General features: G+C 42.9%; 48 protein-coding genes and 1 tRNA gene (2 of these 49 running past the window's edge). 10 read left to right on the top strand and 39 right to left on the bottom strand.

Annotated elements, in window-relative coordinates:
- Positions 1-323: the final stretch of a glycosyltransferase family 39 protein gene (locus BUQ89_RS03290; protein WP_036572741.1), read on the top strand. It extends 2,275 nt beyond the left edge of the window; only the last 323 of its 2,598 coding nucleotides appear in the window; the start codon falls outside the window, past its left edge; its stop codon occupies positions 321-323.
- A gap of 58 nt (positions 324-381) precedes the next feature.
- Here BUQ89_RS03290 and BUQ89_RS03285 read toward each other — a convergent pair whose 3' ends face one another.
- Together BUQ89_RS03285 and pgeF are read right to left on the bottom strand one after the other, a co-directional pair.
- A complete protein-coding gene (locus BUQ89_RS03285; protein WP_028461035.1) occupies positions 382-1,182 on the bottom strand; it encodes a ZIP family metal transporter in 801 nt (266 codons plus the stop codon).
- Positions 1,183-1,252: 70 nt separating this feature from the next.
- Positions 1,253-2,017: a peptidoglycan editing factor PgeF gene (pgeF, locus tag BUQ89_RS03280; RefSeq protein ID WP_036572745.1), complete on the bottom strand. Its 765-nt coding sequence runs from the start codon at positions 2,015-2,017 to the stop codon at positions 1,253-1,255.
- 733 nt (positions 2,018-2,750) lie between these two features.
- Here pgeF and BUQ89_RS03275 point away from each other — a divergent pair.
- From BUQ89_RS03275 to BUQ89_RS03265, 3 genes are all read left to right on the top strand, one after another.
- Entirely contained in the window at positions 2,751-3,908 is a 1,158-nt protein-coding gene (locus BUQ89_RS03275; protein ID WP_028461037.1) for an ankyrin repeat domain-containing protein, read from the top strand.
- 239 nt (positions 3,909-4,147) lie between these two features.
- Positions 4,148-4,891 carry a glycerophosphodiester phosphodiesterase gene (locus BUQ89_RS03270; RefSeq protein WP_028461038.1) on the top strand — a complete coding sequence of 248 codons (744 nt, stop codon included), beginning with the start codon at positions 4,148-4,150 and terminating at the stop codon, positions 4,889-4,891.
- Positions 4,888-6,468, top strand: a complete 1,581-nt coding sequence (locus BUQ89_RS03265) for a glycerol-3-phosphate dehydrogenase/oxidase (RefSeq protein WP_028461039.1) — start codon at positions 4,888-4,890, stop codon at positions 6,466-6,468. Before BUQ89_RS03270 ends, BUQ89_RS03265 begins: the two co-directional genes overlap by 4 nt.
- A 10-nt stretch (positions 6,469-6,478) precedes the next feature.
- Here the strand turns inward: BUQ89_RS03265 and BUQ89_RS03260 are convergent, their stop codons facing one another.
- Genes BUQ89_RS03260 through BUQ89_RS03250 form a run of 3 tightly spaced genes read right to left on the bottom strand, consistent with a single transcriptional unit; the run spans position 6,479 to position 10,823 of the window.
- On the bottom strand, positions 6,479-7,612 hold the full coding sequence (locus BUQ89_RS03260) for a lipocalin-like domain-containing protein (protein ID WP_083399506.1): 1,134 nt from the start codon (positions 7,610-7,612) through the stop codon (positions 6,479-6,481).
- Complete coding sequence (locus BUQ89_RS03255) at positions 7,612-10,152, bottom strand: FtsX-like permease family protein (RefSeq protein ID WP_342742958.1); 2,541 nt, start codon at positions 10,150-10,152, stop codon at positions 7,612-7,614. Before BUQ89_RS03255 ends, BUQ89_RS03260 begins: the two co-directional genes overlap by 1 nt.
- Before the next feature lie 5 nt (positions 10,153-10,157).
- Positions 10,158-10,823 carry an ABC transporter ATP-binding protein gene (locus BUQ89_RS03250; protein ID WP_036572760.1) on the bottom strand — a complete coding sequence of 222 codons (666 nt, stop codon included), beginning with the start codon at positions 10,821-10,823 and terminating at the stop codon, positions 10,158-10,160.
- Positions 10,824-11,157: 334 nt separating this feature from the next.
- Between BUQ89_RS03250 and BUQ89_RS03245 the strand changes: the two genes are divergently transcribed.
- Together BUQ89_RS03245 and BUQ89_RS03240 are read left to right on the top strand one after the other, a co-directional pair.
- Positions 11,158-11,439 carry a peptidylprolyl isomerase gene (locus tag BUQ89_RS03245; protein WP_028461042.1) on the top strand — a complete coding sequence of 94 codons (282 nt, stop codon included), beginning with the start codon at positions 11,158-11,160 and terminating at the stop codon, positions 11,437-11,439.
- Positions 11,440-11,540: 101 nt separating this feature from the next.
- Positions 11,541-13,313 (top strand): ABC transporter transmembrane domain-containing protein, encoded by a 1,773-nt coding sequence (locus tag BUQ89_RS03240; RefSeq protein ID WP_028461043.1) that lies wholly within the window; start codon positions 11,541-11,543, stop codon positions 13,311-13,313.
- A gap of 69 nt (positions 13,314-13,382) precedes the next feature.
- Here BUQ89_RS03240 and BUQ89_RS03235 read toward each other — a convergent pair whose 3' ends face one another.
- The 5 genes from BUQ89_RS03235 to BUQ89_RS03215 all read right to left on the bottom strand — a co-directional run bounded on the left by BUQ89_RS03235 (position 13,383) and on the right by BUQ89_RS03215 (position 18,969).
- On the bottom strand, positions 13,383-14,090 hold the full coding sequence (locus tag BUQ89_RS03235) for a phosphorylase family protein (RefSeq protein ID WP_245812880.1): 708 nt from the start codon (positions 14,088-14,090) through the stop codon (positions 13,383-13,385).
- Positions 14,091-14,095: 5 nt separating this feature from the next.
- A complete protein-coding gene (gene shc / locus BUQ89_RS03230; protein ID WP_143071220.1) occupies positions 14,096-16,096 on the bottom strand; it encodes a squalene--hopene cyclase in 2,001 nt (666 codons plus the stop codon).
- 138 nt (positions 16,097-16,234) lie between these two features.
- Positions 16,235-17,065, bottom strand: coding sequence for an MlaA family lipoprotein (locus BUQ89_RS03225; RefSeq protein WP_028461046.1), 831 nt, complete (start codon positions 17,063-17,065; stop codon positions 16,235-16,237).
- A 55-nt stretch (positions 17,066-17,120) separates the two neighbouring features.
- Positions 17,121-18,152, bottom strand: a complete 1,032-nt coding sequence (locus tag BUQ89_RS03220) for an NAD-dependent epimerase/dehydratase family protein (RefSeq protein WP_051537536.1) — start codon at positions 18,150-18,152, stop codon at positions 17,121-17,123.
- A 208-nt stretch (positions 18,153-18,360) separates the two neighbouring features.
- Entirely contained in the window at positions 18,361-18,969 is a 609-nt protein-coding gene (locus BUQ89_RS03215) for a MotA/TolQ/ExbB proton channel family protein (protein WP_028461047.1), read from the bottom strand.
- Positions 18,970-19,287: 318 nt separating this feature from the next.
- Between BUQ89_RS03215 and xseA the strand changes: the two genes are divergently transcribed.
- The 3 genes from xseA to BUQ89_RS03200 all read left to right on the top strand — a co-directional run bounded on the left by xseA (position 19,288) and on the right by BUQ89_RS03200 (position 22,564).
- On the top strand, positions 19,288-20,628 hold the full coding sequence (gene xseA / locus BUQ89_RS03210) for an exodeoxyribonuclease VII large subunit (RefSeq protein ID WP_036572749.1): 1,341 nt from the start codon (positions 19,288-19,290) through the stop codon (positions 20,626-20,628).
- A 331-nt stretch (positions 20,629-20,959) separates the two neighbouring features.
- Positions 20,960-21,334, top strand: coding sequence for a DUF423 domain-containing protein (locus BUQ89_RS03205; protein WP_028461049.1), 375 nt, complete (start codon positions 20,960-20,962; stop codon positions 21,332-21,334).
- Positions 21,335-21,376: 42 nt separating this feature from the next.
- Complete coding sequence (locus BUQ89_RS03200; RefSeq protein ID WP_028461050.1) at positions 21,377-22,564, top strand: THUMP domain-containing class I SAM-dependent RNA methyltransferase; 1,188 nt, start codon at positions 21,377-21,379, stop codon at positions 22,562-22,564.
- 303 nt (positions 22,565-22,867) lie between these two features.
- Here the strand turns inward: BUQ89_RS03200 and xerD are convergent, their stop codons facing one another.
- The 3 genes from xerD to htpG all read right to left on the bottom strand — a co-directional run bounded on the left by xerD (position 22,868) and on the right by htpG (position 26,306).
- Positions 22,868-23,773 (bottom strand): site-specific tyrosine recombinase XerD, encoded by a 906-nt coding sequence (xerD, locus tag BUQ89_RS03195; RefSeq protein WP_036572752.1) that lies wholly within the window; start codon positions 23,771-23,773, stop codon positions 22,868-22,870.
- The gene (locus BUQ89_RS03190) at positions 23,760-24,263 is read right to left on the bottom strand and encodes a methylated-DNA--[protein]-cysteine S-methyltransferase (protein WP_051537537.1); all 504 of its coding nucleotides are present in this window, start codon (positions 24,261-24,263) and stop codon (positions 23,760-23,762) included. The genes xerD and BUQ89_RS03190 overlap by 14 nt, the downstream gene beginning before the upstream one ends.
- A gap of 144 nt (positions 24,264-24,407) precedes the next feature.
- The gene (htpG, locus tag BUQ89_RS03185; protein ID WP_036572766.1) at positions 24,408-26,306 is read right to left on the bottom strand and encodes a molecular chaperone HtpG; all 1,899 of its coding nucleotides are present in this window, start codon (positions 26,304-26,306) and stop codon (positions 24,408-24,410) included.
- 245 nt (positions 26,307-26,551) lie between these two features.
- Between htpG and BUQ89_RS03180 the strand changes: the two genes are divergently transcribed.
- Positions 26,552-27,604 (top strand): PQQ-dependent sugar dehydrogenase, encoded by a 1,053-nt coding sequence (locus tag BUQ89_RS03180; protein ID WP_245812879.1) that lies wholly within the window; start codon positions 26,552-26,554, stop codon positions 27,602-27,604.
- A 235-nt stretch (positions 27,605-27,839) separates the two neighbouring features.
- On the opposite strand, the gene nuoN is transcribed toward BUQ89_RS03180, so the two are convergent.
- The 26 genes from nuoN to rpoB all read right to left on the bottom strand — a co-directional run.
- Positions 27,840-29,285, bottom strand: coding sequence for an NADH-quinone oxidoreductase subunit NuoN (gene nuoN / locus BUQ89_RS03175; protein ID WP_028461055.1), 1,446 nt, complete (start codon positions 29,283-29,285; stop codon positions 27,840-27,842).
- A gap of 52 nt (positions 29,286-29,337) precedes the next feature.
- Entirely contained in the window at positions 29,338-30,822 is a 1,485-nt protein-coding gene (locus tag BUQ89_RS03170) for an NADH-quinone oxidoreductase subunit M (RefSeq protein ID WP_028461056.1), read from the bottom strand.
- 95 nt (positions 30,823-30,917) lie between these two features.
- A complete protein-coding gene (gene nuoL, locus BUQ89_RS03165) occupies positions 30,918-32,864 on the bottom strand; it encodes an NADH-quinone oxidoreductase subunit L (protein ID WP_028461057.1) in 1,947 nt (648 codons plus the stop codon).
- Between the two features lie 62 nt (positions 32,865-32,926).
- Positions 32,927-33,232, bottom strand: a complete 306-nt coding sequence (nuoK, locus tag BUQ89_RS03160; RefSeq protein ID WP_028461058.1) for an NADH-quinone oxidoreductase subunit NuoK — start codon at positions 33,230-33,232, stop codon at positions 32,927-32,929.
- 63 nt (positions 33,233-33,295) lie between these two features.
- Positions 33,296-33,901 (bottom strand): NADH-quinone oxidoreductase subunit J, encoded by a 606-nt coding sequence (locus tag BUQ89_RS03155; protein ID WP_028461059.1) that lies wholly within the window; start codon positions 33,899-33,901, stop codon positions 33,296-33,298.
- 19 nt (positions 33,902-33,920) lie between these two features.
- A complete protein-coding gene (gene nuoI / locus BUQ89_RS03150; RefSeq protein WP_028461060.1) occupies positions 33,921-34,409 on the bottom strand; it encodes an NADH-quinone oxidoreductase subunit NuoI in 489 nt (162 codons plus the stop codon).
- A 17-nt stretch (positions 34,410-34,426) separates the two neighbouring features.
- Positions 34,427-35,524: an NADH-quinone oxidoreductase subunit NuoH gene (nuoH, locus tag BUQ89_RS03145; RefSeq protein WP_028461061.1), complete on the bottom strand. Its 1,098-nt coding sequence runs from the start codon at positions 35,522-35,524 to the stop codon at positions 34,427-34,429.
- 21 nt (positions 35,525-35,545) lie between these two features.
- Entirely contained in the window at positions 35,546-37,948 is a 2,403-nt protein-coding gene (gene nuoG / locus BUQ89_RS03140; protein ID WP_028461062.1) for an NADH-quinone oxidoreductase subunit NuoG, read from the bottom strand.
- A gap of 63 nt (positions 37,949-38,011) precedes the next feature.
- A complete protein-coding gene (gene nuoF / locus BUQ89_RS03135) occupies positions 38,012-39,289 on the bottom strand; it encodes an NADH-quinone oxidoreductase subunit NuoF (RefSeq protein WP_028461063.1) in 1,278 nt (425 codons plus the stop codon).
- The gene (gene nuoE / locus BUQ89_RS03130) at positions 39,286-39,762 is read right to left on the bottom strand and encodes an NADH-quinone oxidoreductase subunit NuoE (RefSeq protein WP_028461064.1); all 477 of its coding nucleotides are present in this window, start codon (positions 39,760-39,762) and stop codon (positions 39,286-39,288) included. The genes nuoF and nuoE overlap by 4 nt, the downstream gene beginning before the upstream one ends.
- A 5-nt stretch (positions 39,763-39,767) precedes the next feature.
- Positions 39,768-41,021: an NADH-quinone oxidoreductase subunit D gene (locus BUQ89_RS03125; protein ID WP_028461065.1), complete on the bottom strand. Its 1,254-nt coding sequence runs from the start codon at positions 41,019-41,021 to the stop codon at positions 39,768-39,770.
- Positions 41,022-41,077: 56 nt separating this feature from the next.
- On the bottom strand, positions 41,078-41,692 hold the full coding sequence (locus BUQ89_RS03120; RefSeq protein WP_028461066.1) for an NADH-quinone oxidoreductase subunit C: 615 nt from the start codon (positions 41,690-41,692) through the stop codon (positions 41,078-41,080).
- Between the two features lie 5 nt (positions 41,693-41,697).
- Positions 41,698-42,174: a NuoB/complex I 20 kDa subunit family protein gene (locus BUQ89_RS03115; RefSeq protein ID WP_028461067.1), complete on the bottom strand. Its 477-nt coding sequence runs from the start codon at positions 42,172-42,174 to the stop codon at positions 41,698-41,700.
- Between the two features lie 4 nt (positions 42,175-42,178).
- On the bottom strand, positions 42,179-42,535 hold the full coding sequence (locus BUQ89_RS03110) for an NADH-quinone oxidoreductase subunit A (RefSeq protein ID WP_028461068.1): 357 nt from the start codon (positions 42,533-42,535) through the stop codon (positions 42,179-42,181).
- A 92-nt stretch (positions 42,536-42,627) separates the two neighbouring features.
- Positions 42,628-42,712: transfer RNA gene (locus tag BUQ89_RS03105), tRNA-Leu, on the bottom strand.
- A 40-nt stretch (positions 42,713-42,752) separates the two neighbouring features.
- Positions 42,753-43,142, bottom strand: a complete 390-nt coding sequence (gene secG, locus BUQ89_RS03100) for a preprotein translocase subunit SecG (RefSeq protein ID WP_028461069.1) — start codon at positions 43,140-43,142, stop codon at positions 42,753-42,755.
- 18 nt (positions 43,143-43,160) lie between these two features.
- On the bottom strand, positions 43,161-43,916 hold the full coding sequence (gene tpiA, locus BUQ89_RS03095) for a triose-phosphate isomerase (RefSeq protein ID WP_028461070.1): 756 nt from the start codon (positions 43,914-43,916) through the stop codon (positions 43,161-43,163).
- Between the two features lie 1,414 nt (positions 43,917-45,330).
- Positions 45,331-46,125, bottom strand: coding sequence for a phosphate ABC transporter ATP-binding protein PstB (gene pstB / locus BUQ89_RS03090; protein ID WP_028461071.1), 795 nt, complete (start codon positions 46,123-46,125; stop codon positions 45,331-45,333).
- 8 nt (positions 46,126-46,133) lie between these two features.
- Entirely contained in the window at positions 46,134-47,060 is a 927-nt protein-coding gene (pstA, locus tag BUQ89_RS03085) for a phosphate ABC transporter permease PstA (protein ID WP_028461072.1), read from the bottom strand.
- Between the two features lie 95 nt (positions 47,061-47,155).
- On the bottom strand, positions 47,156-48,088 hold the full coding sequence (gene pstC / locus BUQ89_RS03080) for a phosphate ABC transporter permease subunit PstC (protein ID WP_028461073.1): 933 nt from the start codon (positions 48,086-48,088) through the stop codon (positions 47,156-47,158).
- A 488-nt stretch (positions 48,089-48,576) separates the two neighbouring features.
- Positions 48,577-49,215: a NapC/NirT family cytochrome c gene (locus tag BUQ89_RS03075; protein ID WP_074202462.1), complete on the bottom strand. Its 639-nt coding sequence runs from the start codon at positions 49,213-49,215 to the stop codon at positions 48,577-48,579.
- Positions 49,215-49,928 (bottom strand): cytochrome c-550 CycA, encoded by a 714-nt coding sequence (gene cycA, locus BUQ89_RS03070; protein ID WP_074202488.1) that lies wholly within the window; start codon positions 49,926-49,928, stop codon positions 49,215-49,217. Before cycA ends, BUQ89_RS03075 begins: the two co-directional genes overlap by 1 nt.
- 145 nt (positions 49,929-50,073) lie before the next feature.
- The gene (haoB, locus tag BUQ89_RS03065; protein WP_074202487.1) at positions 50,074-51,120 is read right to left on the bottom strand and encodes a hydroxylamine oxidation protein HaoB; all 1,047 of its coding nucleotides are present in this window, start codon (positions 51,118-51,120) and stop codon (positions 50,074-50,076) included.
- Entirely contained in the window at positions 51,117-52,829 is a 1,713-nt protein-coding gene (locus BUQ89_RS03060; protein WP_074202459.1) for a multiheme c-type cytochrome, read from the bottom strand. Before BUQ89_RS03060 ends, haoB begins: the two co-directional genes overlap by 4 nt.
- A 208-nt stretch (positions 52,830-53,037) precedes the next feature.
- A complete protein-coding gene (rpoC, locus tag BUQ89_RS03055) occupies positions 53,038-57,267 on the bottom strand; it encodes a DNA-directed RNA polymerase subunit beta' (RefSeq protein ID WP_028461884.1) in 4,230 nt (1,409 codons plus the stop codon).
- 94 nt (positions 57,268-57,361) lie between these two features.
- Positions 57,362-57,671, bottom strand: the 3' portion of a protein-coding gene (gene rpoB / locus BUQ89_RS03050) for a DNA-directed RNA polymerase subunit beta (protein WP_028461885.1). It continues 3,764 nt past the right edge of the window; 310 of the gene's 4,074 nt are visible here — the last part of the coding sequence; its start codon lies off the right edge, out of view; its stop codon occupies positions 57,362-57,364.

Here is a 57,671-nt window from a genome sequence, read left to right as displayed (position 1 = left end):
CCGTTGCCAGCGCTTTATCTTTCTATAATCAAAATGGCAGTCATATGGATATTCGCTCACGTAATATGTTTGGCGATAGTGCTGCGATGTATGATTTCTGGTTTCCATCACAACAACCCACCAACCGGCCAATTATCCTCGTGGGAATGAAACGCCACCAGCTAGAACGCAATCAAGCAGGTGATGATCTGAGTCAAATGCTTGATCAACCGGATCTAATTCAGTATCGCATGATTGATAAGCATGGCATACCACTACGCCGTGTTTATTACCGAATGGCACAAGGATTCACAGGAAAAATAGAGGCCCATTCATTAAATTAATAAAACTCACTTCACGTGCTTCGAGCGCTACAATCAAGTCAAAGTCACGCTAATATTACTAATGCGCATGTGCAAAGAAATTATTAACCATCCAGATGGAGCTGATCCCCAAAAGAATAAGCGTAACCTGCTGAATAGTAGCACCAATTTCAGGTCGCTTATGTAAACCCGGGATCAGGTCTGACATCGCCACATAAATCATACTCGCAGTCGCTAGTCCTAATAAAGGCAGAATGAGATGATCCAGCTTGTGTAACATGAAATAAGCCAGTATTCCTCCTGCCAGGGTTGCGAAGCTAGACAGTATATTCAGTAGTAAAGCGCGTCGACGTGTATAACCGGAATTGAGGAGAATAATAAAATCACCGGCTTCTTGGGGTATTTCGTGCGCAATAATTGCAATAGAAGTAATAATTCCAAGTTGTATATCTGCCATAAACGCAGTCGCAATGAGAATACCATCAACAAAATTATGAAAGGTATCCCCCAAAATAATCATCGATCCGCTGCGTCCATAGTCATGTTCATTCGTCGCTGTAACAGCCGTATAACCATGCAACGGATCATGCGCTTCACATTGCTCCATATGGCAGTGACGCCATAAAACCAGTTTTTCCAGAATGAAAAACAGCAGAATCCCAGCAAGCACCATAGCGGTTACCTGTGTTGGATCTTCGGAGATCTCAAATGCCTCGGGTAGTGTATTCAGAAAAGCAGCACCCAGCAAGGCACCAATCGCGTAAGAAACCAGCATTGAAACCCATGCAGCGCTTGTGTTAAGTGTCAGCACAGCTGCAAACAATAGGCTCAATATACCCCCGAGCAAACTGGCTCCAATGATCCAGACAAGCGTAGACATAAGATTAATTTACATGGAAAGACGGGATTATACGCCTTCTATGCAAGTAACTTAATAAGTTATCGAGGGATTATTGTTTTTCCAGCCAAATAAGCGCAGCCATACGCCCGGTTTCACCATCACGGCGATAAGAAAAGAATCTCGTGGGATCACTAAAAGTACAAATGCCACCACCATAAACTTCAGTCACGTTTGCTTTCGCAAGCCTTTGACGTGCCAATAAAAAGATATTAGCCAACCATTTATTACCTGGCCTATTATGCTGCGCCGAAAAAGCAGGTTCAGATGCCTGATCGTGATCCAAAAAGATTGTACGTACTTCTTCACCCACTTCAAAATGCTCAGGACCAATTGCTGGGCCTAGCCAAGCCATGATTTCCCTATTACTATGGCCTGCTCTCATTTTTGAGACCGACTTCTCAATAATACCCGCAGCTAATCCACGCCAGCCAGCATGAATCACGCCCACGACTATTCCTGCGGTATCACACAGAAATATTGGCAGACAGTCAGCCACCTGTATGACACAAACTGTCTCCTGCTGATGGCTCAATGCCGCATCACCTTCAAGCAAACCATCACTGTTATCTATCCAAACAGGCAAGGCACCGTGTACTTGTTTTAACCACCTGGGTTCTCCCGGCAGATGTTTACACAGCAATGCCCGATTATATGCAACATCAGATGGACGATCATTCACGTGAGCACCCAAATTAAGGGAAGCATAAGTTCCATTGGGCCCATTACTTACACCGCCATAGCGGGTGGTAAAGATTGATTTAACATGACTGGGCGCCGGCCAATCGGGAATAATCCAATCATTCATATCGGGCATATATTAATTCTCACTATTTGTCCGATTCTAGTAATCGGCGGCGCGTAAAATACACTAGCAATATATGAATCAGTCTGCTTGTTAAGAGACACCGGTAATACACGACCACATAACAAATCGCCACATACAATCCATTGCTACTCACCTATCCTATCCAACAATTGTCAAACGGGCAGATTTTAACGTTTTACCCCAGATGTCCGTAGCATGAACACCTGTATGTAATGAGATCTTTGTAAAACCCCAATGATTTAAAAATTAATCCTTTATAATCAATAGTATAAAACTTATGCTGAGAGCTTTTGTAAAAATCTCGTAATGTCTATTTTAATATCCGATCTTATCTTTAAGCCTCAACCGTCATGCATCCAAAAATTCATCTGACATCAAATTATAGTGCAAGATTCGCGTCTTATAAAACCTCAAAAAAATCGGCGGCTGACTATCAGATCAAATGGCGATTACAGCAATCATATAAAAATCAATAAATTGCATGGAATCCGGATGATCTCACTGATTTTATTAGGACACAAAAGAGTATTGCAACATATCCCAAAAATACTCACGCACCCAACTTGCTCAGATTTCTGAGTTAAAATAGATCCCAGAGAAATGATTCCAGATTAAATCTTAACCGAATCCATTCCTTTTAAATATTATAAAACAGAATTGACACGCCCATGTCATACCGCGGTGAGTTGATTATTAAATGATGTTAGATATAGGTGTCATAATGAATCATATAAAGAATTTCATAAACTTCACACGTACATTTTTATTATTAGTTGGAATAACCATAGTCGTATCAGCACATGCTTCTGAAAGTAATGACGAGGTGGAGCTTTTCAAGTCAGCTTTCTCTGGAAAAACTGCAGCTGTCGAGGCATTATTAACAAAAGGGATCAATCCTGACATACAGGATGAAAATGGTTTCACCGCACTAATTGTGGCGGCACAAAATGGCCACACGGCTACTGTCAAAACATTATTGGAAAAAAAGGCCAAACCGGATCTGAAAAATAAGGGGGGAACGACTGCTTTAATTGTGGCTGCCAAAAATGGCCATGCGCCCGTTGTTAACCTATTGCTGGCACACGATGCTCAAATCGATCTACAGACCGAAGATGGCATTTCCGCACTCCTGATCGCCTCCAAGGAAGGCCATGAAGAAATTGTCGAAATACTGCTGAAAAAGGATGCTCAGGTTGATCTATACACCAAGGATAACCTTACCGCATTAATGGTCGCTGCATTAGAAGGTCATGCCGCTATCGTAGAACAGTTACTAGCGAAAAATGCTCAGATTGATTTACAAGCAAAAGATCAGACTACAGCTCTGTATATGGCTTCTCAGAATGGCCATACGGCTATTGTTGAGGCGTTATTGGCAAAGGGAGCACCACTCGACCTGAAAGCCATCAATGAGACCACCCCACTGTATATGGCGACTCAAGGGGGTTATACGGCCGTTGTACAGGCATTACTAGCAAAGGGGGCTAAAGTAGACCCGCGGGACAAGAATAATGCAACCCCGCTCACGATAGCTGCGCTGCATGGTCATACCGACATTGTAAAGGCCCTGTTAGAAAAGGGAGCCAACGTTGATTTAAAGGCCCAGAATGGTTTTACTCCTTTAATATTGGCTGCCCAAAGTGGACATACTGCGATTATTGAAGCGTTATTGGCTAAAGGCGCTGATATTGATCTACAAAATGAAGATGGTGTCACACCATTGATGTGGGCTGCCTTGCATGGCCATGCTGATGCTGTCAAAATATTGTTGACAAAAGGTGCTCGCCCAGGCTTGGAAAGCAAAAGTGGAAAAACTGCATTGGATATCGCAAAAGAACCGGCCATCATAGAACTACTCAAGGCCGCTATCACTGAGTAACTGATTATTTTTATGACCTATCCGGCGGAATATCATTACAGGGTGCTGTTACTATGACTGACTCAAAGAATGCAATGTGCTGATATTTTTATTTGCTCTATGCTGACAAGTATCCGTTATTATATAGCCAGACAGATTTAGAATAGCTCATGACATAAACAGATCAATACTCTCTATTCTTATGGGAAAGCCTCAGAACAAAAAGCGAACCATATAATCATTCCTGAATCTGGAGACACATGCCAAAACAAACTACAGATTGCCTGATATTTGCTCACCGCGGTGCCAGCCAGGATGCAATGGAAAATACGCGGCTTGCTTTTGACAAAGCACTGGAATATGCAGCGGACGGAATAGAAACAGACGTACAACTTACCCGCGATGAGATTACCGTACTCTGGCATGATCACTTTCTTGACAAGGTTGGACTTGCTGGGAAACGTATTGATGATTTTAATTATGACCAGCTAAAATCCCTGGGCCTAATGCAAGATTCGAGCCATGCAGGCATCATGAGTTTGCAGTCATTTCTCGACACTTATCGCAAACATTGTCGCCTGCTCATCGAAATTAAAAACAATCCATGGGAAGCCGTTTCCCGACATGAAATAAAAATCCGGCAAACAATGAATATGATTGGGTCGGTCAGTGATCAACCCATCATTATTTCTTCTTTTAATCTCACCAGCCTCATATATGCACAGCGCTACAGACCCGGATTTCCCTTAGTTTATAACCTTGAAGCTGAACAAACCGTTACTGAAGTACAGCAGGTACTGATCAATCAACCTTTTCTCTACGGATTCTGCTTGCCGATTGAAACTCTAGATAATGCCATGGTTGATTTATTGCGTAAACAGAGTAAATCTATCGCTGTTTATACCTGTAACAGCGATGAAGAAATAAACAAGGCACTTAAATTCGGCGTGGATATCCTGATCAGTGATTTACCGCATCATGCATTAAAGATACGTGATACATGAAAAGACACCTTCCATTACTGCAGAATCAACCATTTGATCTCTTAGTCTGCGGTGGGGGTATTTATGGCGCTTGGACAGCTTATGATGCTGCCTTACGTGGCTTGAAAGTGGCCATTGTTGAACAGGGTGACTGGGCCAGCACAACTTCTTCTGCTTCCAGCAAGTTAATTCATGGTGGCTTACGTTATCTGGAATCCTATGATTTTAAGCTAGTCAAAAAATCACTGGCTGAACGCCAGATGTTACTAAAAATGGCGCCTCACCGCGTATGGCCCTTACGCTTCGGGGTTCCCGTATACGCCGATAGTCGTGTTGGTATGCTGCGACTGAAACTGGGTTTGATGCTATATGATTTTTTTGCGGCAGAAAGTACCCCTGCGATGCGCCATCGTCACTTCGATTCCCCCCATTTTGCTACACATTTTCCGATACTGAATGAATCCATGCTGAAAGGTGGTTTTGTTTATACCGATGCACAAACTGATGATGCCCGCTTAGTGCTTGAATTGATTGCAGGCGCTATGGATGCCGGCGCGGTCTGTGTAAATTACTGTAAAGTAATTGAATTAATGGAAGCAGAAGGTCGTGCCTATGGCGCACAAATCCAGGACCAGATAAGCAATACTATACAGAAAATCCATGCCAAACAGATTGTCCAAACCATTGGTCAATGGATATCAACGGTCACAACAAGTCAGGACTGGTGTCGTCTGGCCAAGGGAATACACCTGGTCATGCCTGCTGTACTCAAGGATGAGGCATTGCTACTGACAGCAAAATCCGATGGCAGAGTGTTCTTTATGATGCCCTGGTATGGCTTCACCCTACTTGGTACCACGGATACAGACTATCGGGGTGATCCGGCACAAATCAATATTGAAGCAGAAGATGTTTCTTATCTACTTGCCGCAGCCAATAGCTACCTTAAAGCAGCCTGGACAGAAACAGATATCATTAGCAGCTTTGCCGGTGTGCGTGTGTTAAAACAAAGTTCACAATCCATGCCATCTGCTGTCAGTCGAGATTGGGAATTAAAAACCACGAACAATGGCGTACATTATTCCATTGGTGGGAAAATAACCTCAGCACGACAAGACGCAGCTCATATTGTCGACACAGTGTGTGCTCAATTGGGTATCAAAACGACATGTGCAACTCAGAATCGACCATTTCCCTGGGCACCCGCAGAAAATTACACTGAATGGCTATCTGCCATGCAGGCACAGGCAATTAAGTTAAATATTGACGCAGAAAGTACAAAATGGCTGATACGTCGTCATGGCAAGCGAGTAAAAGAAATCTATCTCAGCATTGAAAGCAAACCGGAGTTGGCTGCACGCATCATCCCATCGTTACCATTGATTTTAGCCGATCTTCAATATTGTGCCCGCCATGAAATGGTGGTACATCTGGATGATCTGCTGCGGCGCCGTTTACCTTTGATGATTCTAACGCAGCTGACTGAAGATCATTTACGTCAGATCACCGCCAAGCTTACCGATATCCTGGACTGGGACGAAACAGTCATCAGCCAGGAAATTGAAAATTGTCGTCAATATCCTCTTTACAACGAATAGACTCAGCATATTATCTATTTAAATTCAGTGAATCAGCATATCCTGTTAGCTCAAGATAGCCCTGCCCAGCGAATTGTCCATCTCGTGTCAGCGTCACCGCACCCTCCCAATAAGCTGCGCCGATAGACTGCCGCGAATCCAGTTCCTGATCATCCAATAGGGGTGTGAGTAACCATTCAGCTGTATCTGTATGAACCCGCATGACCACGGGATAGATAGCCTCTGTATACGGTGACCGCCAAGTACGTACGGGCACAAACTCTATTTGCTCCGGCTTAAATTGTGTGACATGACCCGATGCATCACGCAATATAGCCTGTGCCCATAATTGAGTCCCATTCTTGTGACGAATCTGAAATGCCATGAAGGCCGAACCATCAGCAAGATTAGCGCCTACCCAGTCCCACCCCACAGCTTCAGCATCCAGCAATTCGGAGGACCATTCGTGGTCAAGCCAGGCACGGCCACTGACAGTCACGGGTTGATTATGATGAAAAATTGTACCTGCCACATTTAAATGTGGCTCGCTATAGTAATAACTGGCCTGCGCCAGGGTCGGACCCTTGCGCGAAAAACCCTTATCTCCCTGCAGTATCATAGCTTGCGTCGGGGCCAATGATAAATCCAGGCTAAAATCAGCTGCCTGCATATTCACCTGATAACCGCCGTCGATTTCGCGTACAAAACGCCAGTCATCCAGCTTTATATCGGTATTGCCTAATCTGGCATAGCTCAGCTCGAAACCTTCCCGTGCACTTCTTTGCTCATACAGCACTTTTCCCTTATCCGGATCAGATAGTGCCATGTGTGCAATAATCAATTGCTTGGGCGCAAAACGACTTGGATTATCCGGATTATGACCGGTTGCAGAGCGAAAAAAAGTAATCTGAAAACCCAATGGTTCTTTATCCACAGTTTCCAGCCAGCCAGTTACATACCACCACTCGATACGGAAATCCGGATGAGCGCCATAATCATGTGGAAAAGTCAGGACATAATCAGGTGTTACAGGTGAAAACCGGGGCGAATCGGCAAGAACAACTGTAGCAAATAGAACCACTGAGCATGCAAATACTTGCATAAAACGGGTGGATCGATATTTTTGCTTGAACCACTCATATTGAATATATTTAAGAATCGGCATCACCAATCCTCCCGCACCGCACGCACTACATTCACAGACACTGCACGACGGCCTGCTATCAATGCGGTCAATGCGGCAGATAGCAGCATGACCCCGGCTACAATCGTTAGCCAGATCCATGGCAGATGCAACTGCATGGTCCAGTGGAATGATTGTGGATTCACAACAAAAACAAGAATCAGACTAATACCCCAGCCAATTACAAAGCCCAGCATAATTCCAAGTGCTGTCAGCAAGCCACCTTCCGTAATCAGCAAGGTAAATACCTGACGGCGCGTTACGCCAATATGACGCAACATACCGAACTCTTTGGTACGCGCCAATGCCTGCGCTGAGAAACTGGCGGCGACGCCAAGTAATCCAATAATCACAGCAACTATTTCCAGTAGATAAGTGACCGCAAAACTGCGATCAAAGATTTCCAGACTTAACGCGCGCATTTCGCTTGATGCCGATATCTCTAGCGTGTCGCCAAATGGCAAACGTTGTAACGCTGTACTGGCCTGCTCTGAACTTATTCCAGCTTGCAACCACAAGACAGCCGTATTAATACTATAATCTGCCGATAATGCCTGATAGTCTGCCAGCTGCATCTGTACAGCTCCAAATTGACGACCATAATCGCGCCATATCCCGGCAATAAGAAACTCAGACGCAGTCGTGCCTATCGGCAAGGTAATACGTTTACCCATGGTATAACCGTACAAATCAACCATTGCTTCCGATACCCAAATAGGCTTAACACCTTCCTGCAGCAAGGCAGACATCGGTATTTCATCGATTATTGGTAGTGTATTGCCGACATGGCTCAGATCTATAGGACGGGCAATCAGCGTAATAGCCGGCCTCTCAGGATCAATCACTAGTCGCAAGACACGTAAAAAATCAATACGCGTAATACCAGGTACTGTCGCTATTATCTTTTGCTCATCCAGCTGGAAACCACCCTGACCGCCACTTGAAGCAGCCTGTACATAAAGATCGGCAGGCAACACATCCAGTAGCCAGTCATCAACAGATATTCTAAAACTGGTTACCATAATCGCCATCGCCACCATCAGACTGAAACTTGCCAGTACCCCACCCAGCGCAATCGATGCCTGGTTAGGTGTGTTAGCTAATCGTGCGAGGGCTAATGTCAACACGGCATTAGTAATAGGCCATTTCATTCTTTTCAGCAGAAAGGAAAAGACAAAAGCTGAAAATACAGGCATCAATGCAATGCCACCAATCAAAACCAGTGCAATCGCAAGGTAACCAAAAACAGGCAACTCGAAGACCGGGGGAAGCTGCGCCAACAAGATTGCTGAACACAAACAGACAATGGCCGGCCAGGGAGTTGTCCACCTCAAAACCGCCATATCTTCACTGCCTGATTTGAGCGCCGTGGCTGGCTTAGCGTGTGCTGCCTCCCAGGCCGGCACAACACTGCCCAGCAAGGTAACGCTTAATCCGATAATAAAGAACAGGCTCGTAGCCAATGGACTAAAATGAACACTCGGTTTTATTCCTGGAAAAAATCCCCCTCCCAAATCACCGCCAAAGAAATGCAAGGCTATAATCGCAATCGCATATCCCAGCATTAAACCCAGCAATGATCCAATGACGCCCAAAGTAGCGCCTTCCAACAAAATCTGTCGCAATAATTGCGAACGTGTCAACCCCAGCACACGTAACAATGCAAACTGATGACGCCGCCGGGTTATTGATAATACCTGTGTTGAAAACACTAGAAATGCACCAGTAAACAGTGCAACCAGCGCCAGCATATTTAAATTGACGCGATAAGCGCGCGACATATTAGCGATACGCATCTCCTGATCAGCTACCTCGGTAACAAAATATCGCTCGCCAAGCTCTTCGGCTAAAGCTGCTTTGAATGCATCGCGATTAATACCCGGCCGTAATTTCAATTCAACACGCGATAATAATCCAACATGTCTAAAGTGCCACTGCGCCGCACCAATATCCATCACCGCAATACGTTGTCCCGCACGGGCACGCACCAAACCACCCGCAATTCGCAGAGTAACGATCTGTGTCCCTACACGTACTGCTAGCGTCTCTCCCTGCCTAACCTGTAGCCATTCCATTGCAGCAGGCGACAAAAAAATAGCATCATCGGCCAGCCCATCCAGTGGCCGATCTTCGGCGGGCATTCCAATTAGATCCGGTGAAATCCTGGCTGCACGCAGCATATCAATACCCAGTACTTTCAACCGATTATCTTTTTTGTCTTGTGATGCTGTTAACAGAAAAGCGTCCAATTCCAATACCGGGTTTACAAGCGCAACCTCCGTATAAGTAGCCAGCGTGGGGTAAAGTGACTCATCAAACATGGCTTGTTTACCCTGCACCTGTAGATCTGACTGGCCAGTCAGATTCCTGACGGCTGCTGAAAATTCGTTAAAAGCCGCTGTATTAATCAGATGAATTGAAAATCCGAGTGCGACACCCAGTGCGATAGCAATAATTGCAACCATCGCTTGTACGCGGTGAGTGCGCCATTCAGCAACAAACAGCCAGCAAGACAAGCGCACATTATTCACCCGACGTGATTGAAAACCATAGGATACAAGCCATCCTTTGTTAATGTCAGCACATGGTCTGCAGTCTCCGCAGCGGCACGCGAGTGAGTAACAATGATGCCCGCTGCCCCGTTTGCCTTAATTTCGGCGCGTATTAACATAAGAATATCATGAGCGGTATCCGGATCGAGATTACCGGTTGGTTCATCAGCTAAAATTAATTTTGGACGGTGCACGAGCGCGCGCGCAATGGCAACACGTTGTAATTCGCCTCCGGACAGCTCATGTGGAAAACTGTTTCCTCTGTCATCTAGACCAACAGCCGCCAGCATGGATGCCACACGTTCCATAGAATTTCCATTGAGTAACAGCGGTAAGGCAATATTTTGATTCAGCGTCAAATGTGGCAGCACATGAAAGGCCTGGAAGATAAAACCAAATTTTTCACGTCGTAACTGTGTTGCCGCATCATCATCCAGCAATGAAATGATCGTGCCGTCAATACCTATCTCTCCTGAATCAGGTGTATCTAATCCGGCAATCAGGTTTAATAATGTTGACTTCCCAACACCCGAATCGCCCATGATTGCCACATATTCACCCGCATTCAGGGCATAAGACAAATCAGAGAGTACTGGCCGTCCATCTATATAAGCCTTATTAATATGGCGCAACTCAAGCATCATTGGAAACCATGACACAATATGACGCGGAATCCGGTGACCGTATTGCTCGACACCACCCAGAATCACCCGGCCGTGATAATAACCACTTAGCATCTGCCAATACACCTTGTATCAAGTTATTCTCCCCCGGCCACGCCTTGAAACTCAATTTTTATATTAACAAAAATGACTATCTCTATAATAAAAAGCTTATCGAAGAATAGCATGCTATGGACCGTCTGGGTTACTATAGTACACAGAGTAGACCTCTTTAAGCCTCACGGACAATTTCTGTCTGCGCTTAAATGCAGTACTCAAGCGTTACACGTTTTAAAACAATCTGGAGAAAAACATGGCACGAGCAAATGCACGTCATATTTTGGTAAAAACTGAAGAACAATGCAACAACCTGAAAACTGAGATCGAAAACGGTGCCGAATTTGACGCAATAGCACAACAGCATTCTTTATGCCCATCAGGTAAACAGGGCGGCAACCTGGGAGAATTTGGCCCCGGGCAAATGGTCAAGGAATTCGATACCGTCGTTTTCAGCGCACCCATCGGGGAAGTACAAGGCCCCGTTAAAACCCAATTTGGTTACCACCTTCTTGAAGTGACTGAACGACAAGATTAAAAAAACGAATACTCCGCACAACCGTTTGTAACTGAGTGAGCGTTTAGGGGAGCTTATCAGCTCCCCTTTTTATTGCATGAATTCTCCATTGTTATCCCTTCATGACGAATAATCCACCTGATACGCGCGCCCGTTGGCAAGCAATTAAGATGACCGCAGCGTTTATACGCCCCTATAAACACCAAGTCATTTATAGTTTGCTCGCACTCTTGTTCACTGCAGCTGTCACCTTATCCATTGGACAAGGCATCCGCTTGCTTATTGACCAGGGTTTTGCGACACAATCAAGAGCGCTGTTAACGCAATACGTCTCCATATTTTTATTGTTGGTAATCGCCCTTGCTATCGGAACCTTTTCTCGCTATTACTGGGTTACCTGGCTAGGCGAGCGTGTCATTGCGGATATCCGCCGCAAAGTATTCGATCATCTCATCCATTTACATCCCGGATTCTTTGAACAGAATCGCAGCCTTGAAATTCAGTCGCGGCTGACAGCTGACATGACCCTCCTGCAATCGGTCGTTGGCTCATCGGTCTCGTTTGCCTTACGCAATCTGATCATGATGATTGGCGGTGTTATCTGGCTGTTTATTACTAATGCAAAATTAACTGCGATTGTCATTATTTGCATCCCATTGGTAGTCACACCTATTCTAGTATTCGGCCGCCGGGTGCGTGGCTTATCCCGCCAAAGTCAGGATAAAATTGCGATAGTAGGCGCTTATGTCGGAGAAGTACTCGGGCAGATTAAAACCGTGCAAGCCTATAATCATCAGGAAATTGATAAATCCAAATTTCATGATTATGTAGAAGCAGCCTTTACGGTTGCAAAGCATCGCATCACCCAACGTGCGTTATTAGTCACCATGGTCATTATTATGGTATTAGGTGCCGTTGGTATCATGCTTTGGGTGGGAGGAATCGATGTTATTGAAGGTCGTATCAGCGGTGGTGAATTGGCTGCTTTTGTATTCTACAGTGTCATTGTCGGCTCTGCCGTAGCCTCCATTTCAGAAGTGGTTGGCGAACTACAGCGAGCTACAGGTGCCGCTGAGCGCACCATGGAATTATTAAATGCGCCCAACCAGATACAATCTCCCCTTCACATGCATCCACTACCGCCTATAACAGGCAGTATCAAAATCGAACAGCTTTGTTTTGCTTATCCGTCTCGTCCTGATGTATTAACCATCAACCATTTGACATTAAATATTCAGGCAGGAGAAACCTTAGCATTAGTTGGTCCTTCGGGCGCAGGCAAGTCAACCCTGTTCGATTTATTATTACGCTTCTTCGATTGCCAATCCGGTTGCATCAAACTGGAAGAAATTAATATTCAACAACTCGATTTGTTTGCCTTGAGACGCTGCTTCGCTCTCGTTTCTCAGAATCCAGCCTTATTTTATGGCACTATTAGTGATAATATTCGATATGCACGACCCGATGCGCCCGATGCAGATGTTGAAGCAGCCGCTAAAGCGGCATACGCACATGAATTTATCTGTAAATTACCACATGCCTATCAGACACATCTAGGTGATGCCGGGCTCGGTTTATCGGGTGGTCAAAAGCAGCGCCTGGCAATAGCACGGGCAGTATTAGCCGATGCGCCTATTTTATTGTTGGATGAAGCCACCAGTGCATTAGATTCACAAAGTGAATTCTGGGTACAGCAAGCGCTGACAAAATTAATGGTCAATCGCACTACATTGGTTATCGCACATCGTCTGGCTACCGTAAAATCAGCTGATCGAATCGCTGTGCTTGATCAAGGACGTTTGGAAGCACTGGGCACGCACACCGAGTTGATGAAGTCCAGTAAACTATATTCTCATTTGGCCACGTTACAGTTCCAGTCAACTCAGCCGCTGTAAATTTTCTACTGGTATCCTTTCATCCTGTCCACATATCGGCATTACGAGCAATATCGATATGACGATAATTTATTTATCAGCGGTACGGCCTAATTGCATATGCGTATATCGAGCTACAGTCGATAAAGTATGACAGGCTGCCCGCATCCCTATCGCTAACTGGAATAAGGTATGTAAATTCACTGATCGTCTCCATAACAACTTTAGCAAGTCAAATAAATTCACACTGCCATCAGGATATACGGCATGATTCAATGCAGGCGGTGGTGAAAATTCAATGGAGTCAATAATGGCACGGATGGCCAGGAATGGTATGTCCGCATTTGCTGCGGTCTCCGCAATCGCGCCACTCTCCATATCGACTGCACAAGCACCAGTAGCTGTTGCTAATTCACGCTTTGCCGCTTCCGAAGTTAACGTCACGAGGCTTGTCGCTAATATGCCATTTGCAATCGATAAATGAGAGGGTAACAGCAGCTGTAGTCGATCACGCCAATCCAGCGCCACCGGATAAACTTTTTCACTAGTATGTATTGCCCCAGGTAACACTAAATCACCCGAGCGCAAACTTGAATCCAGCGCACCGGCAACACCAAAGCTAATCAAAGCAGTCGCACCATTTGCCTGCAACCCCTTCGCGGCCGTCCGAGCCGCATGATCTCCCATTCCACAAAGCCATACCAGAGTATCGTTCCCCAGACAGGCTATCTCATTGTAAGGCAGGCGAGTAGAAGTCAGGCAATTTGCCTCTGCCCTCAGTGCTATAACGATACCCACGACGCTCACGCAGTGTGCTCTCTGAGCAATGCACGATATCGTGCCAAAGCCCATAATGGAAAATATTTTGAGTATCCATGGTACTTCAAATAGAAAACACGTGGAAAACCCGGTGCCGTAAACCAGGGCTCCTCCCATAAACCGTCACTGGATTGACTGCGTAACAAATAATTGATGCCATTCCGTACGGGCCGACTATCCACCTCTCCCGCAGCCATCAAGCCAAGCAGCGCCCAGGCAGTCTGAAAAGAAGTACTCGTTTCAAACTGACCCGCCTGTGCCGGCTTAAAATAAGTATCATTACTTTCTCCCCATCCGCCATCTTCACGTTGCACGGATAGCAGCCATTGTACTGCACGACGGATGGCAGTATGCTCTGTATCCAATTTTGCCAGTCGGAAAGCTTCCAATACCGACCAGGTACCATAAATATAATTAGTGCCCCAGCGCCCAAACCAAGCACCATTCGACTCCTGTTCCCGAAATAAAAACGCCATGCCATTTTGCACAGCATCCTGATGGCGAGATTCGCCATATTTAGCCAGTAGACCAACACAGCGCGCCGTCACATCGCTGGTAGGCGGATCAATTAAGGCACCGTGATCTGCAAAAGGAATTTCATTAAGATAGTGACAGGTGTTATCTATGTCAAAAGCTGCGAAACCACCATCGCCGGACTGCATGCCAGCAAGCCAGTTTGCTGCGCGCGCCAGGCTCTGATGATGTGTAGAAGAATTCCCCTGATGCAATGCCCAAGCTACTGCGGCGGTATCATCAAGATCTGGATAATGCGGATTAGCATATTGAAATGCCCAGCCGCCACCTAACAATTGGGGACAACTGTCACGCCAGTCTCCCGGTTCCTCCAGGATCTGTTGCATTACTAGCCAATCAAGCGCCTCTCGAACCGGTTGTTGATCGATACCTTGATCTTCCTGCAATGCAAGACAGGTCAGCACAGTATCCCATACAGGCGACGTACAAGGCTGACACCACATATGTTCGCCTTCATCTACCAGTAATCCCTGTAATGCCTTTCGACATTGCTCTCGATAAGGGTGATCATAAGCGTATCCCAGTAATGCCAGCGCTTCATGCGCATTCACCATGGCAGGAAAAATCGCCCCCAGGCCACACTCACCATTAAGGCGTTCAATTATCCAGCGTTCGGCGCGACGCACCGCAAAGCGACGTAAAGATTGAGGAAAAAGTGGTTCCAGTCGTGAAATAACCCTTTCTATCAACATGAATAAGCGATTAAGGCGGGTCAGTGCCGGTGGAAAATAATGCTGTTCATCCTCTGGCGCTACGGTAAATAATTCGCGAATCTGTACCCGGCGCGGATTAGCAGCACGCGCTTTCAAAGTACATAAAATGGATAATGGCACCATGACAGCACGCGACCAATACGAGACTTTACTCAAATGAAAGGGAAACCAGCGGGGCAGCAAAATCAATTCTGCCGGAACAACAGGTATACCTCTCCACGGTATCTGATCATACATAGCAAGCACTATTCTTGTAAAAACATTGGCACGTGCGGCGCCTCCTTGTTCCAGCACTGCTGCGCGCGCACGCGCCATATGTGCCGTATCCGGCGAATCACCAGCCAATTTAAGCGCATAATAGGCTTTGACTGTGCAGCTCAAGTCTAAGTGTCCACCATAATAAAGTGGCCAACCGCCATGTTTTAGATCTTGTTGAGCGCGGATAAATCGCGCGAGTTTAATCTCCAGATCAACGTCCACTTCATCCATAAAGTGCATCATTAATATATATTCAGCAGGAATTGTGCAGTCTGCCTCGAGCGGGAAACACCAATGGCCATCTTTATGCTGTAAAGAAAGTACAGTCTCACGTGCCGCAGTAAATTTCTTTTCCAGCTCTGTTGCGTTAATTACATCTTGATTCAAGTCAGGGGTTGCTGGAGAAAAAGTGACTTCATTCGTACGCACAAAATTAATATGTTGCCGCAACAGCTTAGATATTCTATGAAACACTCTCATTTATTTTTTCCCCCACCATATTCTGTTACAAAATTTTTTGCCAATGAGCACAAATTCAACGATCAGGTTAAAATTAGACCTACACGTATTTTAGCTATTACATAAAAACTCCTTGAAACAAGCTCTTTTAAGCAAATTTCAATCTGATACCTCATCTATAAAATTACTCTGCAACAGATTATCCTGAAATAGTTCATTATAAATTTCAAGTGGAGGACTACCATCATAAATCAGATATTCACGTTGCTGCATCGAAGCCTCGCGCACAAACAGATAAGGATCCAGTGCAGCTTGATCACGAATACGCATAGGACCCGACAAACGTGCACGCTTGTCAATAGCACCCAAGACAGTTAAGGGGGCAAGAACGGTAGCGCCCACCATATAGCCTGCATAAAAAAGAACGTTCGTAGCGATACTGATGGGAATGTCGGATATATCACGTTCATTATTTGGGCCCAGCATTGGGATAAATAAATAGGATCCGGCATCAACACCCCACACGCCTAGTGTCTGGCCAAAGTCTTCATCATTTTCCGCAAGACCCATATGTGTCGCCATATCGAAAAGCCCAAATAAACCAATAGTCGAATTAACAATAAACCGAAGGCCATCCTCAAAGCCTTGGCGAATTTTACCTTGTAGGAAAGCATTTAGAACGACGCTCGGATAGGATAGATTATCGTAGAAATTCCCTACCGAACGCTGTGCCGCGCCGGGTACATATTCTGTATAAACATTGACTGCCGGCTCCAGGAAAATTCGATCAATACTATCGGTAAAATTATAGGATAGGCGATTGATCTTTTCATACGGATCCGCCAAAGCCATATCATCACCACCATTAACCTTAGGTGCTGTAGCACAGCCCGTCAACATCATAATTAAAAAAAATAATATTATTATAATCAAACGATTACAACTTATCCTCAAATACATGCGTTCCAATCTTATATTAATCTCATTCATTTACCAATCCAGTCCATTTACTGTCCATTGGCATACAGTAAACAGAGCGCATGTCCTATTTTCCCACGCCTATTCGCTGTAATAGAGGTAAGTGTCGTGTTATTAATTTCTCGTGAGCCAGCCATTCGATTTCATCAATTAATGCCTGACGTAGCGAGCTTTGAGGCAATCCCAGCTCATCAACAGCGCGACTGCTATCAAAAAACATAGGGTAACGTGCTAATCGTACACCGGTTAAAGATGCTCTAGGTGAACGATGGGTCACATGATCCGCTATAAACTCGGATAATGCAGCCGCAGTGAGCGCTATCCAATAGGGAACCCGTGCTTTAGGCATCACCAGTCCGGTAATTTCCTCAATTAGGCGCAGTAGCTCACCTAATGTCAGATTCTCATTACCTAAGATATATCGTTCACCAGGACACCCATGTTCAGCAGCCAATATATGTCCTTTTGCCACATCGCGCACATCCACCAGGTTAAATCCACAATTAAGATAAACCGGTGTTTTAATATTCAGGAAGTCCAGGATCATCCGTGTCGGTGGCGTAATCAAACGATCTCCTGGGCCAACAGGCAACGTGGGCGCGACAATGACAATTGGCAAACCATCATGCGCGGCCTGAAAAGCAGCCTGCTCAGCAAGGAATTTTGAACGACAGTATGGGCCTGGCATTTCATTAAGGACACGTTGCACGTTTGCACCCACAGGCACATCGTCACGAGGTGTATTACCCGTCAAAATTGATTCTGTGGAAGTGTACACCACCACCTCAAGATCCTGTCTTGCAACTTCTGCAAGGACGGTACAGGTCCCTTCAAAATTGATACGCTGAAACTCACGCTTATCATGCGCCCATAAATTCGGATTACCTGCCAAATGATAGAGGCGCTGCACGCCTTTAAGCGCCCGACGCACTATATCCGCATCACAGACTGAACCACGCACAATTTCTACCGATGCTGGCAAGGGGACATCAGGCAGATCCAGCACTCTTACCGTATCGCCCTGCTCTAGCAATTGTTTCACTAGATGCGAACCAATAAAACCACCACCACCCGTAACCAGTGACCGTTTGTTACTCAAATCAACTACTCCTTATACAGACACAAAAAATCTCACGCTACAATAGCAGTCTCTGTATGAGAAACAAATTATTGGAAAGAAAAACAATCCGTCTAAACATCTTTCCTAAAGCCGAACAGTATGAATAATGATCACATCGCGCTCAATCCCATATGAGCAACCAAAACAAATCTGCCTGCATTGAATAACCATTCATACCGCTGTCATTTCAATTCTGCCGTTCGCCATGCACGATTTCGACCAATTTTAAAGCTTGTAATTCCATTTCCACCACTAACGCATCAACTTTAGCGCGGAAATGACGATAAAAAATCATACTGGGGATGGCCACTAAGATACCAAAAGCGGCATTATATAATGCAATGGAAATACCATAAGCAAGCTGGGCGGGATTACTGCCTGCTGGAGAACTGGAACCAAAAATCTCGATCATACCAACCAAGGTTCCCAGCAAGCCCAGCAATGGGCTCAGGGAAGCAATAGTCCCCAGCGTCGTAAGATAACGATCCAGATCATGCGCAACCACCCGGCCCGATTCTTCGATGGATTCTTTCATAATCTCACGTGTGCTTCTGACATTTTTAAGCCCTGCCGCAAGAATCTGTCCCAATGGCGAATGTTTTTGCAACCGCACAATCATATCAGCACTGACACCGTTTCTATTATACTCGTTCAATACTCTGGGTAACAATTCTCTAGGAGAAACAATGCGAATACGCAACGTCCACATACGTTCCCCAATAATACCAACTGCAATAATAGAAGCAAAAATTATTGGCCAAATTGGCCAGCCCGCTGCTTGAATTAAAGATAGCACGTAATAATCTCCTCAGTAACCTGATCCGAATATTCTGTTCATTGATATCGCTTCTATACAGAATAGGTGCGTAATGTATCTCGCTGACGTATTTTCAGCAAGAAAACAGTCATGCCTTCTTCTCCACAATGCCTGTAAACAGACCATAAATACAATCACTAGGTTACCTGTTCATAACAGCAATTTCTGAATAAATTTACTTTCAATATCTAGTTTATTACATATAAAACAGATAATTAATCAAACAATATGCGCATCACTATAATGAAAATAATTACTTAATTTCAGAATCTATGTGGACTATTGTAAGATATCAACATGAATTTCTCGCTGACACCTCACATTTCCCCTGCAGTATTCAGTGTAAGCGACTTGAATTATAACGCCAAACTCTTGTTAGAGCAGGCCATGTCTCTGCTTTGGGTTAGAGGTGAAATTTCTAATCTCAGATGCTACCGTTCAGGTCACTGGTATTTTTCTCTCAAGGACGCCCATGCTCAAGTCCGCTGCATCATGTTTCATCATAAAAATCAATATCTGGATTGGCAACCCACCGATGGTTCACAAGTAGAGGTACGTGCACTGGTCACACTCTATGAGTCACGGGGTGATTTCCAGCTCAATGTTGAAACTATTCGCCGCGCCGGTTTGGGGGAGCTCTATGAAGCATACGAGCAGCTCAAAACCCGGTTGGGGAAAGCCGGATTATTTGATCCTGCAAACAAGAAACCTTTACCATCTTTTCCAAAACAGGTTGGAGTCATTACTTCTCCCGACACAGCGGCACTGCATGATATATTAGTTATATTAAAACATCGCATGCCTGTCTTACCCGTCATCATTTATCCTGCATCTGTACAAGGTGAAAATGCTGCAAGAGAAATCGTCACATCTATTCAAATCGCTTCAAAACGTGCCGAATGTGACATCTTAATTCTTTGTCGAGGCGGCGGCAGTATCGAGGATTTATCGGCATTTAATGAAGAAATCGTAGCGCGGGCAATCGCAAATTGCCCAATTCCAATCATCACTGGTATCGGCCATGAAACAGATTTCACCATCGCAGACTTTACCGCCGATATTCGCGCACCCACACCAACCGGCGCAGCACAGCTCGCCTGTCCAGATCGCAAGGAATTACTGCATCATCTCACTGTCCGGTATCATCACATACAACGTGTAATGCAGCATCACATTGAACGTCGGATGCAGCATATCGATACACAAGCGCATCGATTACTTCATCCCGGCAAACACATCCATCATCAATTCACTTACCTGCAACATTTACACGACAAATTGGTCTATATCTGGTCTCATCAAATTGAAAAAGCATATTGGAAATGGGGTAAACTCAATCACCGAATCTCTAGTGCAAGTCCCAACACCACGCGACTAATCGAACAGCAATCTGATCTGGCACTACGCTTAAGCCGCGCCATTTCTTGTCGCATCAACACCTTAGAATCTAATTTGCAAAATCAGAAGACACAATTGACCCATCTTAATCCACAATCCGTATTAGCACGCGGCTATAGTATTACTTACGCAAAAAACAATACCATAATATGTAACAGCAAGCAGGTTGGCATCAACGATAATATTCAAATTATATTTGCGGAAGGATGGTGTAATGCTGAGGTAGTAAAGAAACCCTGATTAGATACATCAGGAATATTATGATAGGAAAGTGATATAATTTAACCAGATATTATGAAGTTAGGGATACAGGGTATCGAAATTTTGTCGCTCTGGCACCTTATCAACGCAACACAGGATTGTGCCATCAAGATCATAACTAAAAAAATTTAACGTAATCTGACAAGAAGCTTAAGTATACTCATATCTTTGTAATATTTTTCTACAATCTGTATCAATCGATGAGTTTTAGCTTATTTTAATATTACCTACAATCTAGCAAAAAGAATCATTGTAATTAATAAAATAAGAAGAAATAAGTTTTTCTTACCTCAGCAAGGAAATACCTTCAATGTCAAAAATTTTTCTTACGCTTGGTGCCATCAATGCATTCTTATGTATTGCATTAGGTGCCTTCGGTGCACACAGTCTAAAACAAACATTAACCGCTAATATGCTCGCTGCATATCTAACTGGCGTACAATATCATTTCTATCACGCAATAGGCCTTATGCTGGTTGGTTTAATGCTGTTGCATTTCCCCCAATCCCGATTAATGGCAATGTCTGGCTGGCTAATGTTGATTGGCATTATTCTATTTAGTGTCAGTCTCTATCTATTGAGCCTGACAGGTATACGTGGTCTTGGCATGATTACACCGTTTGGTGGCATCACATTTCTATCCGCATGGGCGTTATTTGCTTATGCCGCGTGGAAAGAACAGTAAGCAGCAAAGTCCACTACAAAATTATTTCATTATAAAAATAGATTGAACACTCAGCCACTTCATTTTTTTGCACCCTGTCCGCGCGGTCTTGAATCCATGCTTGCTATTGAACTAGCACAACTAGGAGCATCATGCGTGCGGGCGCATAATGGGGGCGTACAATTCCAGGGTGACTGGCGAACCTGTTATCGCACTAATTTAGAAAGTCGGATAGCAAGCCGTATTTTATGGCGCATTACTCATCAGCCCTATAGTCATGAGAATGATATTTACAATGCAGCTTATGCATTACCATGGGATACATGGTTTACACCTTCATGTACTATTCGGGTTAATCTGGCCGCAATTAAATGCCCATTACGCAGCTTAGATTACATTACACTTAAAATTAAAGATGCTGTTTGTGATCAATTTCGTCATAGTACAGGCGAACGTCCTAGCGTAAATACGGTACAGCCCGATATCCGTATTCATGGCTTTCTCGATGCGCAACAATTCACTTTGTATCTTGATACTTCAGGTGAGGCGTTATTCAAACGAGGTCTTAGAAAGGTTGCAGGAGAAGCACCGCTACGCGAAAACCTTGCGGCCGGTATCCTGCGCTTGTCAAATTGGCAGCCTGGAACAACATTGCTTGATCCAATGTGTGGTAGTGGCACATTCCTGCTAGAAGCTGCTCAAATAGCATTAAACATAGCGCCGGGATCAAGACGTCATTTTGCTTTCGAAAAATTTATACATTTTGATTCTGTGTTGTGGCGCCAATTAAAAGCAGCCGCCATAGCTGCACAGTTATCTTCTACATCACAACAGCTATACGGCAATGATTTGTATGGATCTGCTTTGACAGATGCCCGTACGAATCTACAGGCAGCAGGTTTAACTGATGTCGTAACTTTAAAGCAAGCAAATATGCTAGAAATTTCCCCTCCAGCAGCAAATGGAATACTGATCACTAATCCGCCTTATGGCGTTCGTATTGGTGAGCAACAGACACTGGCTGATTTTTATCCACAACTAGGCGATACATTGAAAAAAAGGTTCAATGGTTGGACTGTCTATATTCTCTCAGCTGATCCTGCCTTACCTAAATCAATACGCCTGAGCCCATCGCGGCGCATACCGTTATTTAATGGTGCATTAGAATGCCGTCTGCTTGAATATAAAATGATCTCCGGTGGTATGAGGAAAACAAGGAAAATAGAGAATTCACGGTCATCTAATTTATAATTGAATTAAATTCGGCCTCCAAATTAAGCTGGATCAGCGGCCAATCAAAATAAAGATAATTTTCTTATCGAACTTTCTGAGTTGCTCAGATTTCATTAGCTACGCACAATATCTAAGAGACCTTTACAAAACCCCAATAATTGAAAACTGCTGGCGAGGGCTTTTGCAAAAGTCTCCCTTAGTCTATTATCCATTTAACACTCTTTTGGCTAAAAAATAGAAATGCCAAAATGTCATACCAATTGAACCACTATGATCTAACACAAGATTGTTGTGACTGACATCCATCTACAACTCTTTCTTTCAAAAGCTGCTTAGCGTGTGCAGCTGCTTTAATCGCTCGCGGGCAATATGAGTATAAATCTGTGTAGTAGAAATATCCGCATGCCCCAGTAATAATTGCACCACGCGTAAATCGGTACCATGATTCAGTAAGTGAGTAGCAAATGCATGACGTAACGTATGAGGCGACAGCGGCTTATCGATACCGATCTGTTTCGCATGACGCCTAATAAGATACCAGAATGCCTGCCGCGTCATTCCTGCCCCGCGCATTGTAGTAAATAACGTATCCGTTATTTTTCCGTCCAGAAGAATAGGTCGAGCCTGTTGAGTATAATGATTCAACCACTCTAACGACTCCTTTCCCAAGGGCACTAGACGTTCATTACTCCCCTTCCCCATTATACGTATCACGCCCATATCCAGGTTTACTTGTGAACTTTTCAGATTAACTAATTCAGATACGCGCAATCCACTCGCATATAATACTTCCAGCATCGCACGATCACGTAAGCCCAATGGCTGCTTGATATCAGGAGCGCTCAGTAATTTTTCTACATCGGCTTCTGTCAAACTTCCCGGAAGATTACGTAATAGTTTTGGTGTTTCAATATTAAGACAGGGGTCGGTCTGAATTCTGCCCTGACGCAATAAGAAACGATAGAATCGTTTTAAACTCGACAACTCACGACTGGTCGTACTCGCCTTCATTTTAATTGAGCCCCTGAAAGCGAGGAACTCAAGTAGATCAGTATGCGTTGCTTCTGCCAACGATCTGTTATCCTGATTTTGTTCTCGTAGCCATTCGGAGAACAACCGCAAATCATTACGATAACTTTGTAATGTATTGCGTGATAAACCATCTTCTAACCATAGTGCATCAGAAAATTCATCCAGTAATCCTGCATTCAATTCAAGTGCTCTCATGGTCCAATAGCCAACGCTTGATATCTAAGGGGTACCCATCACTTGCATTCATAAAGCCTCCTAATCCACCATTTTTTGCGATAACACGGTGACACGGTACAATAATAGGAATTCTGTTAGCACCACATGCACGACCTACTGCTCTTGGAGCAGAATGTAATTGTGCAGCAATATCGCCATAACAACGGGTTTCACCACAAGGAATACCCTGGATCGCCTGCCACACGCGGCGTTGGTGCACCGTTCCACTAATATGTAGTGACAAATCAAATACAAAATTAGAATGAATTAAGTACGCCTGTAGCTGTTTATAAACTTCTTTAGCAAGCGAATTCCGAGGTAATAAAGGAGGCGTATCGAGCGGCAAATATTCAATATCAGTGAGCCAGTCTTCTTCTGTGCGAATACCTAATACTGCAAACGGTGTTGCTAGTTTTGCCTGAAAAGGTTTGGTTGCATTGGTTACAGGAATATCTCTAGATTTACTCACAGTTCACTTAACCGACCCTTTGCCTTACCAAAACGAAGATTATTCAAATAAATACCATCACCACTAAAAGCATGAGACTTAGAGACTTAATGAAAGTTTCAAATAAGACCCATCTGTTTCCCTCAAATTTGAGAACAGCTTATCTCATTTTCCATATAACGAAGTCGATAGTAGTAGATCATTCAATCTCTTAACAAATGCAGCGGGATCATTAGGTTGGCCACCCTCAGCAAGTAATGCCTGATCAAACAAAATATGACTCCAGTCATCAAAATGGTTTTCTTCAGTTTTTAGCCGTTGAACCATCGGATGGTGCGGGTTTATTTCAAGAATGGGTTTAGCATGATTCACCTTTTGTCCCGCTGACTTAAGCAAACGTTCCAGATTACCACTCATATCATGCGTATCTGCAACCAAGCAAGCCGGAGATTCGGTTAAACGCAACGTAACTCGTACATCTTTCACCTGTTCATCCAACACGCTTTTCATTCTTTCGGTAAGATCCCGATATTCATCCGTTTCCTTCTCACGCTCTTGTTTTTCCACTTCATCTTCGAGATCACCTAAATCAAGACTACCTTTGGCCACTGATTGTAATGATTTACCCTCAAATTGAGCTAAATTCGTTACTAACCACTCATCCACACGCTCACATAACAACAATACTTCAATATCCTTTTTACGAAAAACTTCGAGATGTGGGCTGCTTCTTGCTGCCTTGAGATTATCTGCAGTTACGTAATAAATTTTCTCCTGCCCGGCTTTCATTCGGCCTATATAGTCATTCAACGATACCGCTGGCTCATCGGCCGCCTCATTGTGGGTCGAAATAAATCTTAACAATTTAGCGATGCGCTCCCGGTTACTATAATCTTCTCCCACGCCTTCTTTTAAAACCTGCCCGAATTCTCGATAAAAAGTTTTAAATTTCTCTTTACCCGCCTCTTCCTCACTATTGGATAACTCTTCTATCAAGCCTAATACCTTCTTGACTGCGCCCGCTCTAATCGTTTCAATATCCTTAGACTCTTGTAATATTTCACGCGACACATTCAATGGCAAATTATTGGAATCAATTATGCCACGTACAAAACGCAGATAATTCGGCAGCAATTTTTCTGCGTCATCCATGATAAACACACGCTGTACGTATAATTTGACACCATGACGATGTTCGCGATCAAACATATCAAATGGCGCGCGTGATGGAATATAGAGTAACTGAATGTACTCTTGTTTTCCCTCTACCCGTGCATGAACATAAGCCAGCGGTGGCTCGAAATCATGCCCCACATGTTTATAAAATTCGTTGTATTGTTCAGGCGTAATCTCATTCTTGGCACGTGTCCACAACGCGCTCGCCTGATTAATGGTCTCATCTTCATCCGTAATATTATTTTTATTATCTTCTTGTGACCATTCTTCCTTTTTCATCACAATCGGCAATGTGATGTGATCCGAGTATTTCCGGATAATACTGCGTAATCGATGACCATTTAGAAGCTCATCTTCATCTTGGCGTAAATGAAGAATGATTTCGGTACCCCGCATTTCCTTCTCTACCGTCTCTAATGTATATTCCCCTTCACCGCTTGATTCCCAGCATACGCCATGTTCAACCGTCAACCCGGCCCGCCGTGTAATTAAGGTCACTTTATCGGCAACAATAAAAGCGGAATAAAATCCAACACCAAATTGACCAATCAAGTGGGTGTCTTTTGCCTGATCACCTGTCAATGAATTAAAGAACTCACGGGTACCTGACTTAGCAATCGTACCAATATGATCAATGACTTCCTGTCTGGACATACCAATGCCATTATCTGCAATGGTAATTGTGCGATCATCGGCATTATAACTAACACGAATTTTAAGCTCCGAATCCGATTCGTATAATGCTGAATCTGTCAGTCCTTCAAAACGTAATTTATCCGCAGCATCCGAAGCATTAGAAATCAGTTCACGCAAAAATATTTCCTTGTTACTATACAAGGAATGAATCATTAACTTTAAAAGTTGTTTGGCTTCAGCCTGGAAACTCATGTGTTCTTTGGTTGTTTCAGCTTGCACGGTTCTCTCCTTAAAAAAACAGATACTAACATGAAGGCAAATTAGAGAAATTCAAGTACACGTATAGAAAGTATCTCACCAGTGTAGAAAATAATTTCCAATCTATGTTTTCTTTTGTATATCTGTTTATATTGTTTATTAATATTTTTTTAATCTCTTTATCAATGATAAATTTAAATTACTTCTCATACATTCTTATACTTATATTAAGCCAAAGTTTGCCGGTTATCGCACAAAACTCAATATTACCTCTTGATAAAATCAAGCTTCCACCTGGCTTTTCTATTAGTTTATGGGCAGCTGTACCCGATGTGCATGCCCTTACGCTTGGCCACAAAGGCACCGTCTTCGCCGGATCAAAAACCTCAGGAAAGGTTTATGCAATAACAACAGACAATGGCGCACGACAAGTCAAAACCATTGCACAAGGTCTTAAAATGCCAACAGGAGTTGCTTTCAGAAATGGAGCACTTTACGTCTCAACGATTAGCCGTATCCTGCGTTTTAATAATATTGAAGAGAATCTTGACCAGCCCCCTCAACCCATATTCATAAATCATGATTTTCCCACAGAGAGATTTCAGGGATGGAAATTTATTGCTTTCGGGCCTGATGATTTACTTTATGTATCGGTGGGTGCACCCTGTAATATCTGCCAACCTGATCCCAGTCAATTTGCACTGATTTCACGCATCAATCCAGATGACGACAGCTATGAAGTTTACGCTCAGGGCATTCGACATTCGCTTGGATTTGATTGGCACCCAGAAACAAAAGCATTATGGTTTACAGATATTGGACGCGACTGGATGGGAGATGATCTACCCGCCGATGAACTTAATGTTGCGCCAGAACAGGGCATGCATTTTGGTTTCCCTTATTGCCATGCAAATGATGTATTAGATCCAAAATTTGGTGCAAAACGCGATTGCAGTCAATCCACTTCACCTGCCATCGAATTGGATGCCCATGTCGTTCCACAGGGTATGCGATTTTACACAGGCAACATGTTTCCAGCAGAATATCGCAACCAGATTTTAGTTGCCCAGCATGGCTCCTGGAATCGTCGTACACAAAGAGGCTTTCAACTGGAACTAATACGTATACAGGATAATAAAGCAATTCAACGCGAAATATTTGCTGAAGGCTGGTTGCAAGATGGTAAAGCCTGGGGGAAACCCGTTGACGTATTAGTCATGCCGGATGGAGCATTACTCGTATCGGATGATTTTGCAGGAGTTATTTATCGAATCAGTTATACACAGCCTTAGCCGATTTTATCCTAGAAAAGATAATATATCTTTTCTAGGATAGATCGTGACAATAGAAGAGACCTCTGCACAACTGCGTTTTTGAGCTTTTCTGATTACTTGCAGCATTTATAAATCAATCACTTAAAAATCTTTCCCAGCCCGAGATAACCAGTTATCCAATGGTTTTTAGAAGTCAGACGAACCTAAACGATGCCACTTTATTCATCATTAGTTACGAGAAGGATTATTTCCGTTACATTGAGTTCTGGATAGCATATAAACTTAAAGCCATTAATACTTGAGGAAATAATCCAAATACAAGAACAGCTAATCCATTAACACTAATCAGTATTTTTACATCGGCCTTAGGCAAAATAGGTTCACTATTATCAGGTTCATCAAAATACATAAATTTAACAATCCGTAGATAATAAAACGCACCAATCAAAGATAGTAATACAGCAGTAACTGCCAACCAGATGTATCCCGCATTTAACACGGCCTGTAATACAGCAAATTTGGCATAAAAGCCAATCATGGGAGGGATCCCCGCCAGCGAAAACATCAATAATAGCGTAATAAACGCATACCAAGGGTTTCTTTTATTAAGGCCTTTAAAGTCACTGATATCGTCAGCTTCGAAACCATCCCGCGATAAAAGCATAATGATTGCAAATGTACCCAGCGTCATCAATACATAGGCCATAACATAGAATAAAGCAGAGCTGTACCCATTCCAATCTGCACTAATAAAACCGAGCAGTAAAAACCCCATATGAGAAATTGTAGAATACGCCAACATACGTTTTATATTCGTCTGAGCAATCGCCGCAATATTACCCACTGCCATAGACATCACTGCTAATATTACAAACATTCCCTGCCAATCAGCGACCATTTCGCCCATACCTTCAACCAGCAAACGCATTACAAAGCCAAATGCCGCCAGCTTAGGAGCAGAACCGATAAATAATGTTACGGCAGTTGGCGCACCTTCGTACACATCGGGTGCCCACATATGAAAAGGTGCCGCACTCAGCTTGAAACTGATACCTGCAACAATAAAAACCAAACCAATAACCAAAACTTCCTGACTAATGACACCGTCTTTTATTATCTCGGATATATTACTAATATGTAACGTGCCGGTAGCGCCGTAAACCATGGACATACCATAAAGCAAGAATCCAGAAGCCAATGCCCCTAACACGAAGAATTTCATAGCCGCTTCGGTCGCAACTAAGGAATTACGCCGCAGAGCTACCATCGCATAAAGTGATAAAGATAATAGTTCCAGTCCTATATAGAGAGTCATAAAGTGACTAGCAGAAATCATCACCATCATTCCTAACGTCGCAAACAAAACAAGACTAAAGAACTCTCCAGTCAACATACCACGCAGGCTAATATAGGAATGCGAATAAATGAGTACTGCAGATACGGTACCATACACCATTAATTTCAGTATATCTGCCATTACATCATCAACATACATGCCAGAAAATGTATAGCTGACATCAACAGATAATGATAAAAAAGTAATTAATGCACAACCCAGCAGTGTAAACTGTGTCAACAAATAAGCAACGTAACGTCTTTTTTCACCTGCTGCGAGATCAGCCAGCATTGTCAGACAGACCATGATGAGCAAAAATATCTCCGAATGGGCTGGTGTAAAGTCAGGTGGTATAAAATTCATTAATTATTAATCCTCACATCGAGAAAAATATTCAATTTAGAGAAATACATGTTCAAAGCTTGCTGTGGCTCACGTGTTCCAGTAAATGATCGACTGTTGCATGCATGACTTCAGTTAATGGAAAGGGATAAATACCTATCCACAATACTGCAATAGCCAATACTGCCAATACTGCGAATTCACGGCCGGATATATCCTTCATACCTTCTACCGCTGGAGTTGCCACCGCACCAAATATCACCCGCTTATACATCCATAATGTATAAGCGGCACCAGTTATCAGTGTTGTAGCCGCCAGGAATGCATACCAGAAGTTAACTTTAGCCGAAGCCATAATCACCATGAACTCACCCACAAAACCGCTGGTGCCAGGTAAACCTGCATTAGCCATCGCGAATAACATAAAGAATGCAGCAAACATCGGCATCTTGTTAACTACGCCTCCGTAATCAGAAATTTGCCTCGAATGCAGCCTATCGTAAAGAACACCAACACATAGAAACATTGCTCCAGAAATAAATCCGTGCGAAATCATCTGAACCATTGCGCCTTCGATACCGTAGGCATTGAACAAGAAAAAACCGAGTGTTACAAACCCCATATGCGCCACAGAAGAATAAGCAATAAGCTTTTTCATGTCCGCTTGCATCAATGCAATTAATCCGATATACACAACGGCAACTAATGACAGCACAACCATCATATCTGCAAGATAGTGACTTGCATCAGGGACTATGGGCAAAGAGAAGCGTAAAAAACCATATCCACCTAATTTAAGCAATATTGCCGCCAATACCACTGAACCACCAGTAGGCGCTTCCACGTGTGCATCAGGCAGCCATGTATGCACTGGCCACATCGGTACTTTTACTGCAAATGCCAACAGAAATGCGATAAAAATCAATATTTGCGGTGTCAACGGAATTGACAGCTTATGATAATCCTGTATCAAAAAGCTACCGCCGGATATTTGATATAGATATATAAATGCAACCAACATCAATAAAGAACCCAGCAGAGTATAAAGAAAAAACTTAATGGCCGCATACACACGATTCGGGCCGCCCCATATTCCAATGATCAAGAACATGGGTATTAAAGATGCTTCCCAGAATACATAAAATAAAATTGCATCAAGCGATGCAAATACCCCATTGACAATCCCGGACATGATTAAGAACGCGCCCATATATTGCGATACCCGTTCGCGAATCACTTTCCATCCAGCTATCACCACTAAGGGTGTAATGAAACAATTTAATAAAATCAATGGCATTGAAATTCCATCAACACCAAGATGATAATAAATGTTAAATCGTTCAACCCACACCTGATTCTCAACAAATTGCATTGAGCTACTCGTTGGATCAAACCATACATATAATGGAATTGCCACCAAAAATCCCAGTAATGATCCAGCCAACGCAATCCAGCGAGCTACCTGAGCGTTGCGATCATTGCCGGTCGCAAATACGGCGATACCAATAAAAATTGGCAGCCAGATGATTAAACTTAATAATGGAAAACCAAACACCATGTTTATTCCGTTCTATTGGTTAGTGCGTATTAGCTTTTAGCATAAGGTTCACAGATACCGCTTCAGAGGTACGGTGATATCTTTTTACTTGTCTATCAGAATTGGTAAAGCCACAGAGTCATCAGAACAAAAGCTCCGACAATCATAGTAAATGCGTAGTGATAGATATATCCAGATTGAAAGCGACGTATCAATACAGCAGTCCAAGCAACCACTCGCGCTGCGCCATTAACAAAGAAGCCATCAATTATTTTTACATCGCCATATTTCCATAATCCATTCCCAAGAGCACGCATACCACCAGCAAATAACCATGAATAAAACTCATCAATATAATATTTGCGGTCAAGTAAGGTATACAGCGGCCCACATAACGTCTTAATTTTTTCCGGAATATCTGTTCGCACTATATATAAAAGCCAGGCGGTAAAAATACCTCCGACGGATAGCCAGAACGGTACTGTTGAGAGCGCATGTGTCATCATTCCACTAATACCAATAAACTCAGCACTGAGTCTCTCAATGGCATCATGCTCTGGAAGTACATAGATCACATCCTGAAAATAGTTGCCAAAGACAATTGGCCCCACAAACCAACCTGCAGCAACAGTTGGAATAGCGAGAACGATCAATGGCAGAGTCACGACCCAAGGAGATTCATGCAAGTGTTCTTTGGTATGAGCATCCATTCTTGGCTGACCATGAAAAGTCATGAACAGTAATCGGAACGTATAAAGTGCAGTAACAAATACGGTCGTTAGGACACAAAAATATGCAAATTCAGCGCCAGGAATATTGACGAAATGTACTGCTTCAATAATAGTGTCTTTAGAGAAAAAGCCAGAAAACCCAGGAACACCAGCACTCGCTAATGCCGCTATGAACATGGTCCAATAAGTAATCGGCATATATTTCCTCAACCCCCCCATTTTAAGCATATTTTGTTCGTGATGCATCGCAATAATGACAGACCCCGCACCCAGGAATAAAACAGCCTTGAAAAAAGCATGTGTCATCAAATGAAATATTGCCGCCGAATAAGCCGAAGCCCCTAGCGCAACAGTCATATAGCCTAATTGTGACAAAGTAGAATAAGCAACAACACGTTTAATATCAGTTTGCACTACGGCCACTAACGCCATAAACAGGGTTGTAATCCCACCTATCACTAAAATAATAGAAAGCGCAGTATCAGATAATTCATATAGCGGTGACATACGCGCGACCATAAAGATGCCGGCGGTCACCATAGTTGCGGCATGGATTAATGCTGAGATCGGTGTTGGACCTTCCATGGAGTCTGGCAGCCAGACATGCAATGGAAATTGAGCGGATTTTCCCATCGCGCCAATAAACAGTAAAACACATATTACCGTGATCAATAGCCAAGGTGAACCAGAAATTATTTCGACTGATTGATCAGCAATCTGGGGAGCCTGAGTAAAGACGGTCGCATAATCAAGTGTCCCAAAATAGACCAGCACCATTGCAATACCCAGTAGAAAGCCGAAATCGCCAACTCGATTAACCAGGAACGCTTTCATGTTGGCATATATTGCTGTGGGGCGCGTATACCAGAACCCAATTAATAAATATGAAACTAATCCAACGGCTTCCCACCCAAAAAATAATTGCAAAAAATTATTTGACATCACCAACATCATCATCGAGAAGGTGAACAGCGAAATATAGCTAAAAAACCTTTGATAACCGGGATCATCGCGCATATATCCAATAGTATAGATATGCACCATTAATGAAACCAAACTGACAACCACCATCATCGTAGCCGAGAGTTGATCAATCAAAAAGCCAATTTCGAAACGTGTATCGCCAGTAATCAGCCATGTATAAACACTGCCGTTATATATATTTCCTTCTAGTACGTCCATGAAAATCACGATAGACGCAATCAGAGATATGGATACCATCGAAATCGTGATACGGTGACTCCAGACGGGCCCAATAAAACGACCAATCAATCCAGCAATCAACGCGCCCACCAGCGGTGCAAAAGGCACCAGTAAATAAATTTTTTGCATCTCGGTTATGAAATTATATGTCAGTTATGCGCTATTCTATTTTATGTCAATAAATCAGCAAATTATCCATTAAGTTTATTCAAATTCTCAACATTAATGGTATGTAGATTACGAAACAGCACTACTAGTATTGCCAAACCTATTGCGGATTCTGCTGCAGCGACTGTCAGGATAAAAAATACAAAAATCTGACCAGATATATCCTGCATATAATGAGAGAACGCAACAAAATTCATATTCACTGCTAACAGCATCAGCTCAATCGCCATCAGTATGATAATCAGGTTCTTTCTATTCAGAAAAATACCAACAATACCGATGGAGAACAAAATCGCACCGAGTACTAAGTAATGGGATAACGATACCAAGGTTAACTACCTCTTTTTTGAAACAATATAAAAATGGTTACCAGCTTCATTCCAGCAACAGCCTCATTCCTTTTTCTCAGATGGCATTGAGACTAACCGTATCCGATCTGCACGCTTCACTGCTACTTGCTTCGCCGGATTTGTAACTTTTTTATCCGAACGATGACGCAGAGTTAGCGCAATCGCAGCAACCATTGCCACTAATAATAGAACTGCAGCCAATTCAAATACATAAACATACTCAGTGTAAATCAATCTTCCCAGTTCTTTAGTATTACTATAGTCAGCAGCGTGTGGTGGCGGTCCGGGCATTTCTTCACTACCGAATTGTTTGCCCATGACAACCATGACCATCTCTACAACCATTACCAATCCAATGAGTGCCCCAAATGGAAACCATTTCCAGAATCCCTCTCGCAATTGGTCAAGATTAATATCCAGCATCATCACTACGAATAAAAACAACACCATAACTGCACCCACATAGACCAATACCAGGGTGATAGCAAGAAATTCCGCTTCTAAAAGCAACCATAATCCAGCGGCTGTAATAAAAGCCAATACCAACAATAATGCGGAATAAACCGGATTACGAGCAGTAATAACGCCTAGTGCAGAAGCAACCAGAACGACCGAAAAAAAATAAAATAATATATCCTGAAAATTCATTTGTTTTTAATCACAAAATTCATCGATAGCGTGCATCGGCTTCTCTGTCTTTCGCAATCTGCTCCTCATATCGATCTCCGACAGCCAGTAACATCTCTTTGGTATAGACCAAGTCTCCACGTTTTTCACCGTGATACTCCAATACGCGCGTTTCAACAATCGCATCTACGGGGCATGCTTCTTCACAGAATCCACAGAATATACATTTATATAGATCAATATCATAACGTGTCGTACGACGTGTACTATCCTCACGCTGCTCAGATTCAATTGTGATGGCCATCGCAGGACACACTGCTTCACACAATTTACAGGCAATACAACGTTCTTCTCCATTCGGATAACGACGTAAAGCATGAAGACCACGGAAACGAGGAGATTGTGGTGTTTTTTCTTCAGGAAAATGTACTGTTATCTTAGGTTTGAACAAATATCGCCCGGTTACCATCATGCCTTTGAGCATTTCGAATAACAAAAATGTACTAAAAAATTTCTTGATACGATTCATAGCGTTTTCTCCACTTTTTAGAACCAGAGATTAAGCGGGAACATATTCCGTATTGATACGGGCAATTGCATTATCGTACCCAACAAAACAATCCATATTAACGTAATCGGAATAAATATCTTCCAACCCAGTCTCATAATCTGATCATAGCGATAACGTGGGAATGTCGCACGAAACCACAGGAAAAAGAACAACATAAATGCTATTTTTAATAGCAACCAGACAATACCAGGAATAGCAGTCAATGGTTCAATATTGATAGGGGGTAACCAGCCTCCTAAAAACATGATACTCGTTAATGTAGCCACAAGAATCATGTTGGCATATTCCGCCAGGAAAAACACAGTAAAGGCCATACCCGAATAATCAACATGAAATCCTGCAACGATTTCAGATTCTCCCTCGGCAACATCAAACGGAGCACGATTCGTTTCCGCCACACCCGAAATAAAATAAACTAAAAACATCGGAAATAGCGGTATCAAATACCAGTTAAGAAAACTACCACCCTGTTGACTATTAACAATATCGCCTAAATTCAAACTCTCCGACATCATCAAGACACATACAAGCGCAAAGCCCATTGCAAGTTCATATGATACGACTTGTGCAGCAGAACGCATGGCACCCAGAAAAGCATATTTAGAGTTTGATGCCCAACCTGCGATAATAACACCATAAATTCCCATCGACGTCATTGCCAGAATATAAAGCAGACCAGCATTAATATCAGCTAACACCATCTCTGGAGAAAAGGGAATAACCGCCCATGCTGCGAGTGCAGGTGTTATGGTTAGCACCGGTGCAAGGATAAATAAAAATTTATTAGCCCCAGTCGGGATTACAATTTCTTTCATCATTGCCTTAACTGCATCAGCGATGGGTTGCCCCCAGCCACGTAACCATGGAATACCAAAAAAAGTTACACGATTGGGCCCGACACGTATCTGCATATAAGCGATAATCTTACGCTCCGCGAAGGTAAGATAGGCAACGCCCAGCAATAATGGAACGACAATGGCAAGAATAAAGGTCATATTCTTTGTCAACAGAAACAACATTGGGCCCCACTCGGCTCCAAATAACTGCTCAAATACTTGTTGTATAGATTCCATCAAAAACCCCAATTCTTACCGTTACAGTTTTTCTACCAAAACTTCTCCAAACATTGCACCTAAGGTTGCAGTATTCGGATGTGCCGCTGCCACACGTACACAATTATCAGGCAGGTGATTATCACAGGCCACTCTCAGCTGCGCTTCACCGTCACCTTGTTTTATCTTCACATAATCGCCCGCGCAGATATTCAGTTTTGTCAGCAGATCAGATGACATCCAGGCAAGTGGTTCTGCGGCATCGCTTGTCAGTTGAAGAGATTCAGCACGCCGTACAATTGGATCAGCTTGATAGATGGGCACCTCTCCAATACGCTGAATACTATCTTCCTCGACCTCATTTAGCGCGATATCAAGACTTCCCAGATTATTATTCAAATATGCATCAACAGTAGCCGTTCCATTGGAAAAAATATCTGCATATACTTGTTCCGAGGTTTCATAATCAAAACCATCAAAATCAAATAAATTACCCATAACACGCAACACCTTCCATGCGGGACGGGTATCTCCTAGAGGGGATACCACACCATTAAAGCTTTGAATACGGCCCTCCGTGCTTATAAAGGTCCCCGAAGTTTCGGTAAAAGGTGCTATTGGTAATAATACATCGGCATACTGCAAAGCATTGCCTTTATAAGAACTCAGAGAAACAACAAATTCCGCGGATCTCAATGTTCTCAATGTTTGTTGTGGATTATAGGTATCAAATTCCGGCTCTACATTCATAAATATAAATGCCTGACACGATCCCTTAGAAGAATCGGAACCAGAGATCAGCATCTGTGCTGCATTGAGACCTGCCAATTCAACGGGGTGAGTTTTATCTATTACGCTACCTGTTGGAACCGCACCAGCAATATATGCTCCCACACTATTTGCAGCTTCTCCCAGAAAACCAAAACTAGCGCCTGTTACCTGTGCAATCGTATTAGCCAACAAATGGATATCTGAATATTGTGGATGATGCTGCGCAATATTACCGAGAAAAATTGCAGCAGGATTATTATTGGCCAGGCTCGAAGCAATAGCATGTGCAGTATCAGAACTGCCTGTAATACTAAGCATCTGCTTCAATTCAACAGCGCATTCTACTCCTTTAACCTCTATCGCTGCCTTCAAAATCTCTGCTAGCGATCTCACTATCGCATTAGGCGCAACAACGATTTGATTAGCTACTTTCGTTAACAAATCATCATCTACTGGGTTAACAAGATTCAGTTGCATCCCCTTTTTAACTGCTTGACGTAAACGTTGCGCTATAAGTGGGTGATCCTTTCGTAATGTACTGCCAATCACCAATACCGATTTCAAATTTGAAACTTGCGCAAGACGAACACCTAGCCAGGGCACGCCTTGCAATTGGCTATCCGCACGAAAATCCGATTGACGCAAACGATGATCAATATTTTCACTGCCCATCGATCGCATTAGTTTCTGTAATAAATAAAGTTCCTCTAATGTGCTATGCGGAGAGGCTAATGCGCCAATACTCTTATCACCGTTTTTTTCTTTTACTTTTTTAAGGCCAGTAACTAAAAAAGCCAATGCATCTTGCCAGTTACACTCAATCCATTCTCCATTACGCTTTATCATTGGCTTAGTCAGCCTATCGTCTGAGTTCAACCCCTCATAAGAAAAACGATCTTTATCTGATAGCCAGCATTCATTAACCTCTTCATTCTCTCTCGGCAAAACACGCATTACCCGATTCTGTTTTACCTGTACTATCAGGTTAGAGCCAAGACCACAATGTGGACTAATGGATTTTCTGCGTGACAATTCCCAAGTACGCGCAGAATATCGGAATGGTTTACTGACCAATGCTCCAACAGGACAGAGGTCGATCATATTACCGGATAATTCCGAATCAACTGTTTTTCCAACAAATGAGAGAATCTCTACATGTTCTCCTCGCCCCGCCATTCCTAGCTCCATAATCCCAGCTATTTCCTGACCAAAGCGCACACACCTCGTACAGTGAATACAACGAGTCATATCCGTAGAAATTAGTGATCCCAGATTTTTGTTCGCCACTACACGTTTAGCTTCAGCATAACGCGATCCGCTTGCGCCATACCCTACTGCCAAATCCTGCAACTGACATTCACCACCCTGATCACAGATCGGACAATCTAACGGGTGATTAATTAACAAAAACTCCATCACACCCTTTTGTGCCGTCACTGCTTGTTCCGTATGTGTAAATACCTTCATTCCATCCATAACAGGCGTCGCGCAGGCAGGTAACGGCTTAGGTGCTTTTTCTACCTGAACCAGACACATACGACAATTTGCCGCAATAGATAATTTCTTGTGGTAACAAAAATGGGGAATATATACACCCAGTTGCTTAGCACCATCCATGATGGTGCCGCCTTTGGGCACAGATACCGGCTTACCGTCGATTTCAATATTGATCATCAGCTAATATTCTTAGTTTAATCAGGAATAGTCAGATTGACACGTTGTACACGCGGGAAGAGGCTACACCATACATTTTTTATGTTCTATATGATATGCAAACTCGTCGCGAAAATGTTGAATCATTGCACGCACTGGCATTGCCGCTGCATCACCCAATGCACAGATCGTCCGTCCCTGGATATTGTCTGCAATGTTATCCAAAAGATCCAGATCCTCTTCTCGTCCTTTGCCATTTTCGATACGATTAATAATACGGTAAAGCCAACCCGTGCCTTCGCGGCACGGCGTACATTGACCGCAGGATTCTTCATAATAGAAATATGATAATCGCTCCAGCGCTTTTACCATACAAGTTGTTTCATCCATAATAATTACAGCACCTGATCCAAGCATGGAGCCCGCTTTTGCAATAGAATCATAATCCATATCGGTCTTCATCATGACATCTCCAGGCAGCACAGGCATTGATGATCCTCCAGGGATGCATCCTTTTAATTTTTTTCCGCCACGCATACCACCCGCCATTTCTAACAATTCAGCAAAAGGCGTTCCCAATGGGATCTCAAAATTCCCGGGATTATTGACATGGCCTGATACTGAGAAAATCTTGGTACCACCATTATTCGGCTTGCCAATCTGGAGATATTGCTCACCCCCATTACGGAGAATCCATGGTACCGACGCGAAAGTCTCTGTATTGTTAATTGTGGTGGGTTTCCCATATAGGCCATAATTAGCCGGAAAGGGTGGCTTAAAACGTGGCTGACCCTTTTTACCCTCAATAGATTCCAGCAAAGCCGTCTCTTCACCACAAATATACGCACCATAGCCATGATGATTGTGTAATTGGAAACTAAAAGAGGATCCTAGAATATGATCACCAAGGTATCCCGCAGCACGCGCTTCTTCAACAGCCTCTTCCATACGTTCATAAGTTTTCCAAATCTCACCATGGATATAGTTATATCCGGTCTTAACACCCATAGTGTAAGCAGCTATCAGCATACCCTCGATCAGGATATGTGGATTATGCTGCATAATATCTCGATCCTTAAATGTACCTGGCTCACCTTCATCCGAATTGCAAACGATATATTTCTCGCCTTCATATTGCTTCGGCATGAAACTCCATTTCAATCCAGTCGGAAATCCTGCCCCACCACGTCCACGCAATGCAGATTTCTTTACTTCTTCCAGCACTTCATCAGGAGAAGTCTTTTCTCTCAGAATAGTTTTAAGTGCAAGATATCCTTCACGTTTTTCATAGTTTTTTAAACGCCAGTTATCAGGATCAGATGGATCAACGCCGGCCAGCAAAATCTGCGGAAATGATTTCATTTGCTTAACTCCTCCAACAATTTGTCAACCATCTCGTTGGACATAAAACTGCACATACGTTTATTGTTAACCAATAATACCGGCGCATCACCACATGCACCCATGCACTCACCTTCCCTTAGCGTAAATTTACCATCGACCGTGGTTTGATTAAATCCGATGCCTAATCTTTCCTTTAAATACGCAGCCGCATCATTACCACCGGACAAAGCACAAGGTAAATTGGTACAGACTGTTATTTTGTATTGGCCCGTTGGTTCCAAATTATACATATTATAGAATGTCGCGACTTCATATACCGCAATTGGCGGCATATCTAAATAATCGGCGACAAAATCCATTGTTTCATTTGCTAACCAGCCTTTTTCATCCTGAGCGATAGCAAGCGCTGACATGACAGCTGACTGCTTCTGATCGACAGGATACTTGGCAATTTCTCGATCTATTTTTTTAAGGGATTCAATGCTTAGCATCTTAATTATCTATCTATCTCACCAAATACAATATCTTGTGTACCAATAATTGCAACAACATCAGCAATCATATGACCACGCGACATCTCGTCTAATGCGGCTAAATGAGGAAACCCCGGTGCACGTATTTTTAAACGGTAGGGCATATTAGCGCCATTAGACACCAAATAAATTCCAAACTCTCCTTTAGGATGCTCTACTGCCGCATATGCTTCCCCGGCTGGCACATGAAAACCTTCTGTAAACAATTTGAAATGATGAATCATTTCTTCCATGTTCTGTTTCATATCAATGCGAGAAGGAGGTGCAACCTTATGATTATCAGTGATTACCGGACCCGGATTTTTTCTTAACCACTCAACACATTGCTTAATGATACGATTTGATTCACGAAACTCCTCCATACGAACAAGATAGCGATCATAGCAGTCGCCATTGACGCCTACAGGAATATCAAAATCTATGCGGTCATAAACTTCATAAGGCTGCTTTCTTCGCAAATCCCATTCCACACCGGAACCACGCAGCATAGGGCCTGTAAAACCAAGTGCTTTTGCACGTTCAGGCGAAACAATGCCAATATCTACCAAGCGTTGCTTCCAAATACGGTTATCGGTAAGCAGTGTTTCATATTCATCGACAAATTTAGGAAATCGGTTGGTAAAATCGTCGATAAAATCCAATAATGTGCCTTGCCGATTTTCATTGCGTGCGCGTGTTGTCTTCTCGTTATGAATCTTAGATGACTGGTACTGCGGCATAGCATCTGGCAAATCTCGATATACTCCGCCAGGTCGATAATAGGCAGCATGCATCCTGGCACCCGATACCGCTTCATAACAATCCATAAGATCCTCTCGCTCACGGAAAGCGTAAAGGAATACCGTCATTGCACCAACATCCAGCGCATGTGCGCCTAACCATAATAAATGATTAAGAATACGTGTAATTTCATCAAACATCACACGGATATATTGCGCACGCAGTGGAACCTCAAGTTTCAATAATTTTTCAATGGCCATGACATAGGCGTGCTCATTAACCATCATCGAAACATAATCTAACCGATCCATATATGGAACAGATTGAATGTAAGTTTTGTTTTCTGCTAATTTCTCTGTGGCACGATGCAATAATCCAATATGCGGATCAGCACGTCGGATGACCTCACCGTCTAACTCCAATACCAAACGCAACACACCGTGAGCTGCCGGGTGTTGAGGTCCAAAATTCATGGTGTAATTACGTATCTCAGCCATACTCTGCTTCAAAAATTCTGTCTAAAAATAAAATCGATGCTTCTGGAGTCGAGCAATTAATTGCTCTCTCCATAATGCTCCTCGCGAATTACATGTGGTGTAATAATGCGTGGCTCTATACTCACCGGTTGATAAATAACTCTTTTTTGCTCATCATCATAGCGCATTTCCACATTTCCGCTGAGTGGAAAATCCTTACGAAACGGGTTCCCGATAAAGCCATAGTCTGTGAGAATACGACGCAAATCTGGATGACCAACAAAAACGATGCCAAATAAATCAAACGCCTCACGTTCAAACCAATTGACAGCGGGCCAGATATCAATCACTGAATCTACTACTGGAAATTCATCGCTCTCAGCAAATACTTTGATACGCAATCTACAATTATGCTTTATTGAAAGTAGATGGTAGACCACAGCGAAACGTCCACCTTGCTGATCTCCTGACTCAGGCTTACTATGATAAGTAGCATAGTCCACTCCACATAAGTCAATCAACATATCAAAATCTAACTCAGGACTATCGCGTAGCATCCGACATACATCAGTGATATCTGCAGGGCAAACTATAATAGTCAATTCATCAAATTGTTTATTTATACTGATCAGTTTATCTGCCAGTATATTCTTTAAACATGAAGAAAGAGTTTCTAGACGTGTATTAGACATTCGTATCAGCGCGCAATAGTATTAGTACGGTTTATTTTATTTTGCAATTGAATAATGCCGTATAACAATGCCTCCGCTGTTGGAGGACATCCCGGTACATAGATATCAACTGGTACGATACGATCACATCCGCGCACTACCGAATAAGAGTAATGATAATATCCGCCACCATTTGCACAAGAGCCCATCGAGATAACCCACCGAGGTTCTGCCATTTGATCATAGACCTTGCGTAAGGCAGGCGCCATTTTATTACACAACGTGCCTGCCACAATCATTACATCAGACTGTCTCGGACTTGGGCGAAAAACAATACCAAAGCGATCCAGATCATAACGTGACGCGCCCGTCTGCATCATTTCAACTGCACAACAAGCTAAACCAAATGTCATTGGCCACATCGACCCGGTTCTGCCCCAATTAATAATCGAATCCAAACTTGTTGTAACGAATCCCTTTTCCAGGGTGCCTTCAATGCTCATAGTATCAATCCCACTCCAAGGCTCCTCTCATCCATTCGTAGATAAAACCTACTACCAGAATACCGAGAAAAACCATCATCGCAATAAAGCCAAACAATCCAATCTCGTTAAGCACGATTGCCCATGGAAATAAAAACGCAATCTCCAAATCAAACAAAATAAATAAAATAGCAACCAGATAATAGCGTACATCAAATTTCATACGCGCATCTTCGAATGCTTCAAAACCACATTCATATGGTGATAATTTTTCGCTATCCGGACGATTAGGCGCTAACAGCCATCCAAGCAGCATCGGCACAACACCTACAGCCAAGCCGACCAAAAGAAATAAAAGAATTGGAAAATAATTTTCAAGCATCATTCAAATAATTTATTTAGAAGATAAAAACACCATTAATCTCGGTTATATGCTCATCAATATTAATTATAATAAGTATAAGCTAGTAGACATGGTGCCGACGGCGAGACTCGAACTCGCACAGCTTTCGCCACCGCCCCCTCAAGACGGCGTGTCTACCAATTCCACCACGTCGGCAGTCAAACAATACACAACTAAATCTAGCAGATATTATCTATTATTCCGGAATTTGCCCTGCCCTAGAGGAATCGTTCAACCCAGTCGTTTCCGATATTTCCTTATTTTCTTGGATGGATTCAGCGTCTATCGCAACGGATGAATTATTAGATTCATTTATCTCATCCATAACGCTGCTCATCACACCTTTATCCTCAACTCTATTACTCGATAAATAGGTAAGCCCCAAGCTTGTCGCAAAAAAAATAGCAGCAATCACGGCCGTGGCGCGACTTAAGAAAGTAGCAGAGCCACTCGCACCAAACAAACTTCCGGACGACCCACTACCAAACGCAGCCCCCATATCGGCGCCTTTTCCATGTTGCAATAATACCAATACAATTACAATAATAGCTGTTAATACATGCGCAGACCAGATCAAGGTTTCCAACGTGCTTACTCCAAATAGTTAATTCTGCAATGCTTGGCAGATTGAAATAAATTCGGTAGCAACCAGCGAAGCCCCGCCAATCAACCCACCATCTATATCCGGCATATTAAACAATTCAGCAGCATTATTAGCCTTAACACTACCGCCATAAAGAATCACTAGGTTGTCAGCTTCTTCGGCATTTTGAATTGCTACTCTTGCTCTAATAAATTCATGTACTTCCTGAGCCTGTTGCGGAGTTGCAGTTTTACCGGTCCCTATTGCCCAAACAGGCTCATAAGCTATTACTGCTTTACCCAACGAAGCTCCACCTGCCATATTCATTACCGCATCTAATTGCTCCGAGATTATTTTCTCGGTTATTCCAGATTCTCGCTGTTCCAGCGTTTCACCCACACATAAAATAGGCACCATTCCTTCTCGTTGCACTGCTACATATTTCAGTGCAACTGTATGGCTATCTTCGTTATAAAGCGCTCTTCTTTCTGAATGACCTACAATTACATAGCTACAATCAAAATCTTTTAACATTGCTGCTGAGATCTCTCCCGTATAAGCTCCTTTATCATACTGACTGACGTTCTGCGCTCCCCAGACAATATTTGTATCCCGCAACATAGTTTGAACTAACGACAAATAAGGGTAAGGTGCACATACTGCGATATCTTTTCCGCGCAATTCTGCAACGCCTGCAACTACCGCATTTAATAAGCTTTTATTTTCGGCCTGATTACCATGCATTTTCCAGTTACCTGCTACTAGCTTCTCGCGCATTTTACTTAACCCTTAACTTCAAAGTCGGCGATGCTACCCTTGATTGACTATCTAGTCAATTGCAAGTCTTATTTGTTGACCAAGATTAGCGTATGATTTCTGCCTAACAAGCAGCTATTCCAATTTATCCATTTGGATTCAGAACACTTACACAACTCGTTAATAAATAACTATATCTACCTTATATTATTACTTTAGCGTAATAAAAGAGATCCAAATATTTATCCTAGGATCAATATAAAAACCGACGTGCTAGAAATATATTTTTTCAGGTACCCTTATCTTTAAACGGATACGAACATCAATATAGCAGATAATAGTTCAACTCATCTCACTTTATAATATACACTAAACACTATATGACACTTAGAAATATGAAATTTACAAAACAGACAAGCGTACGATTATAGATCTACCCTTAAATTCACATTATTTACTCATATTAAATCAGCGATCTTACTAGCTAGCTGATTTTTTAGTTACGTTACGAATATCCGTTTAATTTTTTTATGCTATGTAGTCGATGAATAATGAATAGATTATTTCAGCTAATCTTATTGAAATTAATCTACTATTAGCTTATGCACTCATGATAGCAAAAATGCCTTATTAAATATAAGCAGCTGATTCATATTGAATAATTTTCCTTGTCTGCTTATAATAGCACGATTGATTCATCTATCTTATCGTGGATTTCGTGCGTGGATTCCATAAGTATCCGTTAGCTCAAGCCTAAAACATACATGACCAAACATTATTATCAGTATATTGCCATGATTTATGATTTCGGGCCTCCCTAGCACGAGGCAGACGGATGAACAAATTCCTTTCAAACATCCAAGCTCTCAGCTGTAACTATTCAGATGGTTTACCTAATGAGAATACAGTATCGTTGAGCACCATAATCCACTACTTGCTACAATATGAGTATGCCTTTTCAAGTTAGTTCCATACTATTTCTATTTTCATTAAAAATGATTCCGAACTTACTATTCTTTACCCATATTTTTTCTGATAAGATTGTTTCGATCAACAATCAGCCACTTTAAGTACCGACTCTCATTACCCAACAACTTAAGTTCCTCTGTTTACCCCATCTCCAATCTATCATGCGACAGCTTCTCAGCTACAAAAATATCGAAAAAATCTCTGTCACCTTCACTCCACACCCAGGTTCCTATTGTTTCAGAACCTCAATAACCCGTATCGCACTGAACTATTTTCATGCCATCTACTCCGTAGTTCTCATTAGAAAAACTAATTAGCACTGAAGCATGCATTTATAGGAAGCTGAATATTTAGAATAAATGAGATAAAAAAAGCAATATGAAAATGCTGATATCACTAGCAAAAAGATGTCGATTTCTCATTTTTTATTCTGATAGATTCAGACACATAAAGATCCGTCATACTCTCAACCAAATCGCCCAGTGATATAATCTTCTGTTTGTTTATTTTTAGGCTTTATAAAAATCGTATCGGTTACACCAAATTCAATTAACTCACCTAAATACATGTAAGCCGTATAGTCAGACACCCTCGCCGCTTGTTGCATGTTATGCGTTACGATTAATATGGTTACCTTGTTTTTTAAATCTGCAATCAACTCTTCAATACTCGCTGTTGCTATCGGATCCAACGCAGAGGTCGGTTCATCAAACAACAATATTTCCGGATCTGTTGCCAACGCACGAGCAATACATAATCTTTGCTGTTGACCGCCGGATAAATTAAAAGCCTGTTGATGTATTCGGTCTTTAACCTCATCCCATAAAGCCGCATTACGCAAGGCTTCTTCTATCTTTTCATCCAAAACGGCGCGCTGCTTTACCCCTCTGACACGTAATCCATAAGCCACATTTTCATAAATTGACTTTGGAAAAGGATTTGGCTTTTGAAATACCATGCTTATTCGCATACGAACTTCAATTGGATCCACATTTAATGACAAGATATTCACATCATCCGGATAAAGAATAATCTCTCCCTCATAGCGGTTGCCTGGATATAAATCATGCATTCGATTAAAACAGCGCAGGAACGTCGATTTTCCACACCCAGAAGGGCCAATTAATGCCGTAATCTGTTTATCATGCATTACCATATTAATATTCTTAAGAGCATTAAATTCACCATAATAGAAATTTAAATTTCTAACTTCGGATTTATACTCCGTTGGCCTCGGATTTGATGCTAACTTTATTTGCATGATTCTCTCTACCACTTAATAGTTTTTCGCATACGATAGCGTAAATAAATAGCTAATCCATTCATGGCTAGTGTCATAACTACTAACACCAAACCGGCCGCAGCAGCATTTAATTGAAAAGCTTCTTCTGGCCGTGATACCCAATTAAACATTTGTATCGGCATGACAGTAAATGGTGCTGTTAACCACTCAAATGATAAAAAAGGAAATTCATTTGTTATTGGGGAAGGCGGTAGAAACGCGATAAAAGTTAATGCTCCAATTGTGATTATAGGTGCTGTTTCACCAATAGCGCGGGCTAAGCCAATAATAACACCCGTTAAAATTCCGGCGGCCGAATAGGGTAACAAATGATCAAACACCGTCTGCCATTTTGTCGCACCGAGTGCATAAGCACCCTCGCGAATTGCAATTGGAATTGCCCGTATCGCCTCACGAGTCGCAACAATTACAACCGGTAAAATCAACAATGCCAATGCTAATCCTGCAGCCAAAATACTTTGACCAAAACCCATTTGATATACAAACAATCCTAATGCAAGCAAACCATATATGATAGAGGGAACTCCAGCAAGATTAGTCACATTAATCTCAATAATTTCAGTGAATAAATTTTTAGCTGCGTATTCTTCTAAATAAACACCTGCTCCAATACCAAGTGGTACCGCTGATATTGCCGTAACCAACATCACTAATGTGGTGCCAACCCAAGCCGACAAAATTCCCGCAGCCTCAGGATGACGAGAAGGAAACGAAGTAAAAAATTCCCAAGATAATCGAGGCAGCCCATCAATCAGCATATGGGCAAACAAGGCCATAAATGTCAACACCGCAATCATCAACGCAAAAATACCGGTAATCATAAATATAAAATCCCAGCGCTTATGATGTACAATAATTTTTCGTATTTCTTTTAAGTTTTTTGCATTCTTCATGAAGGAAAATTTATTTAAATCACAGCTGCTCAAGAATGATTTATTTGATCATCAGTTATTGCCGTTCACCGCCAATACCTACCTATTTACAAAAATCAATATATTTCACGATATCGCTTACGCAATACATGTCCAATAATATTAAACGCTAATGTTAATAATAATAACGTTAGCCCAGCAGCAAAAATTGTTTGATAACCAATGCTGCCATGCGGCAAGTCACCTAGGCTCACCTGTACAATATAAGCCGTTATGGTTGCCGCAGGCTCCATGGGATTCAACGTAAGATTTGGTTGCATGCCAGCTGCTATTGCTACCACCATTGTTTCTCCTACAGCCCGGGAAATGCCCAGTATATAAGCAGCAGCTATTCCAGAAAATGCGGCGGGCATCACTACCCGAATAGCTGTTTGAAAACGGGTTGCACCCATTGCATAGGAACCCTCTCGTAACTGCATTGGTACAGCTCTCATCGCATCTTCTGTCATTGAACTCACATAGGGAATTATCATTATTCCCATAACAAGACCCGCTGAAAGTAGATTGAACCCTGGTAATTCCGGAAATATCATTTGCAACAGCGGTGTAACAAACAATAGCGCAAAATAGCCATAAACTACTGTAGGTACCCCACCTAGCAATTCAAGAAATGGTTTTGCAATTTCACGCACAGAGAAAGGCGCAAATTCAGATAGATATATTGCAATTATAGTTCCTAATGGAAGTGCCACTATCAAGGCAACCAAAGAACTCACTACTGTACCTGAAACCAGTGGAAGTATACCGTAATGTGCATCATCAAATAGTGGCGTCCACTGCGTATCGGTAAGAAATTCCCAGATTGAAACCTGCTGAAAAAATATAAACGATTCTTTCACTAACATCGCAATGATAGCTAACATAATCGCTACTGAGAAGAGAGCCGCCATGAATAGCAACAACTCAATAAATCGCTCTTGCAAATGACGCCGATAGCTATATCCAAGCCTTCCAGAATAGCTTTTCTCTTTGAGCGACTTTACAGTCACAGAAAATACCTTTTATTAAATCGAAACATTTTATAGATAGCTGTTGAGAGAATTTATACCTTACACATACTATAGCAATAACAAAACACACTTTATATAATTTTTTTTATCCCAGTGGTTATTATTACCTAGCTGTACTAAAAAAACAGGTTAACTACGTTTTAAGAAGTCCCTATTCCTTGCAAAAGTCAATTATTTCAATTCTATCTTAAAGACCGCTGCATAACTGTATTTTTGAGCTTTTCTGATTACTTGCAGCATTGATAAATCAAACACTTAAAAATCTTATCCAGCCCGAGATAACAGTTATGCAGCGGTCTTTCTTATATAAAATAAATTTTTAATATTCTGGAGTGTATTACCACTCCAGAATGTATCGCTACATCTTTTCTCTTTTGTTACAGCTCATTTATAGACAGAAAACATGAACTGAATAGCTGAGTAAGTTGTTATCACTCATCATTCAAACGACAAGAGGAGTGAAGCATTTACTCATCATCATCTTCATCTTCTTCCTCATCATCATCCTCGTCGTCGTCATCCTCTTCCTCGACTTCTTCCTGCTTCAAGACTAACTTACCCGCTGCCAGACTCGCATTCAAGTCAGTCATAGGTGCTTCTTCATGAACCAGGTTTTGATGACAATCTATACATGTCGCACCTTCAGTTTCCATCTTTTTATGAGCGGCTTGTGCATCTTCTCCCGGTGGGTCCGGATTTCGATGGCAATCACGGCAAGTCACACTATCCCATTTCTTCAGGTTCATGCGAGCATCATGCGCCATGATCAAACGACGTTCATTAAATTTTTCCAGCGTGGAATAATCGTTCATGAATTCCAAATACAACTCGCGCGCGCCATCAACCGCATGAGTATATAGCGCAAGATGGAAATTCGAAAATCCCTGTGGAATATGACAATCCTTACAGCTTGGATTGACACCTAACGCGCCATAATGTGTCGATTCCTTCAGTTCCTCTTGCGGATACGTCATGGAGTGACAGCTGGTACAGAACTCTTCCGTAGAGAGAGCAGCCTCGCCTCCAAATACGACCGCGACCATGACTATTCCAAGCAGACCACCTGTAAGCAGCGTACCTATCGCGCCTTTTTGTAGTCCTGTCATCAGTCTTTTCCTTTCTTGTCGTCTTTGGCTACTTTGGCCTCAGCCTGGAATTCATCATGATATTTGAATTTTGGCTCACCCACAAATGTGCCATCCAGTTTGTAATGTTCATGCATGGCACCCACATCTTTAACCATTTTGTCAAAGTTAAATGTGTATTTTTCATCAACTTCAGGGGTGAACGGTGTATAAGGTGCTTTAGCGCCTTTCCATGGCGAACCTTCATAGTTCAAATGACAGGCATTGCAGCTTTCTTCAAAGTGAAAATCCTGTCCTTTGTCCGCCAGCTTCTTGCGAGGTGTTGTCTTACCCGATTTTTCAAATTGCTGACCACTCTTACGGTGATCACCGCGATACTTTCTACCAGGCCCATGACAGGATTCGCAGCCCACACCCGTCAACATTTTCTTGGGTGATGCAATCGTATAACCCCCTTTTTCGCCAAAGCCATCTACGTGACAACCGACGCAATCCTTATCTTTGGTATAGTCTTTGGCTGGATCAAGCTTTGCCTTGATCTTGGCTTCTTCTCGGGTATTCGGTTTGAGTGATTCCATTGCTTTGGCATGGGCAGTATCTTTCCATGATTTAGCTTGAGCTTTATGGCAGGAACTACATTTCTTGCGTCCTTCAAATGTATCAGCAGCTATGTTTCCGGAAAAAAAGGTCAACATGGCTAACAGAGCAAATACATAGGTGATTGGGTGTTTCATCCTTCCTCCTTTATAACTTTTTTATCGTTCAAATTATTTGCCGGGTATTCTACGCTATCATTAAGTGGTGTAAATGGACAAGATCACGATTGTGTCCTTTTTTTGTAACGAACTGCTTTATTTTTCGTACGTGTCTGCCCATTGTTTACTGCTTTTGCCCCGATGGGATTTGATACACCCAATAACCACCATGCTGATAAATCAGTTGCGCCGCTTCGAGTTCCAGCGGTGGCTTGTTACTGGTAAATGGCAACATCTGCGCGAGCAAGGTCTGGCTACTCGCTTTATCGCTGAGAAAATAGGCTCTGATCTCATTGTCTGATAGCGATTGCAGCGTGTATGTTTCGTAATTATTTTCTTTCAGATACACCTTCATATGATTGATCAACCCATGCATGTTGCCTGTCAACGGAAAACTTTTATAAGCAATACCGAAATTATCCGGTTGCATCAATCCCAGTTTATAAAGATCCGTGACGTGTACAATGAGATAGGCTTCACGTGGGGAACCGATCAATTCCCGCAGCATGGCAACACCTTTTTCCGGGGTTGCTACCAGTGCTTCACTAAAGCGCTGAAAATCATCCTGTTCTTGTTGAATAGCGGTATCCTGCCAGAATTTATTTTCGTATGCGCGGATGGCTTCCTGCTGATCTCGCCAGCTTTCCGGGATGATCAGTGGTTCACCCAGATGGCTGGTAAAAAAGGTATCCCGTTCAGACAAGAGCTTTATCTGGCGCGAAGTATCCCACCAAGCCAGTATGATTGCCTCGGGCGACGCATGCTTGGCAATCGCATCAGCTAAGACACTGAGTTCAGATGACTTCTGATCAATTGAGATCAATTGCTCGCTGAGACGGTTTTCCCAGTTGATGAGTACCGGCGAGTCATTTTCACGTCGAGCAAGGTATGCCAGAGCAACGGGTTTATCTATGCCCGCTACCTGTACCTCATATTTACTGAGTGCCAGATCTGGCCAGGAATCAAGCTCCAGCTCACTAAACTGACGTACATCTCCTTCTGCTACCAAATGATACTGATAAGGCGCTGGTACCGGACTAAACCAGAGATAAGCAAACCAGCCAAGTAGAATCAAACCTCCCATCACCAGGAGTATACCCAGTGACGGGAGCAGCTTACTTCCCGGTCGCGTCACGCCAGTGGAGCGACCGGATGTGTTGAAGGAGGTCAACCTTCGATCTTCTTACGTTTACGCCAGCCTGCTAATGCAAGCGTCCCAGCCAGCAACATACCACCACCGAGTCCTCCCAATGAGATTTTCTCAGCCGTGCTGTCCAGATCGAGGAGACTGGTACGTTTGCTTTCAAGCTTCTGTACACGTTCCTGTAATGCCATCATTTCACGGAACTTTGTATTTTCGTCCTGAATTTCAACGTATGAACGGTTCATCGGACCCCAACCTTCAGTATAGGTCCAGCCACCTGGGTTGACGTGTGCCAAGCCCACATGCATTTTCGCCAGCTGATTCTCACCCATTTCAAGTATCTTCAGTTCGAGTGAAGCTGGGTTATTCCCTTTCGACCAGAACAACTGTGAGAATTGCGCAAACCCGGGTTTTTCCGGTGCAGGTGGTGCAGGACGATTAGTCTTCTGACCCGTTAGCAGACCATCGTTGTAAAGCGTTTCTACAATTTCATGGGCTTCCTGGTATTTAGCCAGTCCTTGTAGGGTACCCTTGTCCATGAGCTCCAGATAAGAACGTGCCAGACGCTCAGAGTGACATTGCGTACAAGTTACGACCCATGAGTCCAATCTTCCTTCAGACCATTCGCTGGTAATGTTTTCTGCAATACCCGGTACAAATGGGTAATTTGCCCAACGAATCTTCCTGACCATATTATGCGTGTATTCACCTTCATATTCCATATGGCAGCCAGCACAAGTGGGCGCATTCTGTCCACCTTTTGCATAGGCATCTTTCAACTGCACATCCCAGTTCCATTTATTACCCAGCATCGATACCATTTTTCCATGTTTGGACATGGAATAGGCTTCCCAGTTGTTGTGATCAACACCGCTGTGACAGGTAGCGCAAGCTTCCGGTTTACGTGATTCTGCCGCTGAGAATTCATGGCGGGTATGACATGAGTCACATTTGTTTTGATTGGTATGACACATGGAGCAACCTTCGGCTACTTCCCGTTGTGGCATTGCTGCCCAGACAGTCGTTTCTACGTTGGCTTTATAGTCCAGCGCATGAGATGGACGTCCTGCAGGCCATTGGTCATGCGGCCAGATAAGTGTATCCCGCTCAGATTCCCGTTCAGCAAATTCCTGCAGGTGACAGACACCACAGACATCTGCTGTCGGCATAATCAGGTCTTTGCTGTGATCGGCCTTCTTCTTAGCGTTAATATCCACGTGACAATCAATACACCCGACTTCTTTCAGGTTCTCTTTCTCGCCCAGCTTGCCCATGGAGCGCAGATTCTTTTCTACACCTTCCAGTTTGGCTTTCTTGTAATAGGTCGGATCACTTGGCTTAAGATCACGTATCTTGTCCAGGTTAGCATGGGTGCTTCGTTTCCAAGCCTGTACCCAAACCGGTGATTCGTCTGTATGGCATTCTACGCATTCACTCCGTCCGGCTACTTCTTTCATTGAGCTGGGAGGAGTGTAAAAAGTTGCCGGATCCAGATATATACCATAAGGAATGGGTTCCCAATATTCAGCCATAGTCCCTCTTCCAGCACCCTGGGCAGGATCTTTATAGCGCTTTACCAACGCCTCGTGCATTTGTTTGGGTGTAACCGTATTACGATCCAGCTTCAGTGCTTCATAGGTTTCATCCGGAACGCTTGGTATGCTCGCGTGCGCTGCTGCTACCAGCAGTCCGCTACAGACAAGCGATACTATTTTTAGCCAAGACTTGGCAACCATATCTCTCTCTCCTTTATTGTTCCAAAATTACTGCTTACATTATTACAAAATAGTTTTTTGCTTTTATTATTCCCTGTGTGCAAGAATTTTGCTCGCGCATTCCTCTATCCAGCACGTCCTATTCTCTAGGCAAGAAGACGAAGACTGCCTAGCCTACTGAGTCCACACCACACCACCCATAATTCTTGGGAAAAGCATACCACTATTCTCAGATAGTATGCTCACTACTTTGAGCTTTTCCCATGTTATCGATATTAGTATCCGGTTCTCGGCTCAGATCTAATGCTGTTTTAACCCTTTTGCGGGCATTATGAAAAGATAATCCAGTGCCTGCTGGAACTAATCTACCAACGATAACATTTTCTTTAAGGCCACGTAAATCATCTTTTTTACCCATAATAGCTGCTTCAGTCAATACGCGTGTAGTCTCCTGGAATGATGCAGCAGATATAAATGAGTCTGTCGATAATGAAGCCTTCGTAATCCCCAGTAGCATAAATTCATAAGTTGCAGTCATTTTATTTTCCGCAATCAATCGTTCATTCTCTATGAGAAGATCGGCTCGTTCAACCTGTTCACCCGGAATAAAATAAGAATCTCCAGCATTTACAATCTGTACTCGACGCAACATCTGCCGCACAATTACTTCAATGTGCTTATCATTAATTTTTACGCCCTGCAAACGATAAACATCTTGCACTTCATCTGTAATATAACGTGCTAACGCCTCTACTCCTTGCAAACGTAAAATGTCGCGTGGATCAGCAGGGCCGTCAACAATTACCTCTCCCTTATTAACAACCTGCCCGTCGTGTGCCATCACATGTTTATCCTTGGGTATCAGATATTCATGCGAGACTTCATCTAAATCAGTAATTACAAGTCGCTGCTTACCCTTCGTATCCTTACCAAAAGATACAACCCCTGTAACCTCAGCTAGCAGCCCGGCATCTTTAGGCGGGCGGGCCTCAAATAATTCCGCCACACGCGGCAAGCCACCGGTTATATCGCGTGTCTTCGAAGTTTCCTGTGGAATACGCGCCAGAACTTCACCTACACTTACCTGCTGTCCATCACGTACTGTAATAATCGATCCAATTTGAAAAGTAATACCCACCGACTGATTGCCACCGGCTATTTTAATCTCTTCTCCATGCTCATCCAAAAATTTAACTAATGGACGCAGGCCTTTGGATTGCATGACGCCACGCCGCTTCGGATCAATTACAACTAGCGTCGACAAACCAGTCACCTCATCGATCTGCTTAGCTACCGTAACACCCTCTTCAACATTCTCAAATCGTACTTTACCAGTATATTCCGTAATAATCGGGCGCGTATGCGGATCCCATGTCGTTAATATTTGGCCTGCTTTAACATTGTCTCCATCACGAACCAGCAGCGTAGCGCCATACGGTGCTTTATGACGTTCACGTTCACGACCACTATCATCATGTATAACCACCTCACCGCTCCGTGAAATCGCAATTAACTCATTTTGAGCGTTAGTTACGTAGCGCATCGTTGAAGAATAATGGATAACACCACTTGACTTACTTTCAACTTGGCTGGCCACGGCAGTTCTCGATGCTGCCCCGCCAATATGAAATGTACGCATAGTAAGCTGTGTACCGGGTTCTCCAATAGACTGCGCAGCAATCACTCCCACTGCTTCGCCGACATTAACCGGTGTACCTCGTCCTAAATCACGTCCATAACATTGAGCGCATAATCCATATCTCGTCTCACAAGTCAGCGGGGTACGTACCTTCACTTCATCGATACCTAACGATTCAATTAAATCAACTTCTTCCTCATTCAATAAAGTACCAGAAGGATATATCACTTCCTGATTTTCCGGATTAATCACTTCATTGACCACTACTCTCCCAAGTATTCGTTCGCGTAGTGCTTCAATAATCTCTCCGCCTTCAACCAGCGCTCCCATAACTACACCATTATCCGTATCGCAGTCTTCCTCTGTTACGACGAGATCTTGCGTCACATCTACCAGTCGACGTGTAAGATATCCGGAATTTGCCGTTTTCAACGCAGTATCCGCAAGCCCCTTGCGCGCACCATGCGTAGAAATAAAGTACTGCAATACGTTGAGTCCTTCGCGGAAGTTTGCTGTAATAGGTGTTTCAATAATTGAACCATCAGGCTTCGCCATCAGCCCACGCATACCAGATAACTGGCGTATCTGAGCAGCTGAACCACGTGCACCCGAGTCAGCCATCATATAAATTGAATTGAATGATTCCTGCGTTAACAGATTACCGTCTTTATCATGCCTTGCTTCACCGGTCATCCGATCATAAACGGTTTCAACACCAAGTTGATCCATCATGGCCTTGGCTACCTGGTCACCAGCACGTCCCCAAATATCCACCACTTTATTATAACGCTCGCCCTGTGTTACTAACCCTGAAGTATACTGTGCTTCAATTTCTTTCACTTCCCTCTCAGATGCCGCAATAATATTGCTTTTTTGTGTCGGAGTCAGCATATCATCAACACAAATTGAAATACCCGCACGCGTTGCATAGGTAAACCCAGAATACATTAACTTATCCGCAAAAATCACTGTTTCACGTAAACCACAGCGCCGGAAACTGGCATTAATAAGTTTTGAAATCTCCTTTTTCTTCAGCGCCTTATTAAGAAGCGAAAAAGGCAGTTCCGCAGGAAATATTTCAAATAGCAATGCTCGCCCTACCGTTGTTTCATAACGAGTGATTTTTTCATAACGTGCGCCTTGTGCATCTGTATCAAATTCCTTAATTCGCACTGTTATTTTAGCATTCAATTCAATCTGACGACTCTCATAAGCGCGTGATACCTCACTAATATTTGAGAACATCATACCTTCACCGCGCGCACCAATTCTTTCCCGCGTTGCGTAATACAATCCCAATACTATATCTTGCGATGGAACAATGATTGGCTCGCCATTAGCTGGAGAAAGCACGTTATTGGTTGACATCATCAAAGTACGACATTCCATCTGAGCTTCTAATGACAAAGGAATATGTACTGCCATCTGATCACCATCAAAATCAGCATTAAATGCAGCGCATACGAGTGGATGCAGTTGAATGGCCTTACCTTCTATCAAAACAGGTTCAAATGCTTGAATACCTAAGCGATGCAATGTGGGTGCCCGATTCAACATGACAGGATGCTCTCGAATCACATCTTCAAGAATATCCCATACAACCGGACTCTCATTTTCCACCTCTCGCTTGGCCGCCTTAATTGTGCTGGCAATTCCCATTAATTCTAGTTTGTTGAATATAAATGGCTTGAATAATTCAAGTGCCATTTTTTTTGGCAAGCCACATTGATGAAGTTTAAGCTGAGGACCGACAACAATCACTGAACGCCCAGAGTAATCAACGCGCTTCCCAAGTAGATTCTGGCGGAAACGTCCGCCTTTACCCTTAATCATATCAGCAAGTGATTTTAGCGCACGTTTATTAGCACCTGTCATCGCCTTACCTCGACGACCATTATCCAGTAACGAATCAACCGCCTCCTGCAACATGCGCTTTTCGTTTCGAACTATAATTTCCGGTGCTTTTAATTCAAGTAAGCGTTTTAAACGATTGTTACGATTAATAACACGCCGATACAGATCATTTAAATCGGAAGTTGCGAAACGCCCTCCATCCAGAGGAACCAATGGACGTAAATCCGGTGGTAATACAGGAAGTACAGATAAAACCATCCATTCGGGTTTAATCCCTGATTTATTAAATGCTTCCAGTACTTTCAGGCGTTTGGAAATTTTCTTCATCTTGGTTTCCGAACCCGTACTTTCCATTTCACGGCGCAAATTATCAATTTCGACACGAATATCGAGGTTATTTAATAAATCCCGTACGCCTTCAGCGCCCATGCTAGCGCTAAAATCATCACCATACTCCTCGGTCTTTGTTAAATAATCATCTTCAGTCAATAGCTGACAACGTATCAAAGGCGTCATGCCCGGATCTGTAACTACATAGGCTTCAAAATAAAGAACACGCTCTATGTCTCGCAAAGTCATATCTAATACCATGCCCAAACGGGATGGTAACGACTTCAAGAACCAAATATGTGCTACGGGAGAAGCCAGCTCAATATGACCCATCCGTTCGCGGCGCACCTTTGATAAGGTAACTTCAACACCACATTTTTCACAAATTACACCACGATGCTTCAAGCGTTTATATTTCCCACATAAACACTCATAATCTTTTACAGGTCCAAATATTTTGGCACAAAATAAACCATCTCTTTCCGGTTTAAATGTGCGATAGTTTATTGTTTCAGGTTTCTTTACCTCGCCATAAGACCACGAACGAATTTTGTCTGGAGAAGCCAGGCCAATTTTAATTGAATCAAACTCTTCTTTATGGGTAACCTGTTTAAATAAATCTAGCAGTGCTTTCATTTGTCACTCCTGTTAATCAGGGGGCAATACAAAAAATTATTCGGGATATATATATCATTGATACACAAACGTAAGGGGAATAAACAAATTCCAATCAATGCTGCTCTAGATCAATATCCATTCCCAGCGATCGGATTTCCTTTACCAATACATTAAATGATTCCGGCATACCCGCATCAATTTTGTGATCGCCCTTAACAATACTTTCGTATACCTTCGTACGTCCTGCCACGTCATCAGATTTCACCGTCAACATTTCTTGTAAGGTATATGCAGCGCCATATGCTTCCAATGCCCATACTTCCATTTCACCAAAACGTTGACCACCAAACTGGGCCTTTCCACCAAGTGGCTGTTGCGTTACTAAACTGTATGGACCTGTCGACCGTGCATGCATCTTATCA

It is taken from the genome of Nitrosomonas cryotolerans ATCC 49181, assembly GCF_900143275.1.
GTDB lineage: Bacteria > Pseudomonadota > Gammaproteobacteria > Burkholderiales > Nitrosomonadaceae > Nitrosomonas > Nitrosomonas cryotolerans.
This window is presented reverse-complemented; position numbering and strand designations above follow the sequence as displayed.

What these genes read in the sequence shown, in the direction of transcription:
- nuoH (WP_028461061.1), bottom strand. Translation starts at nt 35,524, where the DNA reads ATGGAATCTATACAACAAGTATTTGAGCAGTTATTTGGAGCCGAGTGG.
- pstB (WP_028461071.1), bottom strand. Translation starts at nt 46,125, where the DNA reads ATGCAAATAAAGTTAGCATCAAATCCGAGGCCAACGGAGTATAAATCC.
- BUQ89_RS03170 (WP_028461056.1), bottom strand. Translation starts at nt 30,822, where the DNA reads ATGGTGTTTGGTTTTCCATTATTAAGTTTAATCATCTGGCTGCCAATT.
- xseA (WP_036572749.1), top strand. Translation starts at nt 19,288, where the DNA reads ATGAATTTCTCGCTGACACCTCACATTTCCCCTGCAGTATTCAGTGTA.
- BUQ89_RS03275 (WP_028461037.1), top strand. Translation starts at nt 2,751, where the DNA reads ATGAATCATATAAAGAATTTCATAAACTTCACACGTACATTTTTATTA.
- BUQ89_RS03225 (WP_028461046.1), bottom strand. Translation starts at nt 17,065, where the DNA reads ATGAATGAGATTAATATAAGATTGGAACGCATGTATTTGAGGATAAGT.
- BUQ89_RS03120 (WP_028461066.1), bottom strand. Translation starts at nt 41,692, where the DNA reads ATGTCTAATACACGTCTAGAAACTCTTTCTTCATGTTTAAAGAATATA.
- BUQ89_RS03155 (WP_028461059.1), bottom strand. Translation starts at nt 33,901, where the DNA reads ATGAATTTTCAGGATATATTATTTTATTTTTTTTCGGTCGTTCTGGTT.
- tpiA (WP_028461070.1), bottom strand. Translation starts at nt 43,916, where the DNA reads ATGCGCGAGAAGCTAGTAGCAGGTAACTGGAAAATGCATGGTAATCAG.
- htpG (WP_036572766.1), bottom strand. Translation starts at nt 26,306, where the DNA reads ATGAGTTTCCAGGCTGAAGCCAAACAACTTTTAAAGTTAATGATTCAT.
- shc (WP_143071220.1), bottom strand. Translation starts at nt 16,096, where the DNA reads ATGAGAGTGTTTCATAGAATATCTAAGCTGTTGCGGCAACATATTAAT.
- BUQ89_RS03075 (WP_074202462.1), bottom strand. Translation starts at nt 49,215, where the DNA reads ATGACAGGACTACAAAAAGGCGCGATAGGTACGCTGCTTACAGGTGGT.
- nuoF (WP_028461063.1), bottom strand. Translation starts at nt 39,289, where the DNA reads ATGAAATCATTTCCGCAGATTTTGCTGGCCGGCGTTGATCCATCTGAT.
- BUQ89_RS03285 (WP_028461035.1), bottom strand. Translation starts at nt 1,182, where the DNA reads ATGTCTACGCTTGTCTGGATCATTGGAGCCAGTTTGCTCGGGGGTATA.
- BUQ89_RS03060 (WP_074202459.1), bottom strand. Translation starts at nt 52,829, where the DNA reads ATGGTTGCCAAGTCTTGGCTAAAAATAGTATCGCTTGTCTGTAGCGGA.
- nuoG (WP_028461062.1), bottom strand. Translation starts at nt 37,948, where the DNA reads ATGATCAATATTGAAATCGACGGTAAGCCGGTATCTGTGCCCAAAGGC.
- BUQ89_RS03270 (WP_028461038.1), top strand. Translation starts at nt 4,148, where the DNA reads ATGCCAAAACAAACTACAGATTGCCTGATATTTGCTCACCGCGGTGCC.
- BUQ89_RS03245 (WP_028461042.1), top strand. Translation starts at nt 11,158, where the DNA reads ATGGCACGAGCAAATGCACGTCATATTTTGGTAAAAACTGAAGAACAA.
- BUQ89_RS03205 (WP_028461049.1), top strand. Translation starts at nt 20,960, where the DNA reads ATGTCAAAAATTTTTCTTACGCTTGGTGCCATCAATGCATTCTTATGT.
- BUQ89_RS03125 (WP_028461065.1), bottom strand. Translation starts at nt 41,021, where the DNA reads ATGGCTGAGATACGTAATTACACCATGAATTTTGGACCTCAACACCCG.
- BUQ89_RS03260 (WP_083399506.1), bottom strand. Translation starts at nt 7,612, where the DNA reads ATGCCGATTCTTAAATATATTCAATATGAGTGGTTCAAGCAAAAATAT.
- cycA (WP_074202488.1), bottom strand. Translation starts at nt 49,928, where the DNA reads ATGAAACACCCAATCACCTATGTATTTGCTCTGTTAGCCATGTTGACC.
- BUQ89_RS03240 (WP_028461043.1), top strand. Translation starts at nt 11,541, where the DNA reads ATGACGAATAATCCACCTGATACGCGCGCCCGTTGGCAAGCAATTAAG.
- nuoL (WP_028461057.1), bottom strand. Translation starts at nt 32,864, where the DNA reads ATGCAAAAAATTTATTTACTGGTGCCTTTTGCACCGCTGGTGGGCGCG.
- pstA (WP_028461072.1), bottom strand. Translation starts at nt 47,060, where the DNA reads ATGAAGAATGCAAAAAACTTAAAAGAAATACGAAAAATTATTGTACAT.
- nuoI (WP_028461060.1), bottom strand. Translation starts at nt 34,409, where the DNA reads ATGAATCGTATCAAGAAATTTTTTAGTACATTTTTGTTATTCGAAATG.
- nuoN (WP_028461055.1), bottom strand. Translation starts at nt 29,285, where the DNA reads ATGAATTTTATACCACCTGACTTTACACCAGCCCATTCGGAGATATTT.
- BUQ89_RS03250 (WP_036572760.1), bottom strand. Translation starts at nt 10,823, where the DNA reads ATGCTTGAGTTGCGCCATATTAATAAGGCTTATATAGATGGACGGCCA.
- nuoE (WP_028461064.1), bottom strand. Translation starts at nt 39,762, where the DNA reads ATGCTAAGCATTGAATCCCTTAAAAAAATAGATCGAGAAATTGCCAAG.
- BUQ89_RS03115 (WP_028461067.1), bottom strand. Translation starts at nt 42,174, where the DNA reads ATGAGCATTGAAGGCACCCTGGAAAAGGGATTCGTTACAACAAGTTTG.
- rpoC (WP_028461884.1), bottom strand. Translation starts at nt 57,267, where the DNA reads ATGAAAGCACTGCTAGATTTATTTAAACAGGTTACCCATAAAGAAGAG.
- xerD (WP_036572752.1), bottom strand. Translation starts at nt 23,773, where the DNA reads ATGAGAGCACTTGAATTGAATGCAGGATTACTGGATGAATTTTCTGAT.
- pgeF (WP_036572745.1), bottom strand. Translation starts at nt 2,017, where the DNA reads ATGCCCGATATGAATGATTGGATTATTCCCGATTGGCCGGCGCCCAGT.
- BUQ89_RS03265 (WP_028461039.1), top strand. Translation starts at nt 4,888, where the DNA reads ATGAAAAGACACCTTCCATTACTGCAGAATCAACCATTTGATCTCTTA.
- BUQ89_RS03110 (WP_028461068.1), bottom strand. Translation starts at nt 42,535, where the DNA reads ATGCTTGAAAATTATTTTCCAATTCTTTTATTTCTTTTGGTCGGCTTG.